We start from the raw sequence: 57,671 nt of genomic DNA on the forward strand, positions 1-57,671 counted from the left end.
GCCCGTAAACTTCAACGGGGTAGAACGCCCGCTGGTAGAGCAGGTAGTGATTCCAGCCACCTGGCGGGAACTGGGCGTAGGCTTTTATGGCCGTTTACGCCGGTTACCACTTAATTATAGTATTGCCATCGTCAATGGATTGGATGCCTCCAAATTTCAACATGGCACCGGTTTAAAAGATGGCCGCGCAGAAGGACAGGGGGCGTTTGCCAACAACCTGGCCATTACAGCGGCGATCCAGTATTTCTGGAAAGACTTTAAATTCCAGGTATCCGGTTATGCCGGTGGTACCAACGGATTGAATAAACGGAAGTCCGACAGTCTTTCGCTTAGCTACGGTATGGCGGCATTGCCGGTGTACATGGGGGAAGCGGATATCCAATATGCACACAATGGTTTCGCCTTTAAGCTGCTGGGTACTTCCATTTCTTTCCCGGATGCAGCGGATGTGAATAAAGCCTATGGCAATAATACCAGCAAGGGAATGTACGGTGCTTACCTGGAAGGAGGCTACAACCTGCTGGAGAAAAGCCGCAAAATGGCCGATCAGCAACTGATCCTGTTTGCCCGGTACGAAATGTTCGACCTCAATAGCGCCACCCCTCTTAACGCCATTTATGATGGCACCGAAAAACAGCAACACCTGATTGCCGGCTTCAGCTATCTGCCTATTCCCAATGTGGTGATCAAGGCGGATGTAAGATTAATGCACACGGGAGATGAGAACCCGGAACTGGTCATTAATCCAAGCCCGTCGCGCGTGCCTTATAAAACCAATAATTCTTTTCTCAATTTAGGTATCGGCTATTCATTTTAATGTTCAAATCATCTACTCATGAATCCACTGAACAGAAGAAATTTTTTGAAGGATACCTGTAAAGCCTGCCTGGTGGGCGCCGTGAGCATTTCCATGATAGATTTCCTGGAATCATGCAGCACCGTAAAAACCTACAAGGCAGCTATGAATGGCAACCAGGTGGAAGTACCACTCAATTTATTTGATACCGCGCCGCTGCAGGTGGTAAGCCCGAAGAACTATGCGTACGAAATAGCAGTACGTAAGTTACCGGACAACACCTACGACGCGCTGTTGCTGCGCTGTACGCATCAGCACAACCCACTTACGCCTACCGGAAATGGCTATCTGTGTTCCGTACACGGCAGCCAGTTTGACAAAGACGGGAATGTAAAGAAAGGGCCGGCATCGACACACCTGTTGCAACTGAAAACCGAAGTAAACCAAAGTAATCTCATCATTCACGTATAAACTGCACACATGAAATATATTAAGTCAGCCCTCCTGGGAATAGTTGTCATCGGCGCTGTTTCCTGTTCAAAAAGCGATAAGCCGGATACCAATCCCACTACAGATTTTAACACCCTGAAAACGTCGTTTATTACCGATTTTGTAAGCAAAACGGCTATCCCGGGTTACAACGACCTGCAAACAAAAGCAGGTACTTTCGCCGATAAGGTGACCATCTTAAAGGCTACCCCCAACGAAACCAACCTCGCAGCCGCAAAGCTGGCCTGGCAAAATATGCGCAGTACCTGGGAACAGTGCGAAGGCTTCCTGTTCGGACCTGTAGAAGATGACGACCTGGATCCTACTATGGACACCTGGCCGGTGGATCAGAATGAACTGGATTCCGTACTCACCGGAACCGGTAAGTTGGGCGTTGAGGAAATCCAGCAACTGACTTTTTCCCTGAGAGGCTATCACCCGATTGAATATATTCTGTGGGGAGCAGATGGCAAGCGTAAAGCAGCCGACCTTACCGCCCGTGAAATAGATTACATCGTAGCGCTTACCACTGATCTGAAAAATATCTGTGATAAACTGGCTACCAGCTGGATTCCTTCTGGTGGCAATTATGCTAATAAATTACTGACACCCGGCGCCGCTGGTAATGTGTATAAGAAAAAACAGGACGTATTTATAGCAGTGGTAGATGGTATGTCCGACATCTGTGATGAAGTTGGTGGAGGAAAAATGAAAGAACCATTTGATCTGAAAGACGGTACCAAAGTAGAATCTCCCTTCAGCGGAAATTCTATCACCGATTTCAAAAATAACCTGATCGGCGCTTATAATGTATACACCGGCAATTTCCTGGGTAACAAAGGTGTGGGGCTGGATCAGCTGGTATCAGCAAAGAATGCCGCACTTAATAAAACCATTACGGAGAAATTCCAGGCGGCTATTGCATCCTTTGATGCCATTACCCTCCCTTATGAAAAGGCGATCCTGGATAACGGACAACGGGTACAGGCACAGAATACCATGAATGCTATCAATGCTTTACAGGTAGTATTGTCCGGTGATCTGAAAGATTTTGTAGTTAAGAATATTACTGATTAAGCGCTTCCATGCAACTTAGAAAGATATACGCGGTGGCTTTGATACTGGCATCTCCGGTGTTCCTGATGATGTGCAAAAAACCGGGAACATTTGATGAAAGTGAGTATGATCCGAGACTGAGCGGGGGAGAAGCCACTTTTTTTGATGCTACCAGTAAGGCTTTCAGTCATTCTATTCCCGGCCTGAATGAGCATGATCAGCATGTACATGATGTAGGGGATGACCAGTCGGACCAGACTTTTGTAACGGCGCCGGCTCCTGTAAACAGTGGGCTGGGGCCGATTTATAATAATGTAAGTTGTAAGAGTTGTCACCACAACGATGGAAAGGGGAATCCCACTACCGGTTTGAATACTTCTTCCATGCTGGTGCGTCTTAGCATACCGGGCGCCGATGCTAACGGTGGTCCTGTAGCGGTACCGGGTTTCGGTCTGCAGCTGCAGGATCTGGCGATCTTTGGCCGTCAGCCGGAAGCAAAGGTGAACATCAGCTATACCGACCAGGCGTTTATCTATCCTGATGGTAATACCACGATGATGCATAAACCGGTGTACCAGCTGACCAATCCTTACCTGCCGTTGCCAGGCAACGTGATGATCAGTGCGCGTATGGCGCCGCCGTTTTTCGGGTTGGGTTTACTGGACATGATTCCTGAAAGTACCATTACCGGTTTTGCCGCACAGCAGGCCAGTGATAACCGGGGCATCAGCGGCCGCCCGAACTATGTATATGATGTGGCTTCCGGCAAAAAGATGCTGGGCCGTTATGGTATGAAAGCCAATACGGCTACGTTGCTCACCCAGGTGGCAGCAGCCTATCAGCAGGATATGGGCGTGACCAGCAGGATATTTCCACAGGAAAGTGCTTTTGGCCAGTCGCAGAATGAAGGTCGTGCAGCAGATCCGCAGCTGGAAGATACCATCCTGGATGCCACGGTATTCTATATCAAAACGTTATCAGTGCCTGCGCGCAGGAATACCACAGATCCCCAGGTAAAACAAGGAGAGGTGCTGTTTACGCAGACGGGATGTGCCAGTTGCCATATTCCTACCGTGCAAACGGGAACGGATGTACGCTTTAAAGCATTGAGCAATCAGCGTATTCATCCCTATACCGACTTACTGCTGCATGATATGGGAGATGCGCTGGCAGATGGCCGGCCCGACTTCCTGGCCAGCGGCAGCGAGTGGAAAACGCCAGCGCTGTGGGGGATCGGTTTGTTTGAGAAAACGAATGGGATTCCTTACTATCTGCATGATGGACGAGCCCGGAGCCTTCCGGAGGCCATTTTGTGGCACGGAGGCGAAGCGGCAGAAAGTAAGGCCGCTTTTGTGAAGCTGAGTGCTTCCGAACGGGATAACCTGGTACTGTTTCTGAAATCGCTGTAAAGATTAATAAACTTAAAAGCAGCATCTTTTATATTATGATATAAAAGATGCTGCTTTTTTATGTTTGCTAAAATCCGCGTGCTAAGCATTATCGTACATAAGGGTATAACATTTAAATTTTAAAAAAGAGTTGTGTCTTTTAATGGTTAACTTGGGAACAGCCTGGTATCTCCTTACCGGGCTTTTTTTTTATAATGGTTTACGCATCACATAGTCGTCCATAATGTAACCCTGTCCAATATCCGTCTGCTTTTCTTTATACACACTGAATCCCTGTTTTTCGTAAAACTGCTTTGCCTTATTAAAGCGGTTCACGTCCAGTTCCAGGATGTTGGCGCCACGTTCTTTCACCTGTTCCGCCACCTGCAGCAGGAGGAATTTGCCTACGCCTTTTCCCTGGTAGCTGCCATCCAGGTAGATCTTATGTAATTTAAAGATGCCGCCGGTATCAGTAGCACTGTAGGCGGCAAACCCGATGGGTTTATCGTCATCCTGCAGAATGATAAACTGGTGTTGCAGTTCCGTGATTTGCTTTTCCAGCGAAGCGGTGCTGTACATCATATCCAGCATGTAAACTATCTGATCGGGTGTCAGAATAGACTGGTAAGTGGGTCTCCATATTCTGTCCGTCAGTTCCTGTATAACAGGGATATCCTTTACTGTTGCGGCTTTGATCTGATAGTTCATATTATAAGCTGTTATTTTCCCGTAGTATATTTTCGATGGTTTCTTCCAGTCTGTCGAGGGTGGTAAATCCCCTGGCGCAGAGATAGAGTTGTTTGCCGGTATCCAGTATCGCGGCCGGAAACCCGGTGATGCCCCAGTTTTGCACCAGCTGGAATTCCTGCTGGGTTTCGTAGCGGTAATGTTCATCGTGCAGGCGGCTGATGAATTCATCTTCCGGCAAACTGAATTTTTTGATGAGCGCGCGATAAGTACTGTCGTGGTTGAGGCTCTGGCCATGATAATTGAGCGCCACCTGCATATCATGTGCAAAGGTGATGGCGTTTTCCGGCTGGTATTCCTTGAATACAGTGAGGGCCACGCTGGGCTTTTCAGAGTCCATGATGTCTGCGGAGGGGAGTAGTTTCTCCAGGAAAGCTTCGCCGAATTTTACGCCGGTCATGTTTTCCACATTGGTATGTTCCCGCTGGATATAGGCAGCCATGGTGGAAAAGGGATGACGGTTATCGCCGGTGATCATGCCACCGGAGAGGACGCTGAATTCCATGTTCCCGTTGCTCCGTTGCTGCAGTTGCTGAATAACGGGTGTAAAGCCGTAGCACCAGCCGCAGAGCGGATCGTAAATATAGATGAATCTCATAGCAGTCAGCTTTTAGGTGTTGTTACCCAAAGGTAATTAAAAGCTGACTGCCGGAAATATAGAAAGGTTACTGGTTTTCCTGTTCAAAAAAATGCTGTTCATACAGTTTTTTGGAGAGGGCGCTGTCTTTACGTATAGCCCTGATGGATAGTCTCACTGCAAAGAACAGGGTAATCACAGAGGCTCCCATGAGGAAGATGTTATTACCGAGGAACAGGAAGAAATCGAAGGTACCGTGGAAGAAAACAGCGATCAGCAGGCCTCTGAACAGGAGGTTGTTGCTTTTATGGGGAACAAATTTAGCCAGGCCGGCATAGTAGCCCATCAGTACTGCAAAGGCGCCATGGGCGGGTACAGACAGGAACATGCGGGCAATGCCGGTACCCACGCCGTATTTGGCAACGTAGGCAATATTTTCAAGGGTAGCGAATCCCATCCCGATCATGACAGCATATACGATCCCGTCGAGCGGTTCGTTGAATGCTTTTTTGGGATAGGCAAACAGCAGGAGGACCAGGAATTTGGCAGTTTCTTCCGAGATACCAACCACGCCATAGGCAAAAGCGGCGGTACCAAGCAGGGTGCCATTATTTTCCCGGAGTCCCAATGTTACGGCGAGGCCTTGCACCACGAGAGGGAGGGCCACGCAGACCATGCCCAGCAGGAAACTTTTTATCAACAGGCTGGTGGGTTCACGGTCGTATTTGTCGATCAGGTAAATGAAGAGACAAATAGCGAAACCGGGGGCCACGGCCAGTGCCAGTAGCATCATGAAGGGATATTTTTTTGTTGTTTACGCTGTAGCAGATAATTATTCAGCATGTCAACAGTGTAACTGCTAAGATTGTTTGCTTTCGTGATGCCACCTTTCTGTGCGGCGAGGGTGCCGTATTGAATATCCTGGAATCCGTGGATGCTGTGGGCATCCGGGTCGATGGAGATCAGCACGTTTTTCTCCAGCGCGTAGTGCAGCCAGGTCCAGTCGATATCCAGCCGGCGGGGATGGGCATTGAGTTCTATCACCACATTATTGGCAGCACAGGCATCGATGATAGCTTTATGATCCACGGGATAACCATTGCGGCTAAGGAGCAGGCGGCCGGTCATGTGTCCGAGGATGGTCGTATATGGATTTTCGATGGCTTTGATTAAGCGGGCCATTGCTTTTTCTTCTGTCATCTTGAGATTCGAATGCACAGAGGCAATTACGAGGTCAAATTTCGCCAGGATTTCATCCGGATAGTCCAGTGCGCCATCATTGAGGATATCGGATTCTATGCTCTTAAAAATGCGGAATGGCGCCAGTTTTATATTGAGTGCATCAATCTCGGCATGTTGTGCCAGTATTCTTTCGATATGAAGGCCATTGGCATAAAATGCGGAGCGGGAGTGATCGCTGATCACGAGATATTCGAAGCCCTGAGCTTTGGCGGCGGTGGCCATTTCTTCCAGGGAAGATTCGCCATCGCTCCAGTTGCTATGGGAGTGGATAATGCCTTTGATATCGGAAGAAACGATCACTTCCGGCAGTTGATGCTGGCGGGCGAGTGAAATTTCGTTGGCGCCTTCCCGTAGGAACGGGGGAATAAAGTCCATTCCGGCGGCGGTGAAGATGGCCTCTTCAGATGTAGCGCCAGAAATAAACGCAGCGCCTCCGGCGGCATGAAACTGGTCAATGAAAGCCGTCGAGCCGGTGGTATTGAATAAGGTGGCGTGGAACTGTGCAGGTTCGCAACTGTGTGTAATTATTTTCAGTTTCTCTTCCAGTTGCCATACGAGGTTGGTATCGTTGGTGGTGGTGAGGGAGAATCCGGGCAGTGTAGCCAGTTGTTGTTGTACGATAGCTACGGGAGCAGCAATGAGGAGTTCAATTTCATCGATGATAATGCTGTGGCGGCGAAACGCTCCGGTGAGGGAAACGGGTATGGGCGCCAGGAGTTGCTGGAGTTGTTTTTCCAGTTGTTGCCCGGTGGCAGCTACTTCTGCGAAGAGGAAGCGGTGCCTGTTGGAGAGATAGAATTCGATGTTCTGGCGTACGCTTTCCTGGGTTTTGGCGCCGAAACCTTTGAGGAGCATCAGGCGGTTTTCGTTGCAGGCGTAAAGGAGTTCGCCCATGGATTCTATTTCCAGTTCTTTCCAGATGGTAGCTATTTTCTTGGGTCCCAGACCTTTGATCTTCATGATCTCAAGGATACCTGCGGGCGTAATTTCCAGGTAGTGGTTCAGGAGTGGGAATTGTTGGGTATCGAGCATTTCGAGGATACTTTTCCCGGTAGATTCGCCGATCCCTTTGATCCGGAATATTTCTTCGCGGGGGGTATCTTTTAAGGGAGTGGGCAGCTTTTCGATGGTGAAGGCTGCGGAGGCGAAGGATTTGGCTTTGAAGCTATTTTCTCCGTGGATGTCCATCAGTTTGGACAGGAGGGAGAAGTTATCTGAGATTGCATAATTATCCATGCCGTAAAAATACGGAGTTAGGGGGAAAATAATGCGGAGGTGATGGGTGAGAGGGGGTACAAAAAAAGATCCCGGCATAAATGCCGGGATCCTTATAACTACATTTTGTAATTCCGATCTTAGTTAGCCGGAGTTGGAGGAACTGTTGGTGCAGCAGCAGGTGCTTTTTTAGGAGCAGCTTTCTTCTTAGCAACAGGTTTCTTCGCAGGAGCGGCTTTCTTAGCAGCAGCTTTCTTAGGAGCGGCTTTCTTAGCAGCAGCTTTCTTAGGAGCGGCTTTCTTAGCAGCAGCTTTCTTAGGAGCAGCTTTCTTAGCAGCAGCTTTCTTAGGAGCGGCTTTCTTAGCAGCAGCTTTCTTAGGAGCGGCTTTCTTAGCAGCAGCTTTCTTAGGAGCAGCTTTCTTAGCAGCAGCCTTTTTAGGAGCAGCTTTCTTAGCAGCAGCTTTTTTAGGAGCAGCTTTCTTAGCAGCAGCTTTCTTTTTAGGAGCAGCTTTCTTAGCGGCAGCTTTTTTAGGAGCAGCTTTTTTTGCAGCAGCTTTCTTAGGAGCAGCAGCTTTCTTTTTAGGTGCAGCTTTCTTAGCAGCCGCTTTTTTAATTGTTGCCATTGTTTTTTGAATTTGGGTTAGTAAAAAAATTGGGTATTAAAAAAAACTTTATGGCTAACACTGATTAGGCTTCCGCCTGAGCAGTGGTATCAAATGCTTTAACAGAAACGTAAGTTTTGTTTTCGCGACCTTTTCTGAATTCAACTACACCGTCAGTTACTGCGAAAATGGTAAAATCTTTACCAACGCCTACGTTTTGACCGGGATGGTAAACAGTACCTCTCTGGCGAACGATGATGTTGCCGGAGATTGCTGGTTGACCACCGAAGATTTTAACACCCAGCCTTTTGCTGTGGGAGTCACGGCCGTTCTTTACACTACCTTCACCTTTTTTATGTGCCATTGTATAATAACTTTAAACTTGTCTAATAATAAGTTAGCTTAATACGAATTAAGCTATTTCATTGATTTTGATTCTTGTAAAGTGGGTTCTGTGACCAACTTTCTTTCTGAAGCCTTTTCTTCTCTTCATCTTGAAAGCGATGACTTTGTCACCCTGAACATGAGCCAGAATCTCTGCTTTTACTACTGATTTTACATCAGTGCCTACGGACAGCGTACCAGCATTATCTGTTAACAGTACATCGGAAAACTCCACCTTGTCTCCAATATTTCCTTGTAACTGCTGTACAAAAATTTCCTGGTCTTTTTGTACTTTAAATTGCTGACCTGCGATTTTTACAACTGCAAACATAATTATCCAAAATATAATTTCCGCAAAAGTAACCTTTTGTTTTATAATAGACAAAGTTTTTCGGTCTTTTTTAAATCACAATGTATAAACACATGTGAAGGACCGACAAAAGCTTAATCTTTTCAAAGATACATACTTTCTTGAATTTTAAATTATTTTAACAAATTATACTTTAGCCTGTGGGCAGTTATATCCACATCTTTATGCTATTTCCGGATCATTTAAAAACAGCTATCTTGCTGTGCAAACCAACGCAAATTTGTATACTTTTGTCGTTTACGCGAATAAAAACAGATAAGATGAGAACATTTATTTATTTGCCTGTTTAGTGTCCGGTTGCCGGAAAAACCCTTTGAAAACCGGTCAGGATTAAATTTTCAGATAAATAGATATGCTCAACTTTAGTCTCTCAATCATAAAATAACAGGCATGAAGTTTAAATCACTGCTGGCCAAACCATTTGCTTCTATCGTTCATAACAGGATAAAGAAGGAAATGTTAAGGGCGGTGGAAGATCAGGATGCTATCCTGCAGGAGCTCTTAAAGACAGGCAGAAAGACGGAATTCGGGACAGATCATAAGTTTAGTGCGGTACAAACCCACGAAGAATTTAAGCAGGCTGTTCCCTTACGGGATTATGAGCAGTTTAAGCCATATGTAGAGAAAATAAAGGAAGGAAAGCAGAATGTGCTGTGGAAAGGACAGCCCATTTACCTGGCCAAAACTTCCGGCACCACCAGCGGTGTTAAATATATACCCATTTCAAAGGAATCTGTCAACAATCATATAGATACCGCCCGTAATGCGCTCTTGAATTATATGGGAGAAACAGGTAATACCGCCTTTGCAGATGGTAAAATGATCTTTTTATCAGGATCCCCTGAATTGGAAAGAGTAGGTGGAATTCCTACCGGCCGTCTCAGCGGCATTGTAAATCACCATATTCCCCGCTACCTGCGTACCAATCAGTTGCCATCTTACGAAACGAACTGTATCGACGACTGGGAAACCAAGCTGGACCGCATTGTGGAAGAAACGATTAACCAGGACATGACCCTGATCAGCGGAATACCGCCCTGGGTACAGATGTACTTCGACCGCCTGATGGAGCGCAGCAATGGCAAGCGGATAAAAGAAATATTTAAAAACTTTGATGTGATGGTGTACGGCGGGGTGAATTTTGAACCTTACCGCGCCAAACTCATGGCCGCCATCGGATCGCCGATCCATACCGTAGAGACTTTCCCTGCTTCCGAAGGGTTTTTTGCCTTCCAGGATTCGCAGGACAAAGAGGGTTTACTTTTGAACACCAATTCAGGCATCTTCTATGAATTTATACCCGCCCAGGAAATTTTCAATGAAAATCCTACACGGCTGTCGCTCAAAGATGTGCAAACCGGTGTAAATTACGCCATGGTTATCAACAACAACGCCGGATTATGGGGGTATAACCTCGGTGATACGGTTAAGTTTGTGTCTACCAACCCTTACCGGTTGCTGGTAACAGGCCGTATCAAGCACTTTATCTCGGCATTTGGAGAACATGTGATCGGAGAGGAAGTGGAGCATAGCCTGATGAAGGCGGCAGCAGAAGAAAATGTGCAGATCACAGAATTTACGGTAGCCCCGATGGTACAAACCAGTGGTGAACTGCCTTATCATGAATGGTTTGTGGAGTTTGAACAGATGCCGGCAGATATGGCCGCCTTTTCGAAGAAAGTGGATCTGTACATGCGTCAGAAGAATATTTATTATGATGATCTGCTGACCGGTAATATTTTGCAACCCCTGAAGATAAGGACTGTACGTAAACAGGGCTTTATCGATTATATGAAAGCGATTGGAAAACTGGGAGGTCAGAACAAAGTACCTCGATTGAGTAACGACAGAAAGCTGGCAGATGAACTGGCAGCGTATTTACAGAAATAACCGGCGATTCTGAAGCTGAACAGCTGTCTGGCTATTTACCGGCGGCTGATTCTTCATTTTTTGTTAACTGTAAAAAAGTAAATCACCGTAATGAATAAACGAAAGATTGCCATTTTCGGGTCCACCGGATCTATTGGCATACAGGCCCTGGAGGTGATCGCTGCGCATCCCGACAGATTTAGTGTAGAAGTATTGACCGCTCAACAGAATGCGGACCTGCTGATAGAGCAGGCGCTGAAATTCAAGCCCAACGCGGTTGTGATAGGCAGTGAAGCAAAGTACAAACAGGTAAAAGACGTATTATTTGATAAAGGCATTAAAGTATTTGCCGGTCCGAAAGCCATGGTGGAAGTAGCTGCCTGGAGTTCGATCGATATGATGCTGGCGGCTATCATGGGATTTGCCGGTCTCGCACCTACTTTATCTGCCATAGAACAGGGCACTCCGGTGGCATTGGCCAACAAGGAAACCCTGGTGGTAGCCGGTGATATTGTAATGGCCACCGCCCGAAGAAAGAATGTACCCATTATCCCGGTGGATTCTGAGCATTCTGCTATCTTCCAATGCTTGCTGGGAGAACCTTTCAGCAAGGTGGAAAAAGTAATACTGACCGCCTCCGGCGGACCTTTCCTCGGAAAGAAGCCCAATTTCCTGATCAATGTAAAGAAAGACCATGCCCTGCAGCATCCTAACTGGAGCATGGGTGCAAAGATCACCATCGACTCTGCCACGCTGATGAACAAAGGCCTCGAAATGATCGAAGCACGCTGGCTGTTTGGCCTGGCGCCCGAGAATATCGAAGTGGTTATTCATGCGCAATCTATCATTCACTCCATGGTGCAGTTTGTGGATGGTTCCCTCAAAGCTCAGATGGGCTTACCGGATATGAAACTGCCGATCCAGTATGCACTGGGTTATCCGGACAGACTGGCCAACGACTTCCCCCGATTTTCCTTCCGCAACTATCCGTCGCTGACTTTTGAACAGCCGGATACCAAAACGTTCCGCAACCTGGCTATCGCCATTGAAGCGATGCAGAAAGGCGGAAACGCAGCGTGCGTAATGAATGCGGCCAATGAAGAAGTAGTGAATGCGTTCCTGAAAAACAGGATCGGTTTCCTGCAGATGACGGAAGTTATTGAAGAAACACTGGGTAAAATACCGTTTATTGAAACCCCGACATTGCACGATTATTATGAGTGCGATAATGCTGCACGTGAACACGCTGCATCCCTTATCAATTCTATCGTTATATAAACTGTCCGTAAAAAATTAACAAAGAGTTTTGCCGGAATATGTATTAAAACTGATATATTAGGCAGATTAAAGCAGAAACAACTAAATGACTACAGAGGTAATATTGGTGAAAGCCGGGCAGTTATTACTGTCGCTCTCTATTTTGGTAGTATTGCATGAGTTAGGCCATTTTATCCCGGCCAAACTGTTCAAAACCAGGGTGGAAAAATTCTATTTGTTCTTTGATCCATGGTTTTCTCTTTTCAAGATCAAGAAAGGGGAAACAGAATATGGCGTCGGCTGGCTACCGTTGGGAGGATATGTAAAGATATCCGGGATGATAGATGAGAGTATGGATAAAGAGCAACTGGCCAAACCTCCGCAGCCATGGGAGTTCCGGGCAAAGCCGGCGTGGCAGCGGCTGATCATTATGATCGGCGGTGTGACGGTAAATATTATCCTTGCGTTCTTCATTTATGCGATGATGTTATGGTACTGGGGCGAAACCTATCTCCCTACTGCTGCTGCAAAATATGGTGTGGTAACCGATTCCCTGGCCCGCAGCATTGGTATGCAGGACGGCGATAAGATCCTCACCATCGATCACAAACAGGTAGAAGGATTTGATGAAATCCCCGGCCAGGTGATCCTGCATGAGGCCAAAAGTATCCAGGTAGAACGTGATGGTAAAACCCTTGACCTGCCGGTTCCGGATGGTTTTATCCGTCAGTTGCTGAAACAGAAAGCACCTTTTGCGTTGCCCCGTTTGCCTTATGTGGCCGACAGTACCCGTCCGGGTAGTGCCGCCGCCGCAGTAGGAGTAAAGAAAGGTGACCAGCTGGTAGCCATCAATGGCATCTCGGTTCCTTACTTCAACGACTTTGCGAAAGAGATCAAAAAACATAAGAGTGAGGATGTGATTGTAAGCGTGATCCGTAACAACGATACGCTGAACCTGTCTGCCCACCTGAACGAGAAAGGAGAATTCGGTGTATACCCGAAAGATCTGTTTGAATACAAAACAAAAACCTATACTTTCTTCCAGGCCATTCCCGCCGGTTTCCACAAAAGTGTTGACAAGCTGGTGAAATATGTGCAACAGCTGCGGTTGATCTTTGTATCCAAAGAAGTGAAGGTGAGCGAGTCGCTCGGTGGTTTTATGACCATCGGTAACCTGTTCCCTGATGCGTGGGACTGGAGAATGTTCTGGGAGATGACAGCGTTCCTGTCTATTATCCTGGCATTCATGAATATCCTGCCTATTCCGGCGCTCGATGGCGGCCACGTACTCTTCCTCCTGTATGAGATCATTACAGGCCGTAAACCCAGTGAGAAGTTCCTGGAGTATGCACAGATTGTGGGGATGCTGATCCTGTTCAGTTTGTTGTTATTCGCGAACGGACTGGATGTATGGAGAAACCTGCTGAGTAAGTTCTTCTAAAAATATTACTGGCATTTGAGACGTGTAACGTTTCAAATGCCAGTTTTTTAGTTTATCTTTGTAAACTATTTTACCGGGGATGCCTGGTTTTGACAGCATAGATCTTTGAAAGTGTAAGCATGCCGTGCGTTGGATAATTAGCACGATAATCTGAATATTCAAACTCTAATTGGCGAATCTAACTACGCCATGGCTGCCTAATTTAGAATTAGACACCCATTATAGCCGCCCGAAGTTGTTGCCTTATGCGACTTCCGCCGCCGAATCATAAACCCATAGGGATAGGCATTCATGGTTTCTGTGAGTGGATGCTGAAGCTACAACGGATAAGGAAATGGTTGGTTCGTTACGCCCCTGCCAGATCCCGACAAAACAATGCGTAAATAAGCATGTAGAAAGCTTTCGGCGAATATGTTTGGACGCGGGTTCGATTCCCGCCATCTCCACAGAAGGGGAGAGCAGCAATGCTCTCCCCTTTTTATTGCTATAACAGCTTCTTCAGGATGGCACACATGGAGTAATTTTCTCTGCAAAAGATAAGCTGTTATTCCGCTGCGATATTAAGTTGTTGATTTCAGTCAAAATACTTTTGCATGCGATCAGTAAGTGTTTGTTATCACGTCCCTTCTTTACAGTAAACTGCCTTGTTCAATTTTTGCAGAAAAGATATTTTGGGATATCCCTAATGTCTAAACTCCTCAATTTCTTGCCAGCGTCTACGGTGGATGTTTTAATAAAGCCTTTACTTTCTTAAATGTAGAGCAGCTTATACATGGTGTTAGCGTATTTAATGAAGCATTAATTATCCCGGTTTTGTTGTATCTCATGCTCTTAATAATTATATCTTTATTTTTCCACTAAAATGCAAATTAAAGTTACATTTATGTGAAATATTATTTAGAATACTATTTCTAATTTTGGGTATTAATAACCACCACCTCATTAACAGAACTTCATAGAGCAGCAAAATTCGCAGATGCAGATGTTGGGGGCGATTGGCGCCTCCAAAAGACAAATCGGGTTGATTCACATGAGGTGCTAAAAGGTTTACCGGCATTTTAAGCCAGAAAGTACAGCGACAAATTCAGTACAACTTTATTAAAATAAATCGAACAATTTCTATTATACAATATGAACGGACTAAGCCTTACACCTCAACAAGAAAAACTGAAGGCATTACAAAAACTATTGCCTGAAGTGTTTGCTGAAGACAAACTAGACTGGGAAAAGTTGAAAGCTACGCTGGGCGAGGCCATAAACTTCGAAAACGAGCGTTATGTATTAAACTGGGCTGGTAAAGCTGAGGCCTTTAAGGTGTTACAAAGTCCAACCAGCAAAACCCTCGTACCAGCAAAGGCGGAAAGTATTGACTTTGATAAAACAGAAAACATTTTTATAGAAGGGGAAAATTTAGAAGTGCTTAAGACATTGCAAAAAAGCTATTTTGGCAAGGTTAAATTGATTTATATAGACCCGCCCTATAATACTGGCAACGATAGCTTTATATATCCCGACAAATTTGCTGAAACCTTAAAGGAATATCAGGAACGAGTAGGCGATAAAGATGAAGAAGGCTACATGACCAGAGATGGGCTGTTTAGAAAAAACAGCAAAGAAAATGGTCAGTATCACAGCAATTGGTTAAGCATGATGATGCCCCGTCTTTTTCTGGCCAAAAACCTGTTACGCCAGGATGGGTTAATTTTTGTTTCTATTGATGATAATGAGGTACACAATCTGCGGCTATTGATGAACGAGATTTTTGGAGAGGAGCATTTTGTAGCAGAGTTTCCGAGAATCACCAAAAAAGCGGGAAAGACAACTGATTTAATAGCAAAAAATACGGATTATGTTATCTGCTTTAGCAAATCCGATAATGTAGCAATTAATAAAAATACGTTCTCTGATGATGGATATAAGTATAGCGATGAGTATGAAGAAGAAAGAGGAAAATACAAATTAAGCCAGACATTAGACTATGGATCCATTCAGTATTCTCCCTCGTTAGATTATGAGATTGAATTGGAGAACTTCATTTTTCGGCCAGGAGGAGTAAGTAACCTGGAAATGATTGAGAGGAAAAAAAGAAATCCTTCAAGTGATTTTTGTTGGCGTTGGTCAAAAGATTTATTTCAATTCGGATTGGAAAATGGATTTGTGGTTGTAAAAGAGAGCGTAAAAGGCAAAAGAATATATACCAAAACCTATCAAAATGCTACGATAGGGAAAAACAGCAAAGGTTATTTTGTTGACATAATTGAGCGGGCAAAATCAACTTCCACTTTGGAGTTTATTGAAAACGTATATTCAAATGATAACTCAAGAAAAGATCTCGATAAGCTATTTGATGAAAAGGTATTCGATTATTCAAAGCCTGTTAGTCTCATAAAAAAAATTATTTCTAATGGCTCAAACGCTCATGATCTCATCCTGGATTTCTTTGCAGGATCTGGTACTACTGCCCAGGCCGTAATGGAGCTTAATAAGGAAGACGGTAACAACCGAAAATATATTTGCGTGCAACTGCCCGAGCTATGCGATGAAAAAAGTGAAGCCTTTAAGGCTGGTTATAAAACCATTGCCGACATAAGTAAAGAACGTATACGGAGAGCGGGCCGGAAAATACAGATCGAAATTGACGCCTCGCAGCAAAATGCAGAACTGCGATCGGAGAAAACTGAATTGCCTAAGCCAGATCTGGGCTTTAAGGTGCTCAAACTTGCGGATAGCAATTTTAAGCAGTGGCAAAGCAATCCGGGTAAAGATGCAAGGGCACTGGTTGAGCAAATGAAGCTTTTTGTGGACCCTATAGCCGAGCATGCAACCATTGAAAGCATGGTCTATGAGTTTTTGCTTAAAAGCGGCAAAAGCCTAAACAGCAAGATAGAGGACTGCAACGATTACTTTATAATTAATAATAATGAATTGGTATTGTTGCTTAAAAAAGCCACGCCACAGATAATAGAAGGCATTATCGCCCGAAAGCCTCAGAAAGTAATTGCTTTAGATAGCCTGTTTAAAGATAATGATCAGCTAAAAACTAACAGTGTATTGCAAATGGGAGAGGCCGGTATCCAATTCAAAACAATATAGCCAGGTAGATGTTGAATACAGAGACCGGGGAAATAAGATAAGAATTAAAAGACAGACTAATGAAGCTAAGCTTTGAAGCCGACCTATCCTTTCAGCAAGAAGCCATCAAATCGATTACTGACTTGTTTGAAGGGCAACCTTTAGAGGATTCCATATCGGAACTCAACCTTCTGCAAGAAGGTCAGCTGAATTTAATTAATAGTATAAGCAACAATCTGATTTTAAATGAGGAGCAGATTTTAGAAAACCTCAATGCTGTGCAGTTAAAAAATGGTATCCCAGGTTCCACATCGTTAGATGGCTTAAATTTTTCGGTAGAAATGGAAACAGGTACCGGTAAAACTTATGTGTACCTGCGCACTATTTACGAACTGAACAGATTATATGGCTTTAAGAAGTTTGTAATCGTAGTACCTTCGATAGCTATCAGAGAAGGCGTATTGAAAAACCTGGAAATTACGCACGAGCATTTCCAAAACTTGTACGACAATGTGCCCTTGAATTTTCAGCCGTATGGCAGCACCAACGTTTCTAAACTAAGGGGCTTTGCTACCACAAACAATATAGAGATTTTGGTAATCAATATAGATTCGTTTGCCAAGGACGAAAACATAATCAACAAGCCTAATGATAAGCTTAACGGGCAAAAACCTGTTTCATTTATACAAGCTACTCATCCGGTTGTCATTATTGATGAACCACAGAACATGGAAACCGAAAAAAGGCAGAATGCCATACGGGATTTAATGCCTATGGTAATCCTCAGGTATTCGGCAACTCACAAAAACAAATACAACCTGACATACAGCCTTAATCCGGTAAAAGCATACGATCTGGGCCTGGTAAAACAGATTGAAGTTGATTCTATAATAGAAGAAAATGCTTTTAATGATGCTTTTATTGCTGTAGAATCTATTACCGCAACGAAAACAAAGGTGACTGCCAAAATTGCCATTAACAGCAATGAAAAAGAAGGTGTAAAAAAGAAATCAGTGACGGTAAAAGTTGGTGACGATTTGTACAAACTGTCTAATGAGCGGGAAATCTATGCAGAAGGCTATCTGATTGAAGAAATTGATGTCGCCAACCAATGCATATCTATCTCCAACGGAAATATTTTATACAAAGGTGATAGCCAGGGTAACATGACGGATGAAATTATGAAATTTCAGATCCGCAAAACTATTGAAGAACATCTGAAAAAAGAAAAGCGGCTTAACAAACTGGGCATAAAAGTACTGTCGCTGTTTTTTATCGACAAGGTGGCCAATTACAGAAGCTATGACAACGCAGGTAATGTTATAAAAGGAAAATTTGCCTTATGGTTTGAGGACATCTACAAAGAATACATTTCAAAACCAGCATTTAAGGAACTCGATAGATTTGTACCTGAAGAAACCCACAATGGCTATTTCTCTCAGGATGGCAAGGGAAAGTTAAAGGATACCAACGGAGAAACTAAAGCTGACGACGACACCTACAGTCTGATTATGAAGGAGAAAGAGAAGCTATTAAATCTGGATAATCCACTGCGTTTTATTTTTTCGCATTCTGCCTTGCGCGAAGGCTGGGATAATCCGAATGTATTTCAAATCTGTACGCTTAATGAAACCCGGTCAGAAATTAAAAAGAGACAGGAAATTGGTCGTGGTCTCCGTTTGGCAGTGGATCAAAATGGGCACCGAACATACGATAAAAACATAAATCGTTTAACAGTAATTGCCAATGAAAGTTATGAAGACTTTGCGAATGCCTTACAAAAGGAAATAGAAAAAGATTGCGGAATTCAATTTGAAGGGCGGATAAAAAAGGCGCAGGACAAGATCAAAATAAATTATAGGAAAGGCTTTGAGGTAGACCCTTTATTTTTGCAGATTTGGGAAAAGCTGAAAAGTAAAACCACTTACAGTGTTGAATATAAAACGGACGAATTAATTAAATTGTCAGCGAAGGCAATTAAAGAGCTACCCGAAATAAAAGCTCCTGCCTTACGGGCGACCAAAACTGGAATCACCATGACCGATAAGGGCATCGGCAGTGTTTTCATGGGTGAAAAAGTTGAAAGTGCCAATGGCCATTCATGGAGAATTCCGGATATTTTGAGCTACATACAAAGTAAAACCGAACTGACGCGTTCCACTATTCAGGTCATTTTAGAACAATCAGGCAGACTTGACGATGTTTTAGCTAATCCTCAGCTGTTTTTAGACCTTTCTGCACAGGTTATAAAGCGAACACTTTATAGTATTATGATAGAGGGGATAAAATACAAGAAAATCGGAGGTGGCGAATATAAAATAGCATTGTTTGAGGCTCAGGAACTGGAAGTTTATTTAGATGAATTTTCTTACGAAGTTACCAATCCTAAAAAAACTGTATACCAAGAATATATTCCTTTGGATTCAAGAGTTGAAAGCAGATTTGCTCAGGATTGCGAAACTAGCGAACAGGTAAAGTTCTATTTCAAATTGCCGAACTGGTTTAAAATACCTACCCCCATAGGTAGCTATAATCCTGATTGGGCAATAGTTTTCGAAGATGATAAGAAAATGTACTTTGTTGCAGAAACGAAAGATACCGGGACACCACAGGTTGATCCGTCTAAGCTAACCATTGATGAACAGATGAAAATTAAATGTGGGGAAGCGCATTTCAGGCAGTTGGATGGGTTAAACTATAAAGTTGTTAGCAAAGTAAAGCAGCTATTAGGTTAACATTGCCATTCCGGTAGCATATACACTCCCGTCTTATTCTACCGGAATGTTATATATGGGACATCAGAACATCAATACGTTTTAAACAATTATTTTAGATATTTTCGCAGTAGTTTTAGCTAAAGTGCTTCCATCTTCACACACCAGGACAATCAAAATCACCTAATCACATAAAGGGATGCATGTGGATGAATATAACGAAAAAGAACTACTGCGCCTGGTAGCGGAGGGAGATGAAACGGCGTACAGGCAGTTATTTCATCTTCACTGGAATAATGTTTACACCGTAGCGCTGGTACTCACCAAATCCGTTCCCCTGGCGGAAGACATGGTACAGGATGTGTTCCTGAAAGTATGGCAGAAAAGAGACCAGTTTGGTCACGTAGAAAGATTTGAAGATTATCTTTTTATGATGGCACGCAATCACATTTTTACCGAATTAAAGAAAAAAGCAAAAGACGAAACCTTTAAAAAAGGGATCATCGACTACTTCGAAAGCAGCGGCAACCACGCCGATATTACGTTACTTACCAAAGAAACCCAGGAACAGATTAATCTTGCCATCCGTCAGCTAACCCCTCAGCAGGAACTGGTATACCGGCTTAGCCGCGATCAGGGACTCTCCCATGAAGAAATAGCCCAGCAATTAAATATTTCCCGCAATACGGTGAGAAATCATATTGTACAATCTTTGAAAGTGATCAGGGACTATCTGAAAGATAATACCAGCGGAGCCGTATTGGTTTGGGCCCTGTTGAAAATATTTTTTCAGCATCACTAGTTCATGTCTCTTCTTTTGAAGTCTTTAATCTGGAGGACCACCTAAAAGCGGCTGATCTTTATACTTAACCGATGAATGATTTTAAGGAATTATTAGCGCGTTACCTGCATGGGGAGCTTACTTCAGAAGAAGTAAGCCGGCTGATGACGTATATAGTGGAAGATGAAGCGGTGTTACCGGAAGAGATCACAGCGCTGCTTTCTGCGCAGCGGGAAGCAGGAACGGGTGATCCTGTGCAGGAAGAACTATTGTTCAACCGCATCATGGACATGGACCGTGAACTAAGCCGCAAACCGGTATATCGCCGCATGTGGTGGGCAGCTGCGGCAGGCATCCTCATGCTGCTTGGTGCCGCCGGATATTTCTGGCATCAGCAAAACAACCCTGTCTCCACAAAACATCCGACAGTAGCCGTATCGGAACCAGATACAAAGATTCCTGCCGGCAGCAAAGGCGCAATCCTGACCCTGTCCAATGGCGAAAATATTGTACTCGACAGCACCGGCAACGGTACCATTGCTATTCAGAATGGCGTGAAAGTAGCGCTGAACAACGGGCAATTGCAATATCAGCCTGATTCCGCCAGCACGGCTATCGTATTTAACACACTTAGTACGCCACGGGGCCGCGAATTCCAGATAGTTTTGCCGGATGGCTCCAGGGTATGGCTGAACTCCGCTTCTTCCATTAAATACCCTGCTGCTTTTAACGGTAAAGAAAGAAGTGTGGAAATAACGGGAGAAGTATACTTTGAAATAGCCGCTAATGCCAACATGCCTTTCAAGGTAAAAATCAATAAAGAAACAACCATAGACGTACTCGGAACACATTTTAATATTAATGCGTATCCCGACGAAAAGAATATAGCTGCCACCTTAGCAGAAGGCGCTATCCGCTTTAATTTAAATCAGGAATCAACCATACTTTCACCAGGACAACAGGCCGGGGTACCTAATCAGTCTGCAGGAAAAAAACATATCCATGTTACAGCAAATGCAGACTTAGCGCAGATCCTCGCCTGGAAAGACGGCTTATTTGATTTTAATCATATGCCATTTGATCAGGTGATGCGTCAGTTATCGCGATGGTACGATATCGACGTCACGTACGAGAACGGAATACCAGACATCGATTTTGAAGGAACATTAGGAAGAGATGTAAGCTTATCTAAAATTTTATTCTTCCTCGGTAAGGTAGGTGTACAATACCGGATCGAAGGAAGAAGACTGGTGATCAGTCAGTAGGGATATATTTAATAATCAACCAAATTAATGACGAACATGAAAACAAAGGCTCTTTGTTATGGGGCGTGTATTGTCTTAACTATGCTACTTTTCAGTGCTCCGGTTCGGTCACAATCAACCAGGATCATCGTTTCAACAGGAACGACCCCGCTCATTACTTTAACAGGAAAGGAGTTGTCGCTGGAACAGGTATTGGCAGAAGTAAAGAAGCAAACAGGCTACGCTGTATTCTATACCAAAAAAACTGTGGAGGATACGAACCCGTTGACGTTCGATGCTAAACACATGCCGCTGAAAGACTTTATGAATATGATCATGCGTGATCAGCCCTTCGAATACGTAATAGAAAATACCACTATTATGATTGTTCCAAAAGGTGTGAGAACGCAGGCAACAGTGGAAGGTTTTGTAAGAGACTCGGTAACCGGTACTCCCCTGATAGGAGCTACCATCGCCGTATACACGAAGAACAGGTTTGTTACCGCCGACGAAAAAGGACACTTCGCCGTTGAGGCGACAACCGGTGATAACCTGCTGGTCACATTTGTAGGTTATAAACCTAATCTTTACAGAATTGCAGATGCTGGTAAGAAGCTCTTTATAACACTCACCTCACAGGAAACAGCGCTGAAAGAAATAACCGTTACCAACGGATACCAGCAGATTGACAGCCGTAAACTCACCAGTGCTATCACCACACTGAAAGCAGCCGACATTGTTACGCCCGGCATGTTTTCTATCGATCAGGCGCTTGAAGGCCGCGTACCCGGTTTATTTGTGATGAATAATTCCGGCGCTATCGGCGCTTCGCCCAAAATACGTATCCGTGGTACTTCTACTGTATTGGGCAGCAGGGAACCGGTATGGGTAGTAGATGGCGTGGTGGTAAATGATCCCGTGGGCATAGATCCGCAAACGATCAATGACCTGGATTTTGTGAACCGCCTGGGCAATGCTATCTCCGGTCTTAAACCTTATGATATTGAACAGATAGATGTACTGAAAGATGCTTCTGCTACTGCGTTATACGGCGTAAGGGCCGCCAACGGCGTAATTGTGATCACCACCAAAAGAGGTCGCCCCGGCGCGCCGGTGGTCAACTTCAGCAACTCCAGTACCTATACACCCCGGCCCCACTATACCGATCATAATATTGACCTCATGAATTCCCGGGAACGTGTTGATTTTTCACGCGATCTGATCAGCAATGGCGCCGTTTATCCTGCTACGCTTAACTGGGTAGGATACGAAGGAGCATTGAATGACCTGTACAGTGGAAAGTATACCTATGACCAGTTTCAGCAGGCGGTAACTAAACTGGAAACCAATAACACCGACTGGTTTAAACTTATTACCCGCGATGCACTATCCACACAGAATAACCTGAGCATTTCCGGTGGTACCGATAAACTCAGCTATTTTGCTTCTGTAGGCGCTGCCACTCAAATGGGTACACTGAAAGGTGAAGGTATTGATCAGTATACCGCTTTCATCAAGCTGAATTCCAATGTCACCAAAAAACTCAGCTGGGAATTAAACCTGAGAAATAATGTGGAGAAACGGAAGTATGTAGCTTCCTCTGTGAATGCGCTCAACTATGCATACAACACCAGCCGCGCTATCCCTGCCTATAACGACGATGGCTCATTGAGTTACTACAGCAAGTTTGATGCAGTTTCCAATAAGTACTATAATTACAATGTGCTGAATGAAATGCAGAACTCCACAGATAGAAGCGATGTATCCGGTATTAATCTCAGCACCAATCTGAATTATAAATTTAACAGGGCGCTTACCGGTACCGTATTATTTTCCTATGCCAATAACAATACTACCCAACAGATCGGCTATAATGAAAATACTTTTTATGCCGCCGGTTTAAGACAAAGTGAATACAAAACAATCCCGAATCCCCAGTTTAGCCAGATGCCTTATGGTGGTGAATTACGCACCAATACCACCCGCAATGCCTCTTACCTGGTAAGGGGGCAGGTAAACTATGGTGCACCTGTGGGCGCTAATCAGCGCGACCGCCTGGACATCCTCCTGGGAACAGAAATATCCTCCAATGCCTATAAAGGATTACAACTGGTAAGAAGAGGCTATCTGCCCGACAGAGGCGAAACTTTTGCACCGGTAGATCCCGTGAAGTTCCCGGCATTCGGGCAATGGCAGGGTACTAATGTGGACCTGGTACAGGATGTGCTGACCAATCTGGCTTCCGGTTATTTTTCCGGTAGCTATACCATCAATCATAAATACATTCTGAACTTTAATACCAGGACAGATTTTTCCAATAAATTCGGCTCCCGCAGCCGCGAGAAATTCCTGCCTACCTGGTCGGTTTCCGGCAGATGGGATGTAGCAGAAGATTTCTTCAAACACTCCGGTTTCGTGAATACACTGGCCCTGAGAGGATCTTACGGCTACCAGGGTAATATGCTGGAAAACCAGACACCGGAACTGATCATCAAACAGGGATCTCTGGACCCGGTAACACAGGAATATTATTCCAACATAGCCTACTATCCTAACCCGAATCTGAAATGGGAAAATACCCGGGAAGTGAACCTCACACTGGATTTCGCATTGCTTCATAACAAACTGAATGGTACGGTTACTTACTTCCATAAGAAAACCGATAATGCGTTTCTGAATAAAGAAGTTTCAGATATCAATGGCAGAACCACTTATGTGGTGAATTCCGGTACCATCGAAAACCAGGGTGTGGAAGTAGCCTTCAGCTTTGTACCTGTGAATAACCTGGGTGCCAACGGAAAAAGTAAGGGATTCAGCTGGAGAATTGATCCGCAGCTGGGACAAGTCGTAAACCGCCTGCTGGCCAAAGCCATCAACAACAACGGGTTGAACCAGTCGGTTGGACCCGCCAATCCCAATTCCTATCTCAGCTACCTGAATGGCAGCCAGATCATCAACGATAAACCGGTCAATACTTTCTATTCCTACCAGTTCAACGGCCTGGATCATCTCAAAGGCTATCCGACGTTTAAGAATGATAGTCCGGACGACTGGAAGAAATACGCCACCATGAACCGCGACCAGGTGTATCAACAGGTGATGGCGCCTTCCGGCAACCGTATCCCTACTATACAGGGCGGTATCAGTAACATTTTTACATACAAGAATTTCGGGTTAAGCTTCAACCTTGCTTACAGCTTCGGCTCAAAAGTGCGCCTGTTTAAATTATATACCGGACCGGATAAAGTACCATTTACCAACGCCTCTTCCACACCGTTGCCGGAGAATAATGTAAACCGGGTATTTATAGGCCGCTGGCGCCAACCAGGTGATGAAGCGTTTACCAATATACCAGCGATTTTATCGGATGTGGATTTCAACCGTACCCGTCAGCATGGCTCCGGCGGACAGCCCTACCAGTATGCAGATAATATCTGGCAGATGTACGACAACTCAGATGTAAGAGTAGCCAGTGGCAATTTTGTGAAGCTGAAAACGATGACTTTCCGCTACCAGCTGCCTGATCAGTTGCTCAGCAGATGGAGACTGAAAGCTGCTACCATCCTGTTGTCCGGTACTAACCTGTATACTTTTGCCAGTAAGGAACTGCACGGGCAGGATCCTGAGCAGAACAGCTTCGACGGTTCTATACAGCAGGCGCCGCGCCCTACTTACTCTTTCGGTATTGATGTGTCATTCTAAAATTGATTGTACGATGAAATGGTTCAAAGTATGCATGATATGCTTCGGGTTGGTGGTAACAATCACCGGATGCAAAAAGTTCCTGGACGAGAACTCCCAGTCCCTGCAATATGCAGACAACTGGCAGCGCCTGCAGGAAGTATTGGTGGGTGATGGCTATATGCCGCACCTGCTGCCACCTTTCCCAACTAATTCCTATAAAGAACAACAGAAGGCATCTTATATGTCATGGCTGAATGTGATGGATGATGATATTGCGGAGAATGTAACCGGCCCTGCTTTTTTCGATGGCCGTCAGGACTACTTCGGATTTTTTACGTGGCAGGCGAATCCCTTTGTAAGCTACAATTACGGCTTCAATAATGACGACAGCTGGTCGAAGTTCTATGTGAATATCAATGCGGTCAACGTTATTGCGCAAAAGGCCAATGATCTCAAGGATAACCCGGAAGAGCTGAAGCGCATCCGTGGGGAAGCATTGTTTCTGCGGGCAGAATACTACTTCTACATGGTGAACACTTACGCCCTGGCTTACAATAAAAAAACAGCTACCACCGATCCGGGCGTACCCCTGAAGATTACAGAGTATATTGAAGATAAATTTTTCACCCGCTCTACCGTCGACAGCGTATATCAACAGATGGTAGTGGACCTGAAAGAAGCAGAAGGCTTACTGGATGGAGTGCAGCAAACATCTATCTATCATGCGGATGTAAATGCGGTCAATATCCTGCAAAGCCGGATATACCTGTATATGCAGGACTGGCAGAATGCGGCAGCGGCAGCCGATAAGGTGATCGGCCGAAGAGCGCAGTTGTTCAACCTGGCGCAGTATAAGCCAGAGACCAGCTTCTTCAACAGCACATCTCCCGAAGCTATTTTTACCCAGGGAGGAAATTCTATGATCTTTACTTCCCCTTTGCCGCAACAGGTAAAGGTGCTCATGCCCAGTCCTGATCTGATGGGACTTTATCAGCCGCAGGACTTACGTCTGAAAGCATTTTTTGAGCAAAGCAGCAATGGTGTTTACCGTTATACAAAAGTATACCGGTCTAATACCGTTACACCCGTGGAGATTCTTTCAGATACCTATTTTATGCGCAATGCAGAAGCTTATCTGAACAAAGCCGAAGCTGCCGCTATGCTGGATCAGCCGGCAGCAGCCAATACCGCGCTGAATACCTTGCGGGCAGCACGTTTTCTGCCAGCCAACTTTACACCGGTGAACCTGTCCGGCGTGCCGCTGGTCAATTTTATACGGGATGAAAGAAGAAGGGAATTATGCTTTGAAGGACATCGCTGGTTTGATCTGAAAAGATATGCGGTGAATGAAAAATATCCTTTCACCAAAAAGATTGTGCATACCTGGTCTGATGGTGTAGTAGGCGGCGCTGTAATCCGTGCCACACTCACGTTGGAACCCGGCGATCCGGATTACCTGCTCCCTATTCCACCACCCGCTATTTTATTTAACCAGGGTACGCTGGCGCCAAATCCGGCGCGACAGGACAGAACCTTTTAAACATTTAAACAGCACTTTCACATGAAACAATATATCAGCTTATTATTGCTATCGGGTGTTACTGTTTTGTTTTCCTGTAAAAAGGAACAGGCACCCGATCCTTCACCTGTTCACCCGGATCCGTATATGCGGGTGGATAATCCTGCCAATGAAGCAGATCACCAGATTTATCTGCTGTATAAGCAAACCGGGATACCCGTGCTGTACAGCGATACATTGGCTAAAGACCCGGTTACATTGCTGAATGCAGCCTACCAGATAACTACCTACGATTCCACGTTACGGATTAAATACCTGACCAGATCCAGCGATGTGCTGACTGGTCTCAACTTTGTGAAAAACCAGATCTTACCGGCACTTGGCGGTACGTTGAAACCATTCAGCATTTTGCTGGCGGATTCGGCTACCGGTAAAGTGCTGGTAAACAACGGCGGTGTACGCAGCATTGTAACGATGCTGTACAGCGCCTATCCAACTATCAACACGCTGATCATTTCCAGGATCAACGCTATTGCAGGCATGGCGCCCGACACACTGACTTATTTTAAGAAAGACATTTTCAAAGCCATTTTGCAAACACCACTGGGCCAGCGGGATGATCTGCTGAAAAATTTCGTTGCCGTCAGCGCCGATTTTTACAACAAAGGCGTCTATGGTGATGGTTCTATTTCCGGCTACCTGCCCTATGCGCCAAGGGAAACTTACGGACTGGTATCATTGAGTCCCCTGCCGGCTTATTATTATTCAGCCGGCACACAGGTGGATGATATCAGTGGCTACTTCGATGTAGTACTGACATTAACAAAAGAGCAGTTCGCAGCAAAATATGGTAATTATCCACTGGTAATGACCAAATACGATTTGTTTACCAAAGCATTGGTAGCACTGGGTTTTAAAATGCCCTGACTTTTTAGGAACCGCTCAGTGTATTGTTTAAAAAAATAAGCATGAGAAGGAATGTAATATTGGTGGCAGCGCTGGCTGCCACTGTTTTTTTATCATCTTTTGCACCCATAGTAAAGGAAGATGATAAACGGCAGCAGGAACAACAGATCCTGGTTGCGGTGGGTAAAATGCTTATCGCAAAACATTATCATCCCCGGAAGATAGATGATATTTTTTCCACTGAAGTATGGAATGCCTACCTGGCACAGCTGGACCCCGATAAACAGTTCTTTTTGCAGGAAGACATTACCGCATTGGAACAATACCGCGTACAACTGGATGAGGAGATAGCCGGTACTGCACCCATCGCATTTTTCAACGCCGCCTCCACACTTTTTGCACAGCGCGTGGCAGAAGTAGCAACCCAGTATCAGCAGGATTTATCCACACCGATGCGCTTTGATGTAAAGCATGAAAGCTGGAAGAAACCGGATCATTATCCGGCTGATAAGAAAGAGCGGGCCCATAACGGATATCGCTATCTGAAATACCTGGTGCTGCGTAACCTGGTATTGCTACAGGAGCAACAGCCGCTCACCGCCAATAAAGAAGCGGCAGTGCGTCAGAAAACACAGCAGCAGCTGAACCGGAGTATGGCAGGTATTAAAGTTAATCTGACAGAAGAGAAACAATTCAATGCCTTCGTGAATGTAATAGTGCGGACCATGGATCCGCATACAGATTATTTTCCACCGGCGGCGGTGCAATCGTATTTCAATGAGTTGCGCAACCGCTTTATTGGTATTGGTGTACAGTTGCAACAGGAAGACGGCATCACAAAAATAGTGAGCCTGGAACCAGGCGGCCCCGCTGAAAAAAGTGGTCAGTTGCATCCCGGCGATCAGCTACTACAGATCGGTGCCGATACCGCGACCCGGCTAACAGACATTGATGGCATGATGGTATCCGAAATATCAGCCCTGATAAGGGGAGAGAAAGGTACCGTTGTAAAGCTGATGCTAAAGCGGGAAGCGGGTGCGCTCGAAACCGTATCCCTGACCAGGGATGAAATTGTGCAGGAAGAGGGCTTTGCGCGCGCTGCCATCATTCGGGATGGGGAGCGTAAAACAGGATACGTTATGCTGCCGAAGTTTTATACAGACCCTACCGGCCGCACCGATGTGCATTGCGCCAAAGATATGGCTACCGCCATTACTGCACTGAAAGCAGAAAAGGTAAATGGCATTATACTCGACCTCCGGTCCAACGGCGGCGGCTCGCTGGACGAAGTGATCCGCATGGTGGGTCTTTTTATCAAAGCCGGACCGGTAGTACAGGTAAAAGACAACACCGGTAACATAGTTGTGCTGAAAGACCAGGACAGCAGTCTTTTGTATGATGGCCCATTAACGGTGATGGTGAATGAAATGAGCGCTTCCGCCGCAGAAATATTTGCGGCTGCCATACAGGATTATCATCGCGGTATCATTATCGGCAGCAGCGCTACCTATGGAAAAGGTACGGTGCAATCTACCCTTCCTTTGGGACCTCCGGAAGCGGGGTTGCTGAAGCTCACCATCCAGCAATTCTATCGCATCAACGGCGGTTCTACACAAATCAAAGGGGTGGTACCGGATATCGTATTACCGGATGTATATGATTTGATGAAGATCCGCGAAAAAGATAATGCAGATGCCCTGCCCTGGGATCAGATCGCAGGAGCGGAGTATACGGTTTGGAACACTTCGCGAAATGTACAGGAGCCTGCAACAGACACGATATTCAGCGCTATCAGGCAGCTTACACAACAATTATCCGCCACTGCTGCGGAAAAACCATTGAACCTGGCAGCTTATACTACACAACAACACGCCCGGCAGGAGGTACAAAAAAAACTCCAGCAATTACAAAAATTGCCTGCAGGTAAAGAACTGGACATCATACCGGTGAATAACGCCAGCATACATTTGATGTCTACAGAAAACTACCAGACCTGGATCAATAAACTGAAACCTGACATATACATTGCAGCGGCGTTGAGAAATACCATGCCCTGATCTCCTGTTTACCTGGTGTGTGAAGCAGCTTCACACACCAGCAGCCAACTGGTTGCTGCTGCTCCGGTGCCCGCTTTTCCCGGAAAATTTATTTTCCGCATTCATAGTTCCTCCCTCTCTTTTCTGAGTCTTTATTATATAAGCAAAAACGGAAAAATGCCGGCTACGCTGCCAACAGGTGAAGATGGCCTGTCATAGCGTAATTATTCAACCAATATTATCATTGAGGATGAGGGTTATTTCCGCTTCAAAGTTTACTCTCTGTAACAACACAAACTGACTATGAGTTTTATTCTAAAGACAGATAATCTGTCTCACAGGTACAGTAATTCCTCCTGGGCCATACGCAATATCAACCTGGAAATAGCGCACACGGGTGTGGTTGGCTTATTGGGTTCCAACGGCGCCGGTAAGTCCACTACCATGAATATTATTTGTGGTGCGCTCAACCAAAGTGAAGGAACGGTATACATCAACGGCACCGATCTGAGAAAGCATCCGGAAACGGCCAAAAAGGATATTGGTTTCCTGCCACAGGTACCACCTTTGTATCCTGATCTTACGATAGATGAATATCTCATATACAGTGCAGAGTTGCGGTTTATTGAGAAAAATAAGATAAAGGGTGCACTGGAAGAAGTAAAAGAACGGTGCGGGCTGTCGCATCTCAGTTCCAGACTGATCGGCAACCTGTCTGGCGGCTACCGTCAGCGGGTGGGCATTGCGCAGGCGATTATCCACAAGCCCAAGCTGGTGGTGCTGGATGAACCCACCAATGGGCTGGATCCTAACCAGATTATTGAAGCCCGGAAGCTGATCCGGGAAATAGCATTGGACCATGCAGTACTTTTTTCTTCGCATATCCTCTCCGAAGTACAATTGCTTTGTAAGGAAATCATCATGATAGAAGGAGGAAGGATGATCTTTTCTGATTCGATGGATGCTTTTAACAACTATGTACAACCACACAGTGTGTTAATGCGGGTGGAAAACCGCCCTTCTGAAGAGGTGCTGTTGAAAATAACGGGTGTTACTAAAGTAGATTTTCTGAGCGACAAACAGGTACGGGTATATTTTGATGGCGGAGAAGAAATCACAGAACGACTGCTGGCCGCCAGTATGCAATATCACTGGAAGCTCCGTGAAATCAACTTCGATAAAACAATGCTCGACGACACCTTCAAACAATTATCTGCCCAAACCAACCAGTAAACCAATAAGATGAAAATAATATTCAAAATAACGAGAACAGAGCTGCGAAATCTATTTTATTCCCCGGTGGCATGGTTCTTAATAATAGTGTTCCTGATACAGTGTGCCATTTTTTATACCTATTCATTGGTACCGATGGCCAAATGGCAGGATATCATGATGAGTAATAACCCGAAATTTAAGCCAGGCGGTCCTTCGCTTACGGCGATTATTTTCCTGAGCCCTGGTAATGGTGTCATCGGAAACGTACTGCAAAATCTCTACCTGTTCGTTCCCCTGCTCACAATGGGACTGATCAGCCGGGAAATCAATAATGGCTCCATCAAACTGCTCTATTCTTCGCCGGTTAAAATACGTCACATTGTGCTGGGGAAGTACCTGGCCATTATGATCTATAACCTTTTACTGGTAGGTATAGTAGGCATATTCATGGTATCGGCGGCCTTCAACATTGCTTCGGTAGATTATGGATTGCTGTTATCAGCGGCGCTGGGCTTCTACCTGCTGGTATGTGCTTATACCGCTATCGGCCTGTTTATGTCGAGCCTCACTACGTACCAGGTGGTATCTGCTATCGGTACTTTTATTATCATTTTTGTACTGGGCCGTATTGGTGGCCTGTGGCAGAAATATGATTTTATCAGAGACCTGACTTATTTCCTTTCCATGGTGGGCCGCACCGGGAAACTGATGCGCGGACTGATCACGACTAAAGACGTGATTTATTTCCTCGTCATCGTTTATATTTTCCTGTCGTTTGCCATGTTGAAACTCAGGAGTGGGCGCGAGTCGAGTCCCTGGTTTGTAAAAGCGGCTAAATACGTGGCAGTAATGGTATCGGCACTGGCTATCGGTTACATCGCTTCATTGCCGGCACTCACCGGCTACTGGGACACCACGGCGCGTAAAACAAATACCCTGCGCCCTGCCACACAGAAAATCCTGAAAGAGCTGGGCGACGATCCGCTGGAGGTAACACTCTATACCAATCTGCTGGGGCCTGTGGCAGCGAAAGGATTACCGGAAGCGCGTAACAGCTACCTGTCTACCGTTTGGGAGGGGTATACCCGTTTCAAACCCGGTATTAAATTCAACTACGAGTATTATTACAGTGTAAAAAAGGGAGATAGTTCTATTTACAGAGGTTTCCCCGGAAAAACATTGAAACATATTGCCGGGCAGATGGCAGAAGGATATAACGCAGATATTTCGCTGTTTAAAACACCGGAAGAAATGCGCAAAACAGTGGACCTGGAACCGGAAAACCTGCGCACCGTGATGCAGTTAAAATACAAAGGCCGCAGTGTTTTTGTGCGCACCTTTAACGATAACCAGTTCTGGCCGGAAGAAATGCATATGGCCGCTGCCTTTAAAAGGTTGCTGCAGGCAAAGTTACCCAAAGTCTATTTTATGACGGGCGACCTGGAACGCAACATTTACAAAGGAGGCGAACGTGAATTTGAATTACACGCTACCTCAAAATTATCACGTTATTCATTGGTAAACCTTGGATTTGATGCAGATACTATTTCCTTGAATACACAGGATATTCCGGCAGATATTACGGCCCTCGTACTGGCAGATCCGAAAACGGAATTAAGCGCGGTGAGCATCGGGAAGCTGGAGCAGTATATTGCTAATGGCGGCAACCTGTTTATTCTCGGTGAACCCGGTAAACAACAGATGCTGAATCCTTTGCTCGCTAAATTAGGAGTGCAGTTAATGCCCGGCAACCTGGTACAGCCATCTACCTATGAAATGCCGCATATGCTTACGCCTTATCTGACACCAGCCAGTGCATATCTTTCGGAAGATCCGCACCTGATGGGACTAAGGGAAAGCATGCAGGAAAAGGATTATGACACACTGACCGTACAGGTACCAGGCGCCACTGGTATTTCTGTTGACAACAACGCGCCATTTACCGTAAAGCCCCTGCTATCGACCGTAGCAGAAAAGAGTTGGTTGAAGATGGGACCATTGGTAGTAGATTCTGCCCAGGTAGTATTTACCCCGCAGGATGGAGATATAAGGGCTGCTTCCCCGGTGGCCGTTCAGTTAACCAGGGCGGTGAATAATAAGGAGCAGCGCATTATTGTGTGCAGTGATGCTGATTTTATGTCCAACATGCGCAATGGCGGCGGCTTTATGGGAACGGCCATTTATAGCTGGCTGGATTATAATGTGTTCCCGATCTACGATCAGAACACCCGGGCAAAGGATACCAAATTAAACATCAGCGCCGCAATGGCCAATGTATTGATTGCGGTATATGTGTGGATACTGCCAGCACTGGTGTTAATTACAGGCATGGTGTTACTGTTAAGGCGCAAGAGAAAATAACTGTTACGTAAAAAAACGATCATGAACTTAGGTATAGATGAGCAGACAACAGATGATCTCCGGATATTCGGTAAACGTAACGAAGGAGGGATCTACGACCTGTACAACCGCACGTATACAAGGGGAGGAGAGGCCATGCTGAAAACTCTTTTCCAGCGACCTTTGTCGGACCGGGAAGAGATTAACCGCAGAAGCAGCATCATTAAGCATTTTGCTGCCCTGTCGATGGCGTTTCCTTTTGAGGCCGCACTTTTTGACATGGCCGAAAAATACCTGGTAAATGCAGAAGAGCAGGCCAGAAATCCTTCACAACCGGGTAGTCTGGGAGAAAAGGATATTCAGAATGGGGTTACTGCGGTGATAACGCTCCTGCAACAGATGAAGGTGTTTACCGAAACACCGGGAATTATACAGATGGCTGCCTACGAAAAAGAGCGGAAGGCGATTACCTCAATAATAGCGGATCCTGCTTTTGCACCTGCGCTGAGGGAAAGCCTGAAAGGGAAACTGTCCTACACAGCGGTAGCCGCATACGACGTGCTTTTCCGGCTACGGGAATATGCCACTATAAAACAATTACTGGAACAGATTTATTACCTGGATGTATACCTGTCGGTCGCTAAAATAGCAGTGGAAAAGAAATTCATTTTCCCGAAGGCGCTTGAAAAAGGACGGGGGATCTTAAAACTGCAAGGCGTTTATTATCCCGAACTGGTCAATCCGGTAGGCAATGACGTTTTAATGGACACCCATAAAAACCTGATCTTCCTGACCGGTGCAAACATGGCGGGAAAGTCGACCTTCCTGCGATCGGTGAGTACAGCGGTATATGTAGCGCATGTGGGTTTCCCGGTGGCCGCCACCTCCATGGAATTTTCCGTGCTGGATGGTATTTACACTACCATCAACCTGCCCGATAATCTTGGTATTGGCGCCAGTCACTTTTATAATGAGGTATTGCGGGTAAAGAAAATGGCGATAGAACTGAACCAGGGTAAATCCCTGTTCATCGTATTTGATGAGTTGTTTCGCGGTACCAATGTAAAGGATGCCCATGAAGCAACCGTGGAAGTAACGACTGCCTTCGCCAAAAAGAACAACAGCCTGTTTATTATTTCTTCCCATATCGTGGAAGCCGGCGAGGAATTGAAGCGGGAAGCGACTATTGGCTTCCAGTATCTTCCTACACATATGAATGGTCATCAGCCGGTATATACCTATACATTGGAAGAAGGTATTACAGACGACCGGCACGGGATGATCATTATCCGGAATGAAGGCATCCTGGAGACATTGAAAAAGGGACGAAACAAAAAGGTTCACCAGGTATAAATAGATCTCTTCATGAGTTTTAATATAGATAAACAGACGTTGGATGAGTTGAACCTGTTGGGTAAATTCCGGCATGGCTCCGTGTATGCGTTGTTCAACAAAGTAAAAACCAGCGGTGGGGAACGGCTGCTGAACGGGATGTTCAATAACCCGCTGACAGATGCCGCTGCGATCAATGCACGCAGCAAAGTATTCCGCTTTTTCCAGGACGCAAAACTGGTGTTCCCGTTTGATGTGCAGCAGATAGACCTGATGCGTGACTATCTTGATACTGGTACTTCCGGGAACCAGGTAATCGCACTGGCGGATATCGTGGTAAAGAAGCTGTTGGCAGATATTACCCGGGATGAACGCTACAAAAAGAAAATCCAGGGCCTGCAGGCAACGATTGTTACTTTGAACAAGTGTTATACGTTTGTGGAGCATACTTTGCAACAAGACAGTCCCTACGCTGCACGCCTTAAAGCTGCCAAAGAAATCCTGGGTGATAAACGACTGGAGAAGCTGCGGAATATAGATATCTACAAAGCGCTGCCGGTTAAAACGCTGGCGTTTTATGATTACCTGCTCAAGCACGAACTGCGGGAGGAAATGGAACAAATTTCGACCTTTATCAGTGAGCTGGATGTGAATATCGCAGTAGGACATGTGGCACAAACCAAAGGGTTTAGTTATGCCAAAGCGCATCCGCAGGCCGCCAATATTTTAACTGCTGCCGGTTTGCGTCATCCCTGTATCGATGGTGCAGTAGGCAATGCCATATCACTGGACCATCAACAAAACCTGTTGTTTTTAACAGGGGCAAACATGGCCGGAAAGTCGACCTTAATGAAATCGGTGGGAATAGGCATGTACCTGGCACACATGGGATTCCCCGTGGCGGCTTCGGAGATGGAGTTTTCCATCAGGGACGGTATCTATTCTTCCATTAATGTATCGGATAATATCCACCTGGGATACAGCCATTTTTATGCAGAAGTGGTGAGAGTAAAACAGGCGGCAGAAGCTACCGCCAGTGGTCAGAAACTGTTGCTCATGTTTGATGAGCTGTTCAAGGGTACCAATGTAAAAGATGCATATGATGGTACGCTGGCGGTAACAGAGGCTTTCGCGGAGTATAACGACAGCCTGTTTATTGTATCCACCCATATTATTGAAGTGGGCGAAGCATTGAAGCGCTGTGAGAATGTACAATTTGTATACATGCCAACGATCATGGAGGGTACACACCCGCGCTATACTTACCAGCTGAAACAAGGCATTACAGAAGACCGGCAAGGTATGATGATCATCAGGAATGAAGGAATACTGGAATTACTGAGAAATTAACGCACCCATATCGTTGATAAAGTCAAAGCGGCTGCCTCCATTATTTTGGAGGCAGCCGCTTTTTGTGGTGATCAGGCGACAAGAAAAGAAGGACGCGATTTCCAGTTGTGGGAAGAATTTGTATTTTAGTATTCCTTAATCAAAATCTGGTGTGAAATAATCCTTAACCTTTCATGCTGCAACATTAATTCAAATATGAAAACACGTAACCTTCTCGCCCCAATGGTCCTGTTGTCAGGGCTTCTCCTTGTTATGTTCATGCTTTCCTGTGGTAAAGACGGCGCCGTTGGCCCTGCCGGTGCTAACGGCACCAATGGCACCAATGGCGCTGCCGGTCCTGCTGGTCCTGCTGGCCCCGCCGGTCCCAAAGGTGATTCCGGCGCCACCGGCACCGGTTCTGTGATCTATTCCGCATGGCTGGATGTGGCATTTAAGCCGGATACCGTACATCTTGGAAATGGTAAAATTGATACGATAGGCTTCTATGCCATTATTAACGCACCTAAACTCACCCTGGCGTTGTTGAATAGCGCAGATGTAAAAGTATACGTTAACTCCAGCGATGCCAGTGATCCTGTTATTCGTGTGCTGCCTTATTCCGGCAGTTCCGGTCTTCATATCGATATGGTGGCTTATACGCAGCAGATTGAGTTGTATGCCAATGCAGATGTGGGCACTATTGTAGGTAACGGTGGTAAGAAATATCAGCAATACCGCTACATGATCGTGCCCGGTAACTCCCAGGCAAGATCGGCTGCACTTGTAAACTGGTCCGACTATGCCTCCGTAAAAGCTTATCTCGGATTAAAAGATTAAAAAGAAGCAGCTGCCTCGTCATTAAATGAGGCAGCTGCTTCTTTTAGTGCGATATTTGTGCAGTCTGGATAAGTTTGGAGTTGAATTTACCAGGTATTGAAAGGCGCACTATAAAATTTATTAAATAAAACGATGACCATAGCAATCACCCTCTTTCTGCATATACTTTCTGCCGTTTATCCACATCATACTGAGAAAATCAACGTCGCCCCCCGCGCAGACACCATCCCGGCGGGTGCTGCAAAACTTATAAAGAGCTACCCGGATGTTGTAGCCGGTTTTGCGGATAATCACCTGCTTTTTAAAGATCATAGCCGGTTATTGTGGAACGATGGCATTAGCAACAAATCGCCGGAGGAACTCCTGGCTAATCCGGATCTGGAAGATATGTTTTTACAGGTTTACCCGAAGGGCACCTTGCCATCGCCGCCCGCAAAGAACGCCGATCCCGGCAGAACCAGGAACGAACCGTTTTTCACAAAGATGTACGGCGCTTCTGCTGCGGAGGTGAGAAAAAATCTTACCAGCATTACCTGGTGCCCCGATTTGGTTGGCCAGCAAATCATGGTCACAAAAGTCAATGGCGTTGATAAGCAGCTGATGCAGATTTCAAAAGAACTGGATAAGCATCCGGAGTGGAAAGACTATCTGCGCAATATAGGCGGAACATTTGCCTGGCGTGATATCAATGGTACCAACAGGCATAGCATGCACAGTTTTGGTATGACGATCGACATCAACACGAAGTATACAGATTACTGGCAATGGTCCTGCCGGTGTACAAATGAGCAGGCGCGGGTAGTTTATAAAAACAGGATTCCCCAGGGAATCGTCGATATTTTTGAGAAGTATGGATTTATATGGGGCGGCAAATGGTATCATTTTGATACTATGCATTTTGAATACCGGCCGGAATTACTGTAAATTTTTGGAATGGAAGATAATTGGCCCTGCATCAATGGTTATCTTTAGTAAAATTTAATCCCCTTCTGCAATGAAACAACCATTTCTTTTCCGCATTTTCTCTGCTGCAGCATTTATTTGTACCACCCTGTCATTTACCTACTGCAACGGCACTTCGGGTAATACCCCGGATAAGGATAGTATCACATCAGCAAGTGCATCCGGAAATGAACCGGCACCGCAAAAATCAGCCTCCAAAGGCGCTTGCCGCATAGCCGCTAAAATCGGCGACCGGGTACTGGATCAACAGCTGCCACTGGATTGCAGCGCCGGCACACTCACTGCCCAGCATATCGGAGAACAGATGCATATCCTGTATGATGGCGATGAAGGCCAGCCCAATGATGTAGATGGCTTTCAGATCAGGATCCACAAGTTTAACGGACCAGGCACCTACGCCTTTACCAACAACGAAAATGCGATGGCCCTGATATCGGTGAGCGCTACCGAATCTTATCTTACCGGTCCGCTCAAAACAGATGGCACCGTTACAATAGATGAATATAAACCCGGCCGTATCATTAAAGGTCATTTCTCCTTCTCTGTTGCTTCCAATGATCCTGTACAGAAAGTAGTACAGGTAAAAGAAGGTGTTTTTTCCGTGGAAACAGATGACGATGGATCCTGCTGCCAGGTACAGGAGGCTACCCCGCAACCGTAAAGAGGAAATAATAAGGGCGCTGCTGCTTTGGGTAGTAGCCGGCTTTACAATGTTAAACCAGTGCAAACGTTATGATAAAATCCTTATTGCTCTCTTTATCCCTGCTATTATTTACAACGATTACTTTAGCCCAGGACTTCCATGTCCCGGAAAATGTCAATCTGTATACGAAAGAGGATTATGCCAGGTATGAGAAAGACATCATTGCCGCAGCCGGATGGCTGGAATCTACCCCTGTTCTCAATAACGATAAAAAACGTGCTATGGTCAATCTTTTCGTGATGGACTGGATTATGGGTAGTCCAACAATTAATATCGAAATGAGGGGCTTCGTATTGGAAGTTATGAAGAAGAATAGCCAGTTCCCGGTGGTATTTATGGCAGGTTACGCCAGGTATGTGCTGGAGAATAATTACGACAAAAGTGTCCTGAATGGATATGTTGCAGGACTCAAAAGTATCACACATCTCTATAAGCTCAGAGACGGTATCAAAAGAGATAAAAAAATGGAGAAGCTCATAGAAATAGAAGATACGGGTAAATTAAACGAGTGGGTACAGGAAAAGCTTGACAGGCGAAAGAAATCGTAATCCCCGATATAACTACAACGTAATGGTATCCTGCTTTCAATTTCCCATCATCGGGTACTGGAAGCAGGATACCTAACTTTGCGTAACATCTACACACTTTATCACAAGGGTGATTACAGCTGTCTGAAAAAATTTATTCCGCCACAGGTGAGTGTTTTTTAAAAAAAGGAAGTACCCCCGGATGGTAAATTGCCATCCTTATATTAACTTAATAGCTGCAAACTATTCTATCTGTAAACTGACCCCTTAAACGATGACTGCTACCCCAATAGTCAATTTCTTATCTGTAAATACAAAACTGTTATGAGCGAGATCAACCCCGAACTGGCCAAACGTATCTGGGATATTTTTGCCGGTATCAAACCTGTTTTAAGAAGAGAATTTAAAGACAAAATCAAAGCGAACGAAATTGCCCCGGAGCAGGCCATTACGCAATTCAGCCCCTTTAACAGGGAGCATCAGCAATTGGCGGCATCGGTAATAGCTGATTTCGAAAAAGTGTTTGCCGCACAGCCGGATACTACCGCCGCTATCAGCAAAGTGCTGGATGAATTTGAAAACAAAATAGGCCGGCAGCATCCCGATCTGTTGTATTACTCCCTGGAAGTATTTTTAAGTCACCATAACGATGACCTGGATATTATTCTCCCTTCCATTTTTATCCGGGAGCCGGAATCCGTTCAGCCCAGCTCTGACAGCGCTGCAAAGTTTCACCTGCAACTGGCAGTTGGTTCTGCAGAAGAAACGATGATGGATTACTGGCGGGAAGATCCGCTGCTCAACGAACACCATGGACACTGGCATATCGTTTACAACAACCAATACACCAAAAACCGGCAGGGAGAAATGTTTTATTTTATGCACCGGCAGATGCTCGCCCGTTACATGGCGGAACGTTACGGTGTAGGCATCGATGAACTGACCCCATTCAGTGACATGCACGTGCCTATTGAAGTAGGTTATACAGCCGGTCCTGATATCCGGCTGTCTGAACGTTATGGTACCGGAAGACCGGTAAATGCCCCTGTCAAAGAAGAATATGCAGACACCCAGACGCAGTGGCGGCTGATGATAGAAGAAGATATTAACAAAGGGAAATACGACCCTAAAGATCCTTATGATATGGCCGCTGAAATTGCGGCGATGGATAAATTCGCCGGTACCATAGAATCCTCTCCCGCCGGGATACAGGCCCCTTATAACAATTATCACGGATACGGTCATGGCTTTATTGCGTCGGTGAATAACGGGGTAATGGGTGTGCCGGAAACAGCCCTGCGCGATGTTATCTTCTGGAAATGGCATCTGCACATTGATGATCTGTTCGAGCAATGGATGTCGAGACTGAAACCTCATCCCGTTTTTAAAGACATTCCACCGGTGAAAATCAGGAAGAGCGTGGATGCCACCGGTACACCGGATAGTGCAGACCTGATCATCTGTAAAACCAATGAGATTGAAGACTACCATATTGAAGATGGCGCCCTGATAGGCCAGTCAGCATTTGGCGCTAATCTCTGGGATGAAACTTTTCCACAAGGCAGCTATCATTACCAGGCGAGCGATGGAAAAGTGAAGAACATCGCTACCACCGGCACTTTGAATACCTTTACCCGGACGGCTACCATGGAATATGTGACCTCGAAAGGAGAGAAGCGCACTTATAATTATACCTACCTGGCACATGATCCGTTCTGCTATTTTATACGGCTTGAAAATACATCCCTGCAGGCCATGCAATATACCGTGCGACTGTTTATAGTACCGAAAGAATGGTCAGAGAACAACCGCAAATGGATTGAAATGGATAAGTTCCTGGTAGACATGGCTCCCTCTTCCAGGCAGGTGATCTTCCGCGCAGATACCCAGTCGTCTGTTGTTAAAAAGCCGGTAGTGCTCAATCCCGACGAGTACGATAAAGAATTTACACCGGTGGAAATGGAACTGGATGCACAGCGTTGTAAATGTGGCTGGCCTTACCACCTGCTGCTGCCTTTTGGCAGTGATAAAGGCGATGGCATGGCTTACCAGCTGATGGTGATGATAACGGGAAATGACCTGGTAGGCAGGCAACCAGACTGCGGCTCTCTGAGTTTTTGCGGAACAAAGGATAAAATGTATCCGGATAAAAGACCCATGGGCTATCCTTTTAACAGACCTTTTGCCGGCGGAAAGATGCCCATCAACCAGGCTATTATTGATCATGCGCACATGGCGGCAAGGACGCTTTTTATCAAACATATTTAACGCATAAAGTCATGGCACTTGCTGCAAATGTTGAGCTGTACCTGGCGCCGGACTGTCCGCAGGCCGGCGCCATCAGAAGCGCCCTTTCCACAGGCATGCAGAACGCACGGATGGTACCCGACTGGAAAGAATACGGGGACCACCATCCGCATATTCCCCGGTACCTGAAAACATCCGGCAGCTTTCAGTTAGCTATCGCCGGTGAGCCGGTCGTTTTTCCGGAGCAGCCGGATCAATGGGCGGAGATCATTAGCCATAAACTACAGGCTGCCAGTCAGAAGCCGGGGGGAAGAGAACGGCGCGCAAGATGGCAACACCTGGTAAAGCTTCACAGCTCCTTTTGGATCAGTCTTTTTATTGCCTTCTTTCCCAAATGTCCTTTTTGCTGGGCAGCCTATCTAAGTTTTCTGGGAGTGGCCGGAGCAGGCGCCATTCCGTATAAACCCTGGTTTTTACCGCTGGCAATCGTCCTGCTGGCACTTAACCTGGGCGCACTATACCTGTCCAGGAAAAAGCGCCGGCAAGCCCCTTTCTGGATAAGCCTGGCAGGAGCTACGATCATTCTTTTAAACCGGTATTATTTTCAGATGACCCCACTGGTATTTGCCGGTGCAGCACTGTTACTGATAGCCGCTTTGTATAACGCACTGCCACAACGGATGGTCACTTCTCTTAAATTTTATGTGGCCAGGATCATCGCTCCTATACTTAAACCCACAAAAATCTAAAAAGATGCTTTACCTCATTGATTTAGCCAACGAGCTGGGAGCAAGGGAAATTGTTACCAGAACAGAAGAATATCAACAGGTACATCATGTACTGGTAGCAGTAGATCCTCAGTGGATCCACCTCTATAAACTTTACCTGATGGGGGAACCTTTTAAGGGAAAGCAGTATACGGAGGAATACCTGTATTATAAAAATCCCTGGGAATATGCGAAAGAGTATAACAGTTTTCCGGTGCCGGTATATTTTGATATCCACTGGCGTCCGCCAGCAGAAATTTATGACTACGATTCCAATTTAATCATCAAAATTCTCCTGCGTCCGGGAACGGAACCGGTGAATATGGAAGGTATTAATTCCAGGATGAGAATTATCCAGGAACATGCACCGGTAGCGCGTTTTCAGGCCATCAATGCCAAAGATCCCATATCTCCCCTGCAGGGAGGCGTTAGTATCAGCCCCGGCGCCGCTAATGCCGGCACGCTGGGTGGTATACTGAGGGACAGGTATTCATCCGATTACTATGGACTTACCTGTGGGCATGTGGCGCCGGTAAACTTCACAGACGTGGAACATCCTTCTACCCTTGATCATTCCACTACTACCGTGATTGGCAGTACTTACTATGTAGATGTGCCGTCGGTGGCCGCCACCACGCATTGTACGATGTATGACGGCACCACGTTTTTTCACCAGATGGATCTTTCCCTGATTAAACTCAACGCAAAGGCGGATCTCAAAATTATCAACATCGGCCGCCTGGATGGGATAGCTCTTGCCAGGGATCTTTACACGGGAATGTGGGCGGAGTTTAACGGCCGTACTTCGGGACATCGTACCCTGATACTCGGCGCCATCGGTATTACCGGGAAGGTAGACAACGGCAGCGGAAGTGAATGCTGCTTTGAACACCTGGTACAATTACAGGATTATGCTGTGGCCAACCTGAATAAGGTAACACCCACACAGGATGGCGACTCCGGCGCCTGGGTGATAGTAGATACGCCGCAGGGCCGCATGTGGGCCGGCATGGTGATAGGCGGTGATAGAAAACAGGTAGGCTGGTTTATTATGGCGGAGAAAATTACCGATCACCTGAAAAATGCCGGTTTTGAACTGGAAGTAGCCTAGGACGCCAATTCATAAAAGGTTCATCAATGCTTAACGGTTTGGTAATATTGTACGAACTACATTTGCCGGGACATTCCATTACATGAACGCGAGCCTTCAGGATGATATCGACTTGTTGCACCACATCCGGCAAAATGATGCCGGTGCTTTCAGGGAATTATTTGACCGGTACTGGCAGCTGCTCTTTCAGCTGGCTTCCCGTAAAACAGGTCATGCCCAGGATGCAGAAGATATGGTACAGGAACTCTTCATTGAACTATGGCGCAAAAAAGAGCCATTGATCCTGCAGGTGAGCCTTCAAAGCTACCTGGTATCCTGCATCTACCTAAAGATATTTCAATACTTCAGGAAAAAAGGATTCCAGGAAAAACATTACGAAGACTTTGCCCGCTACGAAGCACAGATTAAATTGTCGCCCGAAGCATCCGATCTTACCGACCTTTCTTTTGAAACTGAATACGGCAAACTACAGGACATTATTACGCAAACCATTGCGCTGATGCCGCCGCAAATGCAAACGGTATTTTCCTTAAAACATTACCGGGGACTCACTACCAACGATATTGCCGCCGAATTAAATATTTCTTCCGAATCCGTAAAAACACACCTGAAACTGGGCATGATCCGCCTGCGCAAAGCAGGAGAACAATATCCTGCCGGTGTGGTGCTGTTGCCTGCTTTCTTAACCATCCTGGAGAGTTCATATTAAGTTAACATAAAAGACTTCCCCCATTTTTCCGGTTTGCGCAATTACTATACGTATGGCGCAATATAAAAAACGATTGGATCAACTGTTGCTCAGATTCCTGTACCGGAAGAGCAGTCCGAAAGAAACTTCTTTATTATGGCAATGGCTCTGGCAACTGGATATTCCTGCAGCGCAGACGGATAACCAACAACAGGAACGCCTGTGGGATGCTATTTCCCGGCAAACAGTTACGGCGCCGCCTATACGCAGATCCTTTGTCCGGCCGGCGCTGGTAGCCGCTGCCGCGCTGCTGTTTTGCCTGGCAGCCATTGGCTGGCTGCTGCAAAAGCCTGCTGTACCATCCGTCCGGAGCTATGTGATAAACAGTGATGATCAGCATATGAAGTCCGTTGCTTTACCCGATGGCAGTACGGTAATACTCAACCTCTCGTCTACCCTCACTTATTCATCTGATTATAATAACCGGGAGCGGAAGGTAATGCTAACGGGAGAAGGATACTTTAAAGTAACCACCGATGATCAGCGACCATTTATCGTGCAGTCGGGCGGGCTGGAAACCCGCGTACTCGGTACTGAGTTTAACATGGAGGCACGCAAGGGAGCTGCACAGGTACGGGTGGCACTTACAGCGGGTAAGGTAGCCGTATATCCGGCGGGAAAACCGGAGCAGCAGCTGATATTAAAACCCGGCGAATTGCTGCGTTATGAGCCTGCCAGCGGGAAATTGTCCACCACGGTATTTACCAACGATGTTGCCTGCTGGACCACCGGCGGACTTTCCTTCAATGGCATACCATTATCAGAAGCCATTCAACAGCTGGAAACGCATTATCATATAAGGATACAGTATCAGCCACAACAGCTGGCACATAAAACAGTGACGGCCTCCATGAGTAAAACCAGCTGGCAGAAGGCATTGTCGGCCATCCTGTTTCCACACGACTTAACATACAAAGTAAAGGATCGCATCATCATTGTCCGATAAACACAAAAAAAGGAGGTGCGACCAACACCTCCTATATAATACCTGCATTTAAAAACACAAGTATCAGTATGAATTACAATTTTACCCAAAAAAGGGGAAAGCACAAATGTTGTAGAAAAAAGGGCCGGTTATTTTATTGTTTCCTGCTCACCTTAACACTGTTCCGGTTATCCGCCCGGGCACAATTCAACCAGCTTACAGAGAAAGTAACGGTACACCTGCAGGCCACTTCCGGGCAGCAGGTCATTGAAGCACTCGACAAACAAAGCAGTTATGGATTTACCTATGCCGCAGAACAATTGCGTGCGGTGAATATCCCGGCATTTCATGCCGCCAATATTACTTTGGGAAAAGCTTTGCTCCAACTGCAACAACAGTACGGATTACAGTTTTCCTTACAGGATAAAAACATATCGGTAAAAGGTGGCAAACCCGCACCGGTAAAACAACAACCTGGAAAAGTAACGGGCCGCATCCTGGATGAGGAGAATGGCAAATCACTCATCGGCGCTACGATCCGGATCGGTGAGAAAGGCGCAGTGACTACACCCGACGGCGCTTTCACCATATTACTATCTCCCGGAAATTATGAAGCCATGATCAGCTCCATCGGTTATGGCACCAAAGCTATTACCGGTATCGATGTAAAAGACAACACACCTTTTATACTCAACGTTTCACTCAAAAGAAGCAAAGGCCAGTTACAAAGCGTAGTAGTGAGCGCCAATGCCCGCAAAGAAAGTGTGAATGCGCTCCTGTTGCAACAGAAGAAGGCAGTGGAAATTACCAACGGTATCAGTGCAGAAGAAATATCACGCACGCCGGATAAAAACATTGGTGAAAGTTTGAAACGCATCAGCGGCGTGAGCACCAATGAAAATAAATATGTTATTGTGCGTGGCATCGGCGAACGTTATAATGTCGCTATGCTGGATGGTATTGCTCTTCCCAGCACAGAGGCGCAAAGCCGCAACTTTTCTTTCGACCTCATTCCTTCCAACCTGGTAGATAATGTGATCGTGAGTAAAACCATTACGCCGGATATGACCACCAGCTTCGGGGGCGGTTTGATACAGATCAATACCAAAGATATTCCTGTGGCGAACTTCACGTCCATCAGTGTGGGTACTTCCTATAACGATCAAACAACCGGGAAAGATTTTTATAGCCGCATCAGGGGCAAATATGATTACCTCGGCTTCGATGATGGCCACAGGGGACATTTTCCGGCCAATCTTCGTCCTACGGAAAATATCTATTATCCCGAAGGTAAAATGCCTTTTGATGTGTTTGAACAAAGCCGGGAGTTCAAAAATAATAACAACTTTACTACATACCGCTACAAGGCCATGCCTTCGCAAAATTACCAGTTTACCATCGGCAGGGTACTGGGTCTGGATACTACCAGTCGTAGTAAACTGGGATATACCGGCTCCCTCAGCTATCGCAATACACAAACCACTACCACCCATGAGGATCTCCGCCGTGGCTCGTGGCTTTCTACCAACAACAGCGTAAACAATGCCGGCGCCACCTATAGCTTCGTAACCACTATCGGCGCCTTATTGAATATCGGCTGGCAAACGGGCAACAACCGTTTCAGTTTGCGCAATACTTACACCCGGATGTTTGACAATGCACTGGTAAGAACCTTTGGATATGACAGGGATCAGGGCAGGGAGCATGTAGACGATCCGCCGATGCTCCGGGAAACGGATGATCCTACCTTCCTCGATCTGTTACAACATAAATTGAGCGGACAGCACCTGGCAGGGAAAGTGAAAATAGACTGGAACCTGGCCCGGACATCTATACACCGCAATGAAAAAGACGTGATCTACACACAGGCCCTGCCGGAGAAAGTAGGCGACGGTTATATTTATAGTTATGCTATCGGCAGCAGCACGGAGCCTAAAGAGATACCGATGTCCCGGTCGTATTACCGGAATAATGAAACGCATTATAACTGGGCTGCCAATGCCACGCTGCCTTTCAGGGTTGGCAATATTTTCAGTAACCTGAAAACAGGCTACGCCGGCAACATCAAACAAAGCCGTTTCCGCTGGGAAATAGCACCGGTAACAGGGACCGTTAAAATGGCCGACAGCCTCCATTATCTGCCTGTGGGAGAATGGGGTAATCATATGAATGATTCATCCGGCTTTATGTACGCCATTTCACCTTTCGGGCTGGATTACTATGAAGGCAGAAGTGAATTGCATGCCGGTTTTGTAATGCTGGATCACCAGTTACTGAAAAATCTCCGGCTCGTATGGGGCATGCGGGCAGAATATTATGCCTATAAGGAAATGAATAATCCTTCCAATACGAAGTTAAGTTTTTACGCACCTAAAGAAGATCCGAAATGGCAATGGATGCCTTCTGCCAATCTTACCTGGAATATTCTCCAGGATATCAATGTCCGGGCATCCTGGAGCAATACTGCCGTACGGCCTGAACTGATGGACAACGGCCGGTTTAACCGCTACAGCCCCTATTACGACGGGCAACTGATGACAGGCGGTATCACCTCCACCCGCATCACCAGTTATGATGCAAAGGTGGAATGGTTTCCGGGCGCCGGGGAAATTATTTCAGCAGGTGTTTTCCATAAATACTTTAAGAACCCTGTAGAACTGGTGATCAATGCCAATTCCGGTAATCCCGCCTACGTATTGCAAAATTCACAATGGGCTAAAGTAGATGGTATTGAAATGGAAGCCAGGAAAAATCTCGGTTTTATAGCTCCTGCGGCATGGCTGCAAAATATCACGTTGTTCGGTAACCTGACCCTGCAGCAATCAACGGTACAAAGTGAATATACCATGTTTGATCCCTCCACCAGTAAGGACATTACTTACGTATATCACGCCAAACGTGAATTGTACGGACAGGTACCTTTTTTATTGAATGCGGGTATCACTTATACGGGCAAACACATTGGTTTTAATGTCATTTATAACAAAGCCGGCTATAAAACCAGCCTCGTATCCGATGCACCTACTTTAATGGAGCGCGAAATGCCCCGTGAGCAGCTCGATGCACAAATCAGTTATAGAATGTTCCGCAATAAACTGGAATTGAAATTTAATATGGGCAACCTGCTGAATGGTCCATTCCGATATTACAAAAACCTGAACTCCAGGGAGAAACCTGGCTTTGTGGCGCCTAACGGGCCTTTTGAATGGAACGACCGTTTCGAATGGCTTCCGGGATACAGTGAAAAATATGAACCCGGCGATACCCGTACGTTTACCCGTTTCCTCGGACGCACCTATAGTTTATCCCTGTCTTATAATTTCTAACAAAAAAAAAGACTGACATGAAAAAACTTATCATATTCATACTGGGCATGTCGCTGTTTGTGATGGGCTGCAACAAGAAAGAACTGGCCCTTCCTTCACCCGCAGTGATCAAGCTCACGTTGCAGGGATATTCACTCGGTGATACCCTTGAAGCATTGAAAGGTAAAGAAGTAATAGCGACATTAAGAGCCAATAGTTCCTTTTCAACGATTGCACTGATAACGATCAATGATGATCAACAAAAAATTGATGTGCGGAAAAAAGGAGCAACCGATATACTTGGTTCTTTTGAAGTAGGCAGAACGCCTTTTTCGCAAACAAAGAGAATATTTTTCGATGGAAAAACAGTGCAGGATAAAATGGAAGTAACACCTGTTACCAATCCTGCCAACACGGGTTTCCGGATAAAGTTCCAGACCGACTTTCCCTATTTTTATGGTGGTGCGGTCGACTTTATCGTCTGGCAGCAATCCGTTGACATGAATACTTATGAGTATACTTTTACAAAGATGCAGGAAATAAAAAACGTTGGTAGCGCTTTTAGCGGGTTTATAGAATTGCCGGGGCTTGTCAGCACTGATCAGATCTGGAATACCTATGTATTTAAAGTATTCAAAACAGGTACTACCGAACTGCCCTATACGGACGAAGCAGACGTTTCAGGTATACAGGTGCCGGAATATAATTTCGGAATCATGGATAACATGAAAGCGGGAGAGAGTAAATTATTCCTGGTACGGCCTTACTATACGGGTAATGCAGTAGGAGAAAGCTACGAAGTAGAAGACATTTCCTACTTCTTCCGTTAAGATATACCAGCCTGAGAAACCCGCCTGATGCGTACTAAAGCAAGAAAGCCACCTTCTGGTGGCTTTCTTGCTGCTGATTAACGGACCCTGTCTGGATGGAAAAACATCCTGGCATAATCCAGCTGGAAAATTCCCGGAGTGATGAAGTAAGGCTGCACAAATCCCTTTTCTCCCGCCAATGGAAGTCCCATTCCTTTTACACTTATCCTGCTTTTATTTTCATTGTCTTCAAACGCCCACTGATCTGTGGTGCCTGCCTTGGTAAAACAAAGACTGCTGCCATCGTCCAGCAGGTTCTTATCGCCAAAATCGTTACCGGCTAGGTAGTTAGTATATATCCAGCTGCCGGGTTTTACATTTTTAGCCAGGTATACTTTATATTCCTGGCCACTGGTGTTGTCCAGTCTGTAAAGAAAAATATCTACCGGCGTTTCGTTGTCGCTGTAATGAATATAAAAACCCAGTTTGTTGGTGGCCGTATCCGCCGGTGGGGGCGTTATCTCCATTACTTTGTCATGGATATACAGGAAATTGATCGCGGCCTTTGTGCCATTGTCGGGTAATGGTTTGGTGAAGATGACTTTTTTAGAGACCGTATCCGTTACGGTGACTATTTTTTGTGCCAGGTTTCCCGGATACGCATATACGGCACTCATTTCAAATTTGGAGACAGGCGTAAGGACCCTGTTGCCTTTGTACGCAGTGGTATCTATGGTAATGAGCAGTGCGTTTTCGGATCCGTTGTAGCCATTCACCACTACGTGCATTGCCTTGCGTGCATCCAGGTTATCTTTGTTGCAGGCCGCGAATACCAGCGGCAGGAACAACAACAGGGATACTATTTTTTTATAATTCCTCATTTCGTTCGTGTTTAAAGTTCTAATTGTTTCTGAAAGCTCATGGTGTTGTCGACAGGCACCTCTTCGAAAATGTATACTTTGGCAGACTTTACAGATGCGGCAGGTTTGGGGGCAGTAGTAGAAGTAGGATGCCAGGTGTATTCGGTGCCCGTGGTGTAAAATTCGTTGGTACCTGCTTTGTACACATACACCAGGAAAAGTACGGCAGTAGGTTGCCCGTTATACACCTGCCCGCTGGTCGCAAACGTAGAAATGGATACAGGCGCAGAAAATTCATTCGGTTTTACATTTTTAATCCGCGTGATCTCTTCAAAAACTTTTGGTGTGAAATAATATTTACCCAATACAATATCCACCGGTTCAGCGTATTGGGTAACGGTAGGTCTGAACATATAGGATATCTTTATTTTGCCTTCTTCCAATGGCGGTACTTCGGGCATTTTGCTGACCTGTCCGTTGAAATAAAAGAATTCAATAGTGGCAGGACTATCTTCTTTTTTCAGTTCTTTGTTCAGGATTATTTTCCCGGTGGCTATTTCTTTAATGCTCAGTGTTAATGCCTTTTGGCCTGCCGGCAGTATACATCCCCGGGTTTCGTCAAACTTCCCGGGAGGGGTTTGGATAACAGGCATAGTATCTAACCGTACTTCCAGTGTTTCGTCGCTGCCGTTGTAACCTTTTACTGTTACTGCCAGCATTTTATCTTCATAAAGAAAGCCGGGCTCCTTTTTGCTGCAAGCCGGCAATGTTAGCAGGCATATTCCTGTAAGCGCTAAGAAGAGTATATGGATTGTTTTCATTTGATTGTTATTAGGAAGCATTAAAAGGTATAAGCAGCGGTTAAACTGAAGGAGGCGCCCACTTTGCGGACAAAGGTTTCTTTGTCGCCAATCCTTTGTTTTGTTTTTCCGTCGGGAGATGTTTCTAAATAGCCTGCCTCATATTTTTGTGAGAAGCCATATTTCCATTCATAGATCTCTGACCATTCATTGGCGTTGATAGCCGATCCTGCCATACCCCGCCATTTGTCCAGCAGCTTGTAGGTATCTTTACTATTGGTGTAAAAGCGATACGGATTGTTCATCAGGTTGCTCATATTGAATCTTACATTCAGCTTCTTATTCTTCAGGAAGGAATAGCTGACTTGTGCATCCAGCTGGTTACGCGGACGCTCATACTCCACGAGATCTGGTTCCATACCGGTGGCGAAGGTTTTATAGCCCATATGGTTATAGGCCACGTTGGCGCCAAGGCGGTTGCCATTGTATTGCAGTCCGAGGTTATACAATACAGGTACCTGGCCATACAGCGGACGATTTTCTTTCAGTAATTTTTTGGTACGGTAAGAGTAGGTGTTGCCGTACATATCGGTACTCATTGTTTTTCCTTCAAACTGGGCCGATTGTACAATGGAATTTTGCAGGGTGAGGTTACCGCTGAAATATATTTTATCAAGGAATTTCCAGCCCGGGTAAATGAAGCCTAAGCTTTTACGCAGATCAGCTTCCCAGCCATGTACCTTCGCCCATTCGGAGTTGCTGGTGGTAAGGTATACACGCATACTGGCATCCGTCCAGTTACGATACAATTCTACCGGCTTATCGAAGTACTTATAGAAGTAACCGAAAGACAGCACTTCGCCGGCTTTGGGGTACCATTCGAGGCGAAAGTCGTAGTGATCAATCACGGTAGACAATACCCCTTCATTCCGGCGGTAACCGGCAATGGCAGGATCGTAACGGATCATCATCGAATTTTCAATCAATGCAGGGCGAACTACTGACTGTGAGTACGCTGCACGGATATTAAAGTTTTCAAACGGTGTGGCGGTGAGGTTGGCGGAGGGCAGGTAGCGCCAGGTTTTTTCCTCTGTTTCCGCATCTGCCGTGGCAGTTACAATCTTCCCGGATACCGGGTCTACATATTTTGTTTTCTCTCCCTGTTCAATCAGCTTGTCGATGCCCAGATCATTTGCACTGTTTTTTAATTTTTCGTACTTAAAGTATTCCGCCCTTACACCCCATACGAGCCGGAGCCATTTTGCCAGGCGATTATCGAGCATCGCATAAAAGGCCTGGTTCGTATTCTTCCCTTCATACCCGTTCCTGGAAAAAGCGGCAGGGTAGTACAGGAGATCTTTCATAGGATCTTTGAAACCGAGGAACTGTCCCCATTCCTGTACCGGCACAAACGGGTACACATTGTTACTCGATTGCACATTACCGATAGGCAGAATGATCCAGTCGTACGTACCATGACGCTCCATATACTGATATCCTGCTTTAACAGTTTGATTTTGTCCTGCTATTTTCAGGTGATAACTGAGCGCTGCTTCTGCTATCTTATTGGTTTCGCGGTAATAGAATTGTGCCCTGTTAAAGGTACCATAGCCGGGATTGGTGAGCGCGGTTGGCTTCACGTTGTAGATGGTTCCGTTCAGGGTTTTATAAGGATACAGCCAGGCTTCTACCGCATCCAGTTCATTGTTGGTAAGGTTGTTCCGGGCCAGGTTCCAGTCGAACTTAAATGCACCGAAAGTATGCTCGCCATTGATACGGTTTTGCAGCATATCAATAAACTTGGGGCGGTCATATTCCCGTATTTCGGGCAATTCACCACCAATTTCATTTCCCCAGCCTACAATACGCGAAAACTGGTTGTTAAAAACACGGGAGTAGAAATTACGCAAGGTAATTTTGTGGTTCCTGGAACTCCAGCCTGCGTTGAGCAATGCGCCCCAGGAGGTCACGAAGTTATACTGGTTAGAGAAGGTAGGTTGTATCTCTTCTCCTGTAACAGCGTCGTAGCCGGTATTCCCTAGTTTTTCCCAGTTGCCTCTTTCAAAACGGGGGATGTCATCGATGGATTGCTCGTTGCGATAACTCAGCGATCCTACAAAACCGAAGCGGCTGTTTTTGATATTGTAATTGCGCCCGAGGCTGAACTGGTAGTTTTGTCCGGGAGCTGCTTTATAGGTCCTGGTGCCGAGGCGTTCAAAGCCACCGATCCTTTTGTTCTGTTCTGCTATCATGGCCGGTGTGATAGGCGTTATACCGGGGGTAGGCAGCGCATTGGGATCTGTTAGTTTATAATTATCGTTGGTGAAAGTCATCAGGTCTTTAGGGAAATGATTTCTGCCGCCATCATCAAAACCCAGGTAATCATTTTTGCCACGGGCATATCCCAGGAAATCTTTACCGGTGCTGCCTGAAATATATTTTGTGCCGATGCTGATGGTGGTGAAATTTTCATTGGGGATGGCAAATGTATTCACCTGTACCAGTCCTCCACCAAAACCAAAGCTCATATCGGGAGTAGCGGTTTTAGATACGATTACATTATCTATCAGGTTGCTGGGAATAATATCGAACTCAAAATCGCGTACCTGTACATCTGTGCTTGGTAGCACGGCGCCATCCATCATGGCCACATTGTAGCGTTCTGCGATGCCCCGCACTACTACGCGGCGGTTGTCGACTGTACTTACCCCGGAGATACGTTTCAACGTTTCGCCAACGTTCTTGTCGGGCAGCGCGGAGATCTGTTCCCGGCTGATGCCGTTGGAAATACCAGCTTCATTTTTCTGTCGCGTGTATAATGCCGCAGTAGTTTCTTTGCTGGCGGTAGAAGTGATCACAACACCGGTTAAAGTGCCTTTCTGGCGCTTCATGGTCACATTCAGCGGGAAGGCCTGTCCGTCTTTTATGTCGATATCTGTCACCAGTTTGCTGGCGTACCCGATAGAGCTGATCTGGGCCTGGTATTTTCCCGGTGATAAGGGAATGCTGAAAAAGCCATCCGCTTTACTGGTAGTACCCAGTTTACCGATACGGATGGTGACATCCGGTAGCGGCTCGCCCGTTTCATCGTCAATGATTTTGCCGGTGATGCGCCCGGAGCCGGTTTCAACGTCTGTATCGCCAGCCGCATTTGCCGGCGCAGGTTTGAGTATAATGGCGCCCTCACTGATGCTGTAAGAGATGCCAGCTGTTTTGCGTAATGTTTCCAGCACTTCTTTTATGGAAGGCGTGGTATGAGGGAAGTGCAGGGTTTTCTCCAGGCGTTCACTGACTTCTTTTCCGTAGGTAAACTGAACGGGTTCAATTTTTTCTATTAAGGCAAGTACGGCTTTCCCCTTGATGTCTTTTTGGGGAAGCTGGATAGATGTTGATATCACCTGTGCAGAAAGCGTGCTTCCGGCAAGTAATATCATACTGAATAAAAAATAGGTGATACTGCGTATCCTTTTTTGCATAATTTTACAAATTAAATGTTACAGACTTCTTATTGGGACTGTGCGTTTAGCAATGCTGCAGCGGTGTGAGATACCGGCGTAGCATCATCCGGTCTGGCACACAGACCGGTTTTTTTTTGCTTTCATTACTGGTTTCAGCTCATTCGGGTATAGGTATTAGCGTTGTTAAAAAATGATGATCCTGTTATTTTCTGTTTTATATTGAAATCCGAGGGTGGCCGACAAGAGGGAGAGTGTTTCCGCAAATGATTTGTTTTTGATCCGGATGGTGACGGTTTCTTTTTTCCACCTGGTTCCCGTAACAGCGATAGGCACGTTATACCATGCGGAAACAGATTGCAGTACTTCTTCCAGTGGTGATTGGTTGAATACCATGCCGTTGTTCCACCATTCGCAGAGCATCGCTGCGTTTACGTCATCTACTGTAAAATTGTTTTGCTGCCTGTTGTACCGGAGGCGTTTGCCGGGAATCAGATCGGCGAGTGGGCGGCCGTTGTATTGTACGCCTACTTTACCGGTGCGTACAATCACGGAGGTATACGCACTATCCTGCGCCGTTACTTCAAATGAAGTACCGAGTACCTGTGTGCGCAACTGACCGGCTTGCACAAAGAAAGGCCGGGTGGGATCCGGTTTTACTTCAAAGAAAACTTTACCGCTCAGGGTAATGTTCCTTTTGTGGCTGTTGAAATCGGGAGGAATGGTTACGCTGGAACCCGGGAACAGATACACCATACTGCTGTCCGGCAACATGGCCGTTTTGTGCGAGCCTGCCATTGCGGTAATGGTTTGCGACGGGCCGATCTGTTTCTTCAGGAACGTATTATTCAGCCAGAGGGCGCTGGCAAGGATCACTACAATGGCGGCTGCATACCTGACCCAGGTACGATACGGGAACAGGGACGGCGTTTTCGTTGTTGCTTTGTCCGACCAGTCTGTGTGCCGGGTAAACGATTGCCACAGTGCCGCCTGCACCTCCTGCTTGTCGGGGTCGCTCAGCGAGCGGTCATCTTCCGGCCTGGCCTGCAGCCATTTTTCTATCAATCTTTTTTCTGATTCGGTGGCCCTGTCCTGCAGGTACCGGTCTATCATTTCCCTGATGATGGTGATGTTCATATAAACAGGAACATTTCAGCGTTCTGACTATATGCCCCGGAAATGAAGATTTTAACTATCCGGGGAATGTTACCAAATTATTACCAAAAGATAGCGGCTAGTTGCCATGCAGGAATATAGCGAGGAGAATGGCTTCTTTCAGATGTTTCCTGAGTTTCTGGTAGCTGGTGTTCAGTTGATTGCGGACGGTTTGTTCGGAGATATTCAGCAACCGTGCGATCTCTTTTACGGAAAGATTTTTTTCCTGGCGCAGCCGATATACCTGTTGCATCTTTTCGGGTAACCTCGTTATTTCCATCTCCGCCAAAGCCTGTAACTCCCGTAAATGCAGGGGTTCCATATAGCTGATCAATTCCGGCAGGATGTTTTGTTCATATTCCTGGCTACGGCCGGCATTTTTGGCGGCCCGCGAAAAATGGGTCAGCACTTCGTATTGTACGGCGGTATGAAGATAAGCAGCAACAGTAGTTTCAATGGTTAACCTGGTGCGCCTGGCCCATAGGTTGATCAGCACTTCCTGTACCACATCTTTTGCATCTGCATCCGATTTTAAACGGTTGGCCGCATAAACGTACAGCCTTTCCCAGTACCTGTCGAAAAGTGCTTTGAAAGCAGGACCGTTATCCTGCTTCACCTGGAGCCATAAATCTGCGTCGGTAAGTTCGTTGAATGCCATGGTGTACAGAAAGTACGGTTACTGCCGGCAAAAGTATAGGGCTTTATGGCAAATAATAAACTTTTGAGTGGGAACGGAAGTCGTGAGAGAGTGGCAGCATCGCCGGAATCCGGCTATGGAGCTGCCTGGAGAGTGGAATGTTATCTTAATATTAATCTCTGAAAGGGTAGTCGGTAACTACACCGGTTGCTAACACGATATTCACCTGTAGATAACAGCTATTTTATAGGGATGGGTTATGTGGCGGGGAACTATATTTTAGATAGGGCTTAACTAGGGCTGGGCTCTCAGAAATGATCCCCTATAGAAAGCCGCTTCATCAATTATGAAGCGGCTTTCCTTCAACAAACAGCTGCTGGTGTTATTATTTAAAAAAGTTGCCGAGTTGTTTATCCAGGTCGTCTCCTCTCAGGTCCATAGCCACAATTTTGCCATCGGGGCCGATCAGGAAATTGCGCGGAATGGAATGAATACCATATTTCACCGCTACTTCATCGTTGAAACCCTGGAGGTTCGATACCTGTGTCCATTCCAGCTGATCATGTTTTACGGCTTCCAGCCATTTGTCACGGGAGCCGTCGAGGGAGATGCTGAGGATATTCAGCCCTTTGTCTTTGTACTTGTGATAGGCAGCCGTAACGTTTGGATTTTCTGCGCGGCAGGGATGACACCAGCTGGCCCAGAAATCAATCAGCACATATTTGCCTTTGTAGTCAGACAAACGCACGATTTTATCATTCAGGTCGTGCTGGGAGAAGTCGGGTGCCTTGTTACCGATTACGGTTGCTTTACGGCCGTCCAGGAGCAACTTCAGGTTGTGTACTTTCTCATATTTTTTCAGATCAGCGCTGAGTAGCTGGTACACGCTGTCTGCCTCTTCCGTGCTCATATCTCCGGCGCGGATCACGCGTTCTTCCAGCAAGGCAAAGCTATACCAGGAAGCGGGATGTTTCGCAATAAAGGAGATGTACAGTTCTTTCTCGGGCACCTCATGTTTTCTGCGGAGTGCTTCAAAGGCAGTGGCATCGTTTTGTACGGGGGAACCGCCCACCTCCAGGTCAGAGAACCTGGGGCTATGTGTAATGGTGGTGGTTTGCCCGGCAACGATGTAGCATTGTGCCAATCCTTTGAAACGTCCCTGCCGGTTGGGGAGCCTTCTGTCTTCCAGCGTAATCACTGTCCGGATCGCACCGTCTTTCATCGTACCGCTGAAGTGATAGGTATTGTTGATAATTTCGGCGCTGTCGCGTTGTCCCTGGTCATTATCTTCATACGACAGGTAAATTTTCCCGGTTACTGCGGTATCTGAAACGATCCTGCCGTTGATGGTAAATTTGCCGTCTGTCTTTGGCACCACACCGGGAATCAGTTCCGCCAGTTTTTGTGCCAGTTGCTCCCCGCGAAGGTTCATGGCAATGATTTTACCGGTAGGGTCCAGCAGGAAGTTGGCAGGCACGGAGTTGACATGATACAGCAAAGCAGAAGTACCATTCCACCATTTCAGTTCAGATACCTGTGGCCAGGTCATGTTATACTCTTTGATCCTTTTTAACCAGAGTGCTTTGGAATCGGGTCTGTCGAGCGAGATACTCACAATATCGAAACGATTATTTTTATAGGTATCATATGCTTTTACCAGGTGGGGAATTTCTGCGATGCAGGGTACACACCAGGTGGCCCAGAAATCTACCAGTACATATTTCCCTTTGAACGAGGAGAGGGAAACGTTTTTTCCTTCGGTATCAGGAATGGTAAAGTTGGGTGCCTGGTTGCCTATCTGCAGGGTGTTCATGCCTTTGATGCGGTTCTGCAATTCCAGACCGATGGCGGATTTTTGCAGGGCGGGAGATAGTTGCTTCAACAGTTGTTCGGCCTTTACGGCGTCTTTGCCGCGTATGGCGTATTCATTCAATGCATCCAGGCTAACGGCGCTATTGCGGTGTGTTTTGGCAAATTGCGCCACTACGGCAATTTTTTTCTCCATCACCAGTGGCGAGAACTGATAGTTGGCATCTCCTTTACGATCTGAGTGAAGGGTATCCAGGAAATGATAGAATAACTGGTTGTACGCTTCCAGATCGTTATTCAGCGGGGTGCCTGCCACATGAAACTTTTGGGTTGCCGGGTCATATTTTATGTTAATCGTACCAGGCTCCAGGTAAAAAAGATAGGAGTGTTGCTGCTGTCCCAGTTTAA

At 45.9% G+C, this 57,671-nt stretch carries 43 protein-coding genes and 1 other RNA gene (2 of these 44 running past the window's edge); 31 read left to right on the forward strand and 13 right to left on the reverse strand.

The window, feature by feature from the left end:
- The 4 genes in view from BMW79_RS10505 to BMW79_RS10520 are tightly spaced (at most 18 nt apart) and all read left to right on the forward strand, a layout consistent with a single transcriptional unit that may run on beyond the window.
- Nucleotides 1-817: the 3' portion of a hypothetical protein gene (locus tag BMW79_RS10505; RefSeq protein WP_089894236.1), read on the forward strand. 434 nt of this gene lie to the left of the window's left edge; the window shows 817 of its 1,251 coding nt (coding positions 435-1,251); its start codon lies beyond the left edge, outside the window; the stop codon is at nt 815-817.
- 18 nt (nt 818-835) lie between these two features.
- Entirely contained in the window at nt 836-1,267 is a 432-nt protein-coding gene (locus tag BMW79_RS10510; protein ID WP_089894239.1) for a QcrA and Rieske domain-containing protein, read from the forward strand.
- Between the two features lie 9 nt (nt 1,268-1,276).
- Nucleotides 1,277-2,362 carry an imelysin family protein gene (locus tag BMW79_RS10515; protein ID WP_089894242.1) on the forward strand — a complete coding sequence of 362 codons (1,086 nt, stop codon included), beginning with the start codon at nt 1,277-1,279 and terminating at the stop codon, nt 2,360-2,362.
- An 8-nt stretch (nt 2,363-2,370) separates the two neighbouring features.
- A complete protein-coding gene (locus BMW79_RS10520) occupies nt 2,371-3,750 on the forward strand; it encodes a di-heme oxidoreductase family protein (RefSeq protein WP_089894245.1) in 1,380 nt (459 codons plus the stop codon).
- Between the two features lie 189 nt (nt 3,751-3,939).
- Here the strand turns inward: BMW79_RS10520 and BMW79_RS10525 are convergent, their stop codons facing one another.
- The 7 genes from BMW79_RS10525 to rplU form a co-directional block, all read right to left on the reverse strand.
- Nucleotides 3,940-4,437 carry a GNAT family N-acetyltransferase gene (locus BMW79_RS10525; RefSeq protein WP_089894248.1) on the reverse strand — a complete coding sequence of 166 codons (498 nt, stop codon included), beginning with the start codon at nt 4,435-4,437 and terminating at the stop codon, nt 3,940-3,942.
- Between the two features lies 1 nt (nt 4,438).
- Complete coding sequence (locus BMW79_RS10530) at nt 4,439-5,074, reverse strand: DsbA family protein (protein ID WP_089894252.1); 636 nt, start codon at nt 5,072-5,074, stop codon at nt 4,439-4,441.
- A 67-nt stretch (nt 5,075-5,141) separates the two neighbouring features.
- Nucleotides 5,142-5,846, reverse strand: a complete 705-nt coding sequence (locus BMW79_RS10535) for a PrsW family intramembrane metalloprotease (RefSeq protein ID WP_089894255.1) — start codon at nt 5,844-5,846, stop codon at nt 5,142-5,144.
- Complete coding sequence (locus BMW79_RS10540; RefSeq protein ID WP_089896857.1) at nt 5,843-7,531, reverse strand: DNA polymerase/3'-5' exonuclease PolX; 1,689 nt, start codon at nt 7,529-7,531, stop codon at nt 5,843-5,845. Before BMW79_RS10540 ends, BMW79_RS10535 begins: the two co-directional genes overlap by 4 nt.
- Before the next feature lie 119 nt (nt 7,532-7,650).
- Nucleotides 7,651-8,133, reverse strand: coding sequence for a histone H1-like repetitive region-containing protein (locus BMW79_RS10545; protein WP_089894259.1), 483 nt, complete (start codon nt 8,131-8,133; stop codon nt 7,651-7,653).
- A gap of 64 nt (nt 8,134-8,197) precedes the next feature.
- Nucleotides 8,198-8,476, reverse strand: a complete 279-nt coding sequence (gene rpmA, locus BMW79_RS10550) for a 50S ribosomal protein L27 (RefSeq protein ID WP_089894261.1) — start codon at nt 8,474-8,476, stop codon at nt 8,198-8,200.
- Nucleotides 8,477-8,524: 48 nt separating this feature from the next.
- The gene (gene rplU / locus BMW79_RS10555; RefSeq protein ID WP_089896858.1) at nt 8,525-8,827 is read right to left on the reverse strand and encodes a 50S ribosomal protein L21; all 303 of its coding nucleotides are present in this window, start codon (nt 8,825-8,827) and stop codon (nt 8,525-8,527) included.
- Between the two features lie 429 nt (nt 8,828-9,256).
- Here rplU and BMW79_RS10560 point away from each other — a divergent pair, with 429 nt between their 5' ends.
- The 27 genes from BMW79_RS10560 to BMW79_RS10695 all read left to right on the forward strand — a co-directional run bounded on the left by BMW79_RS10560 (nt 9,257) and on the right by BMW79_RS10695 (nt 48,568).
- A complete protein-coding gene (locus tag BMW79_RS10560) occupies nt 9,257-10,756 on the forward strand; it encodes a GH3 auxin-responsive promoter family protein (protein WP_089894264.1) in 1,500 nt (499 codons plus the stop codon).
- Nucleotides 10,757-10,846: 90 nt separating this feature from the next.
- The gene (locus BMW79_RS10565; RefSeq protein ID WP_089894266.1) at nt 10,847-12,013 is read left to right on the forward strand and encodes a 1-deoxy-D-xylulose-5-phosphate reductoisomerase; all 1,167 of its coding nucleotides are present in this window, start codon (nt 10,847-10,849) and stop codon (nt 12,011-12,013) included.
- Between the two features lie 85 nt (nt 12,014-12,098).
- Complete coding sequence (gene rseP, locus BMW79_RS10570) at nt 12,099-13,433, forward strand: RIP metalloprotease RseP (RefSeq protein WP_089894269.1); 1,335 nt, start codon at nt 12,099-12,101, stop codon at nt 13,431-13,433.
- Between the two features lie 75 nt (nt 13,434-13,508).
- Nucleotides 13,509-13,882, forward strand: a transfer-messenger RNA (tmRNA) gene (ssrA, locus tag BMW79_RS10575).
- A gap of 682 nt (nt 13,883-14,564) precedes the next feature.
- Entirely contained in the window at nt 14,565-16,526 is a 1,962-nt protein-coding gene (locus BMW79_RS10580) for a site-specific DNA-methyltransferase (RefSeq protein WP_089894271.1), read from the forward strand.
- Nucleotides 16,527-16,585: 59 nt separating this feature from the next.
- Nucleotides 16,586-19,240: a restriction endonuclease gene (locus BMW79_RS10585; protein ID WP_089894274.1), complete on the forward strand. Its 2,655-nt coding sequence runs from the start codon at nt 16,586-16,588 to the stop codon at nt 19,238-19,240.
- A 178-nt stretch (nt 19,241-19,418) separates the two neighbouring features.
- Nucleotides 19,419-20,021: an RNA polymerase sigma factor gene (locus BMW79_RS10590; RefSeq protein WP_089894278.1), complete on the forward strand. Its 603-nt coding sequence runs from the start codon at nt 19,419-19,421 to the stop codon at nt 20,019-20,021.
- 71 nt (nt 20,022-20,092) lie between these two features.
- The gene (locus BMW79_RS10595; RefSeq protein WP_089894281.1) at nt 20,093-21,265 is read left to right on the forward strand and encodes a FecR family protein; all 1,173 of its coding nucleotides are present in this window, start codon (nt 20,093-20,095) and stop codon (nt 21,263-21,265) included.
- Between the two features lie 81 nt (nt 21,266-21,346).
- A complete protein-coding gene (locus tag BMW79_RS10600) occupies nt 21,347-24,946 on the forward strand; it encodes a SusC/RagA family TonB-linked outer membrane protein (protein WP_177192111.1) in 3,600 nt (1,199 codons plus the stop codon).
- Between the two features lie 13 nt (nt 24,947-24,959).
- The gene (locus tag BMW79_RS10605) at nt 24,960-26,468 is read left to right on the forward strand and encodes a RagB/SusD family nutrient uptake outer membrane protein (protein WP_177192112.1); all 1,509 of its coding nucleotides are present in this window, start codon (nt 24,960-24,962) and stop codon (nt 26,466-26,468) included.
- A 21-nt stretch (nt 26,469-26,489) separates the two neighbouring features.
- Entirely contained in the window at nt 26,490-27,374 is an 885-nt protein-coding gene (locus tag BMW79_RS10610) for a hypothetical protein (protein ID WP_089894290.1), read from the forward strand.
- Between the two features lie 41 nt (nt 27,375-27,415).
- Nucleotides 27,416-29,410 (forward strand): carboxy terminal-processing peptidase, encoded by a 1,995-nt coding sequence (locus BMW79_RS10615; protein ID WP_089894294.1) that lies wholly within the window; start codon nt 27,416-27,418, stop codon nt 29,408-29,410.
- A gap of 282 nt (nt 29,411-29,692) precedes the next feature.
- Nucleotides 29,693-30,622, forward strand: a complete 930-nt coding sequence (locus BMW79_RS10625; RefSeq protein ID WP_089894301.1) for an ABC transporter ATP-binding protein — start codon at nt 29,693-29,695, stop codon at nt 30,620-30,622.
- A gap of 9 nt (nt 30,623-30,631) precedes the next feature.
- The gene (locus BMW79_RS10630) at nt 30,632-32,965 is read left to right on the forward strand and encodes a Gldg family protein (RefSeq protein WP_089894304.1); all 2,334 of its coding nucleotides are present in this window, start codon (nt 30,632-30,634) and stop codon (nt 32,963-32,965) included.
- A gap of 21 nt (nt 32,966-32,986) precedes the next feature.
- A complete protein-coding gene (locus BMW79_RS10635; protein WP_089894307.1) occupies nt 32,987-34,297 on the forward strand; it encodes a MutS-related protein in 1,311 nt (436 codons plus the stop codon).
- A 12-nt stretch (nt 34,298-34,309) separates the two neighbouring features.
- Nucleotides 34,310-35,626 carry a MutS-related protein gene (locus BMW79_RS10640; RefSeq protein ID WP_089894310.1) on the forward strand — a complete coding sequence of 439 codons (1,317 nt, stop codon included), beginning with the start codon at nt 34,310-34,312 and terminating at the stop codon, nt 35,624-35,626.
- A 195-nt stretch (nt 35,627-35,821) separates the two neighbouring features.
- A complete protein-coding gene (locus tag BMW79_RS10645; protein WP_143059123.1) occupies nt 35,822-36,442 on the forward strand; it encodes a hypothetical protein in 621 nt (206 codons plus the stop codon).
- Between the two features lie 132 nt (nt 36,443-36,574).
- Nucleotides 36,575-37,366, forward strand: coding sequence for a M15 family metallopeptidase (locus tag BMW79_RS10650; RefSeq protein WP_089894316.1), 792 nt, complete (start codon nt 36,575-36,577; stop codon nt 37,364-37,366).
- A 70-nt stretch (nt 37,367-37,436) separates the two neighbouring features.
- Nucleotides 37,437-38,066, forward strand: coding sequence for a DUF6252 family protein (locus BMW79_RS10655; protein WP_089894318.1), 630 nt, complete (start codon nt 37,437-37,439; stop codon nt 38,064-38,066).
- 71 nt (nt 38,067-38,137) lie between these two features.
- Nucleotides 38,138-38,656: a hypothetical protein gene (locus BMW79_RS10660; protein WP_089894321.1), complete on the forward strand. Its 519-nt coding sequence runs from the start codon at nt 38,138-38,140 to the stop codon at nt 38,654-38,656.
- Between the two features lie 303 nt (nt 38,657-38,959).
- Nucleotides 38,960-40,903, forward strand: a complete 1,944-nt coding sequence (locus BMW79_RS10665) for a tyrosinase family protein (RefSeq protein WP_089894324.1) — start codon at nt 38,960-38,962, stop codon at nt 40,901-40,903.
- 11 nt (nt 40,904-40,914) lie between these two features.
- Nucleotides 40,915-41,631 (forward strand): hypothetical protein, encoded by a 717-nt coding sequence (locus BMW79_RS10670; RefSeq protein ID WP_089894327.1) that lies wholly within the window; start codon nt 40,915-40,917, stop codon nt 41,629-41,631.
- A 4-nt stretch (nt 41,632-41,635) separates the two neighbouring features.
- Nucleotides 41,636-42,760, forward strand: a complete 1,125-nt coding sequence (locus tag BMW79_RS10675) for a hypothetical protein (protein WP_089894330.1) — start codon at nt 41,636-41,638, stop codon at nt 42,758-42,760.
- Between the two features lie 82 nt (nt 42,761-42,842).
- The gene (locus tag BMW79_RS10680; RefSeq protein ID WP_089894333.1) at nt 42,843-43,469 is read left to right on the forward strand and encodes an RNA polymerase sigma factor; all 627 of its coding nucleotides are present in this window, start codon (nt 42,843-42,845) and stop codon (nt 43,467-43,469) included.
- Nucleotides 43,470-43,521: 52 nt separating this feature from the next.
- Complete coding sequence (locus BMW79_RS10685) at nt 43,522-44,454, forward strand: FecR family protein (RefSeq protein ID WP_089894337.1); 933 nt, start codon at nt 43,522-43,524, stop codon at nt 44,452-44,454.
- Nucleotides 44,455-44,522: 68 nt separating this feature from the next.
- Nucleotides 44,523-47,759, forward strand: coding sequence for a TonB-dependent receptor (locus BMW79_RS10690; protein WP_089894340.1), 3,237 nt, complete (start codon nt 44,523-44,525; stop codon nt 47,757-47,759).
- 17 nt (nt 47,760-47,776) lie between these two features.
- Entirely contained in the window at nt 47,777-48,568 is a 792-nt protein-coding gene (locus BMW79_RS10695; protein ID WP_089894343.1) for a hypothetical protein, read from the forward strand.
- A 77-nt stretch (nt 48,569-48,645) separates the two neighbouring features.
- On the opposite strand, the gene BMW79_RS10700 is transcribed toward BMW79_RS10695, so the two are convergent.
- The 6 genes from BMW79_RS10700 to BMW79_RS10725 all read right to left on the reverse strand — a co-directional run.
- Complete coding sequence (locus BMW79_RS10700; RefSeq protein ID WP_089894346.1) at nt 48,646-49,428, reverse strand: hypothetical protein; 783 nt, start codon at nt 49,426-49,428, stop codon at nt 48,646-48,648.
- 11 nt (nt 49,429-49,439) lie between these two features.
- Complete coding sequence (locus BMW79_RS10705) at nt 49,440-50,228, reverse strand: hypothetical protein (protein ID WP_089894348.1); 789 nt, start codon at nt 50,226-50,228, stop codon at nt 49,440-49,442.
- Nucleotides 50,229-50,248: 20 nt separating this feature from the next.
- Entirely contained in the window at nt 50,249-53,683 is a 3,435-nt protein-coding gene (locus tag BMW79_RS10710) for a TonB-dependent receptor (protein WP_089894351.1), read from the reverse strand.
- Between the two features lie 165 nt (nt 53,684-53,848).
- The gene (locus tag BMW79_RS10715; protein WP_089894354.1) at nt 53,849-54,799 is read right to left on the reverse strand and encodes a FecR family protein; all 951 of its coding nucleotides are present in this window, start codon (nt 54,797-54,799) and stop codon (nt 53,849-53,851) included.
- 97 nt (nt 54,800-54,896) lie between these two features.
- Complete coding sequence (locus BMW79_RS10720) at nt 54,897-55,475, reverse strand: RNA polymerase sigma factor (RefSeq protein WP_089894357.1); 579 nt, start codon at nt 55,473-55,475, stop codon at nt 54,897-54,899.
- 364 nt (nt 55,476-55,839) lie between these two features.
- Nucleotides 55,840-57,671 carry the 3' portion of a redoxin domain-containing protein gene (locus BMW79_RS10725; RefSeq protein ID WP_089894360.1) on the reverse strand. The gene runs 235 nt beyond the window's last position, so the window shows 1,832 of its 2,067 coding nt (coding positions 236-2,067); the start codon falls outside the window, past its right edge — the gene reads right to left on this strand; its stop codon occupies nt 55,840-55,842.

The organism is Chitinophaga arvensicola, assembly GCF_900110835.1.
GTDB classification, from domain to species: Bacteria; Bacteroidota; Bacteroidia; order Chitinophagales; family Chitinophagaceae; genus Chitinophaga; species Chitinophaga arvensicola.

What these genes read in the sequence shown, in the direction of transcription:
- BMW79_RS10680 (WP_089894333.1), top strand. Translation starts at nt 42,843, where the DNA reads ATGAACGCGAGCCTTCAGGATGATATCGACTTGTTGCACCACATCCGG.
- BMW79_RS10520 (WP_089894245.1), top strand. Translation starts at nt 2,371, where the DNA reads ATGCAACTTAGAAAGATATACGCGGTGGCTTTGATACTGGCATCTCCG.
- BMW79_RS10525 (WP_089894248.1), bottom strand. Translation starts at nt 4,437, where the DNA reads ATGAACTATCAGATCAAAGCCGCAACAGTAAAGGATATCCCTGTTATA.
- BMW79_RS10510 (WP_089894239.1), top strand. Translation starts at nt 836, where the DNA reads ATGAATCCACTGAACAGAAGAAATTTTTTGAAGGATACCTGTAAAGCC.
- BMW79_RS10665 (WP_089894324.1), top strand. Translation starts at nt 38,960, where the DNA reads ATGAGCGAGATCAACCCCGAACTGGCCAAACGTATCTGGGATATTTTT.
- BMW79_RS10580 (WP_089894271.1), top strand. Translation starts at nt 14,565, where the DNA reads ATGAACGGACTAAGCCTTACACCTCAACAAGAAAAACTGAAGGCATTA.
- BMW79_RS10670 (WP_089894327.1), top strand. Translation starts at nt 40,915, where the DNA reads ATGGCACTTGCTGCAAATGTTGAGCTGTACCTGGCGCCGGACTGTCCG.
- rplU (WP_089896858.1), bottom strand. Translation starts at nt 8,827, where the DNA reads ATGTTTGCAGTTGTAAAAATCGCAGGTCAGCAATTTAAAGTACAAAAA.
- BMW79_RS10635 (WP_089894307.1), top strand. Translation starts at nt 32,987, where the DNA reads ATGAACTTAGGTATAGATGAGCAGACAACAGATGATCTCCGGATATTC.
- BMW79_RS10710 (WP_089894351.1), bottom strand. Translation starts at nt 53,683, where the DNA reads ATGCAAAAAAGGATACGCAGTATCACCTATTTTTTATTCAGTATGATA.
- BMW79_RS10560 (WP_089894264.1), top strand. Translation starts at nt 9,257, where the DNA reads ATGAAGTTTAAATCACTGCTGGCCAAACCATTTGCTTCTATCGTTCAT.
- BMW79_RS10695 (WP_089894343.1), top strand. Translation starts at nt 47,777, where the DNA reads ATGAAAAAACTTATCATATTCATACTGGGCATGTCGCTGTTTGTGATG.
- BMW79_RS10685 (WP_089894337.1), top strand. Translation starts at nt 43,522, where the DNA reads ATGGCGCAATATAAAAAACGATTGGATCAACTGTTGCTCAGATTCCTG.
- rpmA (WP_089894261.1), bottom strand. Translation starts at nt 8,476, where the DNA reads ATGGCACATAAAAAAGGTGAAGGTAGTGTAAAGAACGGCCGTGACTCC.
- BMW79_RS10600 (WP_177192111.1), top strand. Translation starts at nt 21,347, where the DNA reads ATGCTACTTTTCAGTGCTCCGGTTCGGTCACAATCAACCAGGATCATC.
- BMW79_RS10720 (WP_089894357.1), bottom strand. Translation starts at nt 55,475, where the DNA reads ATGGCATTCAACGAACTTACCGACGCAGATTTATGGCTCCAGGTGAAG.
- BMW79_RS10700 (WP_089894346.1), bottom strand. Translation starts at nt 49,428, where the DNA reads ATGAGGAATTATAAAAAAATAGTATCCCTGTTGTTGTTCCTGCCGCTG.
- BMW79_RS10565 (WP_089894266.1), top strand. Translation starts at nt 10,847, where the DNA reads ATGAATAAACGAAAGATTGCCATTTTCGGGTCCACCGGATCTATTGGC.
- BMW79_RS10535 (WP_089894255.1), bottom strand. Translation starts at nt 5,846, where the DNA reads ATGATGCTACTGGCACTGGCCGTGGCCCCCGGTTTCGCTATTTGTCTC.
- BMW79_RS10655 (WP_089894318.1), top strand. Translation starts at nt 37,437, where the DNA reads ATGAAACAACCATTTCTTTTCCGCATTTTCTCTGCTGCAGCATTTATT.
- BMW79_RS10545 (WP_089894259.1), bottom strand. Translation starts at nt 8,133, where the DNA reads ATGGCAACAATTAAAAAAGCGGCTGCTAAGAAAGCTGCACCTAAAAAG.
- BMW79_RS10675 (WP_089894330.1), top strand. Translation starts at nt 41,636, where the DNA reads ATGCTTTACCTCATTGATTTAGCCAACGAGCTGGGAGCAAGGGAAATT.
- BMW79_RS10645 (WP_143059123.1), top strand. Translation starts at nt 35,822, where the DNA reads ATGAAAACACGTAACCTTCTCGCCCCAATGGTCCTGTTGTCAGGGCTT.
- BMW79_RS10650 (WP_089894316.1), top strand. Translation starts at nt 36,575, where the DNA reads ATGACCATAGCAATCACCCTCTTTCTGCATATACTTTCTGCCGTTTAT.
- BMW79_RS10660 (WP_089894321.1), top strand. Translation starts at nt 38,138, where the DNA reads ATGATAAAATCCTTATTGCTCTCTTTATCCCTGCTATTATTTACAACG.
- BMW79_RS10630 (WP_089894304.1), top strand. Translation starts at nt 30,632, where the DNA reads ATGAAAATAATATTCAAAATAACGAGAACAGAGCTGCGAAATCTATTT.
- BMW79_RS10610 (WP_089894290.1), top strand. Translation starts at nt 26,490, where the DNA reads ATGAAACAATATATCAGCTTATTATTGCTATCGGGTGTTACTGTTTTG.
- BMW79_RS10585 (WP_089894274.1), top strand. Translation starts at nt 16,586, where the DNA reads ATGAAGCTAAGCTTTGAAGCCGACCTATCCTTTCAGCAAGAAGCCATC.
- BMW79_RS10595 (WP_089894281.1), top strand. Translation starts at nt 20,093, where the DNA reads ATGAATGATTTTAAGGAATTATTAGCGCGTTACCTGCATGGGGAGCTT.
- BMW79_RS10705 (WP_089894348.1), bottom strand. Translation starts at nt 50,228, where the DNA reads ATGAAAACAATCCATATACTCTTCTTAGCGCTTACAGGAATATGCCTG.
- BMW79_RS10540 (WP_089896857.1), bottom strand. Translation starts at nt 7,531, where the DNA reads ATGGATAATTATGCAATCTCAGATAACTTCTCCCTCCTGTCCAAACTG.
- BMW79_RS10590 (WP_089894278.1), top strand. Translation starts at nt 19,419, where the DNA reads ATGCATGTGGATGAATATAACGAAAAAGAACTACTGCGCCTGGTAGCG.
- BMW79_RS10605 (WP_177192112.1), top strand. Translation starts at nt 24,960, where the DNA reads ATGAAATGGTTCAAAGTATGCATGATATGCTTCGGGTTGGTGGTAACA.
- BMW79_RS10715 (WP_089894354.1), bottom strand. Translation starts at nt 54,799, where the DNA reads ATGAACATCACCATCATCAGGGAAATGATAGACCGGTACCTGCAGGAC.
- rseP (WP_089894269.1), top strand. Translation starts at nt 12,099, where the DNA reads ATGACTACAGAGGTAATATTGGTGAAAGCCGGGCAGTTATTACTGTCG.
- BMW79_RS10690 (WP_089894340.1), top strand. Translation starts at nt 44,523, where the DNA reads ATGAATTACAATTTTACCCAAAAAAGGGGAAAGCACAAATGTTGTAGA.
- BMW79_RS10625 (WP_089894301.1), top strand. Translation starts at nt 29,693, where the DNA reads ATGAGTTTTATTCTAAAGACAGATAATCTGTCTCACAGGTACAGTAAT.
- BMW79_RS10530 (WP_089894252.1), bottom strand. Translation starts at nt 5,074, where the DNA reads ATGAGATTCATCTATATTTACGATCCGCTCTGCGGCTGGTGCTACGGC.
- BMW79_RS10640 (WP_089894310.1), top strand. Translation starts at nt 34,310, where the DNA reads ATGAGTTTTAATATAGATAAACAGACGTTGGATGAGTTGAACCTGTTG.
- BMW79_RS10615 (WP_089894294.1), top strand. Translation starts at nt 27,416, where the DNA reads ATGAGAAGGAATGTAATATTGGTGGCAGCGCTGGCTGCCACTGTTTTT.
- BMW79_RS10515 (WP_089894242.1), top strand. Translation starts at nt 1,277, where the DNA reads ATGAAATATATTAAGTCAGCCCTCCTGGGAATAGTTGTCATCGGCGCT.